The organism is Planococcus circulans (assembly GCF_020023385.1).
Classification (GTDB): domain Bacteria; phylum Bacillota; class Bacilli; order Bacillales_A; family Planococcaceae; genus Planococcus.
This window is the reverse complement of sequence record NZ_JAIQCL010000002.1, coordinates 57,672-115,342: the sequence shown is the minus strand read 5'-3', so window position 1 is coordinate 115,342 and position 57,671 is coordinate 57,672. Positions and strand designations below refer to the sequence as shown.

The window sequence follows — 57,671 nt, the reverse complement described above, 5'->3', positions numbered from 1 at the left end:
TCGCTGATGTCGTACCCATTGTCGTCATTCGGCGATTTGTACATCGGACATACCCAAATGACATCGATGCCCAATTCTTTCAAGTAATCCAATTTGCTTGTGATGCCGTTGATGTCGCCCAGGCCATTGCCGTCAGAATCCATGAAGCTGCGCGGATAAACCTGATAGACGACTGCTTCTTTCCACCATTTTTTATTCATATCCGATCCCTCTCAAAGACGGCGGCAAGATCCTCTTTCAATCAGCCGGGATGAAACCACGACTTGCTTTGGAGGCACCGATTCGTCCGTTATTTTCTCTAATACCAATTCCGCTGCATGCAGCCCGAGTTCATAAATGGAAATGTCTACGGTGCTGAGCGGCGGCTTTAAATGTTTTGAAATGGCGTGGTTGTTGAAACCGATGATGGAAATGTCTTCGGGTACTCTGATTTGCAGATCCTCAAGGTAGCCGATCACTTCGTATGCGACCATGTCGTCATGTGTGACGATGGCTGTCGGCGGCACGTCGAGCGCCATCAACTGGCGGATTGCTTCGCGTTCCTTGCCTTGCATGAGTTCCTGGTTCACTGCGTAGGCTTCAACAAAGGGGATGCCGTGTTGGTCCAGTGCCTGCCGGTAACCTTCCAGCCGATCCAGCGAAACGACGAAATCCGTAGCCCCTCCAACAAAAGCGATATGCTGATGTCCGAGGCTAATCAAATATTCCACCGTTTCTTTGGCGTTGTTGATGTTATCGTTGTCGACATACGAGATGGTTTCCGGATCTTTATACGGACGTCCAACTACAGAGTACGGCAACCCGCATTGTCCCAAGTATTCCATAACCGGATCGCCGATTTTCGAATACAACAGGATGATGCCGTCGACTCGTTTTCCTTGTGCCATTTCCACGACTTCCCTGTGGATTTCTTCCTGTGTAGCGCCTGTCGACAAATACAAGCCATACTGGCTGCCGTGCGCACGTGTTGAAATGCCACGCAGCACTTCCGGAAAGAAAGGATTTTGAAATGCCAGTGTCGCCGAATTTTCCATAACGATGCCAAGAGTCTGGCTCTTTTTCGCTACCAGATTACGGGCCTGGAAATTCGGGAAGTAGCCCAGTTCTTCCATGACTTCCCGTACTTTTTGTTTGGTCTTGCTGCTGATTCGTGGATTATCGGCGATGACACGGGACACAGTGGCCGGCGACACGCCAGCTTGTTTCGCAACGTCTTTAATCGTGACTGCCATGATGCTGCCCCCTTATTTTACTGCTCCATCCGATACGCCTTTTATGATTTCACGTTGTGCAATAAAGTAGAAAATGATAACTGGAATGATGGCAAGCGTCAAGCCGGCAAGCGCCAGATGCCATTGTTTCGTATATTCCCCAAAGAAGAAGAACATCTTCAATGGGATTGTCTCGCTTCCCGGGGTGTTGATGACCAATGACGGCAATAAGTAATCATTCCAAATCCAGATAATGTTCAGGATCGCCACAGTCACCGTAATCGGCTTCAGAATCGGGAAGATAATGTACCAGAATACCTGCCAGCGGTTGGCTCCGTCGATTGTTGCTGCTTCATCCAGCGAGCGCGAAACATTGTTCAAGGCGCCGTGGTAAAGGAAAATCGATAGGCTTGCACCGAATCCGAGATACATGAAAATCAAGCCGCCGCGGTTCAGCATTTCAAATTGGCCAAATACCGTCACGAGCGGAATCATGACCGACTGGAATGGAATCAACATCGCTGCAACGAATACAAAAAACAGCACCGTGCTGAGTTTGCTTTTCGCACGGGACAGCGCATACGCAGCCATCGCAGAGAAGACGATGATCAAAACCACGCTGACGATAGTGATCAGCAGTGAATTGAAAAGCGTACGCATAAAATCAAGCTCTTCGAAAGCGGTGATGTAATTATCGAAGTTCCATTCTGCCGGCAGGCTGATGGTATCCATGAATATTTCTTTTTTTGATTTGAACGAGTTGACGAACATGAGATAAAAAGGGGCCAGCCATAAAAGTGCTAATAATCCCCCGAGGACTTCCAGTTTGATGTCCCACTTTTTCCGCATTACATTTCAACCTCCTTGCGTTTGTTCAGATAAACTTGAACAAGAGCGATGATGGCAACGATGACAAAGAATATAACCGCTTTGGCCTGCGCATAGGCGAAGGCATTTTGTGTGAACGCAGTCTTGAAGATTTCCATTGCCACCATTTCAGTTGAGTTGTAAGGTCCGCCGCCTGTCAGCGACAAGTTCTGGTCATACAATTTAAACGAGTTGGACAGCGTCAGGAACATACTGACCGTGAACGCCGGCGCTACCAGCGGGAAGACAATGTAACGGAAACGCTGGAATGTGGAAGCTCCGTCAATTTCAGAAGCCTCCAGCAATTCTTTCGGCATCCCTTCCAAATAAGCGATGTAGATGACCATGATGTACCCCGCCATCTGCCAGCTCATCAAAATAACCAAGCCCCAGAATCCCGTGTCTGTTGTAGACAGCCACCCTTGCAGGCTTTCCATGCCGATAATTTCACCGACACTGGCGAACACTTTGATGAAAATGAACTGCCAAATGAATCCTAAGATCAATCCGCCGATTAAGTTCGGCATAAAGAATGTTGTACGCAATAATTTGCTTGAACGGACGCGTCCCGTCACTAGCAATGCCAGCGACAGTCCGATGATGTTGATCAGGATAACTGAAACAATCGAGAATTTTGTTGTGAACCACAGAGAATCCAAGAACCGCTCATCTTTGAACAAATCAATGTAATTTTGTAAACCGACGAATTCACCAGTTACAATACCGTTCCAGGAAGTGAATGAATAATAAACTCCAAGCAGCATCGGAACGATGACAACCAGCGTTAGCGCAAGTAAAACGGGGGCGAGGAACAACCAATAGGATAAATCTTTTGTACGCATGTAGGCACCTTTCCTTCCTTAACTCATTCCATGAAAGCTCCGGTAACAAAACAAAGTAGCACAGAGGCTACTTTGTTTATCACGCTCATGATGAAAACCGGATTGTTATGTTATTATTCAGCTCTGCTTGTTTTCCAAGCTTCTTTAGCTGATTCGATGACTTCGTCCCAGCTTGCTTCGTCGCTCAAGTATTTTTGGATACTTGCGCCAAGTTCATCTTCACCCCATCCAGTCGGATAGCCCATGAACACCCAACCGATTGTGTTGCCTGACTCGGATGCATCATAAATCGCTTTCGACATTGGATCGGAGATTTTTGAAGTATCGTACCCTTCATAGGCAGGAATGAATTTAAAGTCTTCCACTACCGCTGTTTTTCCAGCGTCTGAAGTATAAAGCCAATCCAAGAATTCTTTTGATTCTCTGATGACATCTTCGTCCGCTTGTTTGTTTACGCCCCAGTACATCGGTACGCCAACCGGTAAGCCTGCGTTATCCAGACCTTCTACAGGAATCGGCATCAGGCCGACACCGCTGTCTGCAAGTTCAGGGTCAATTCCAGCGATTGAGCCGTAAGCCCAGTTTCCTTGTTGGATGATCGCTACACGCTCAAGAGAGAACAATTCTTCGACTTGCTGAGAATAATCAAGGCTCACAGTCGGTTGTTTCGAATATTCGTTTTGCAGATCGACGATTTTCTTGTACCCGTCTGCGTATTTAAAGTCGACAGTTTTTGCGTCAAATGCCGCCAATACATTGTTGTCGAATTCAGGTGCCAAGAATGTATTCGATAAGTGAAGTCCTGTTACCCAGGCTTCTTTTCCTGGGAAAGCAAAAACCGATTCAAGTCCCAATTCGTCTTTTTTCGAATCCAATGTTTTCACAGCTTCTTCAAGTGATGCGAAATCTGTGATCGACGCTGGATCAATTCCAGCTTCTTCAAACAGGCGTGTGTTGTAGATAAAGCCGTATCCTTCTTGGTTATAAGGAAGTCCAAGCACTTCAGATTCAACCGTTACGCCGTCAAGCGTGCCTTCAAGTGCGGCTCCCGCTGCTTTTGTTTCAGCCAAGTCAGACAAATTGTCTTTCCAGTCCGCAACGTCCTGAGGTCCACCGATGTTGAAGATTGCCGGTTCGTTTCCGGATGCAAAGCGTGAACGAAGTGCCGCGCCATAATCTTCTCCGCCTCCGACGGTAGTGATTTCAATATTGACGTCCGGGTTCTCTTTTTCGTAAAGCGCCACTACGTCTTCAAACTGGTCTTTAAATTCCACTTTGAACTGGAAAATATCAACCGTTACCTGATCTTCGCTTCCTGAACCTGAAGCTTCTTCCCCGTCGCTGCTGCACCCCGCCAATACTGCTGCCGACAACATCAATGATGCCACTAACCCCTTGCTGAACTTAAAATCCTTCATCCCAAACTCCCCCTTTTGGTTTTTATGCAATCGTTTGCACAAAGTCGTAAATAAAAAATGGAAACTCTCTGAAGCGTGTTTCCAATAATTAATTATTTGTATCATACCACCATGAAAACGTTTGCACAATATGTAATTTAAAATTATTTCATTTTTTTTTTGCTTAATTTGCGTTTTAGCACGAGCAGAAAAAAGCAGCAACAGCTCTTAGGCCGTCACTGCTTTTCTGCGGATCATTCATTTTCCAACACCAGCAATGCAGCACCTAAAATGCCTGCATCGTTTTCAAAACGCGCCACTTCCACTTGCAACGGATTCAATAACATCGGTTTGAGCTGCCGTTGGAAAGGCTCCATCCATAAGTCCGCTGCTTCGGAAACACCGCCGCCGATAATGACCATTTCCATATCAAATGCTGCCTGCAGGCTGCTGATGACAAGGGCCAAGTCGCCTGTAAACTCTTCCACTACTTTTTTTGCTGCCGGATCTTTCTCCGCATTCTCAAACAGTTCAGGCGGCGTGATGTCCAGCCCCGCTTCGCGGATCCGGCGGCGCAATGCCGTGCCGGAAACGTACATTTCGCTGCAGCCCAGTCTTCCGCATGCACATTTCACGCCATTTGGATAAAGGATCATATGGCCAAGTTCAGCTGCTCCTCCATGAGGGCCGCCGCTCAAAAGCTTTCCGTCCCATAACACGCCACCGCCAAGGCCTGTGCCGAGCGTTAAGACGACCACGCGGTCCAGTCCTTGCGCCGCACCAAACTTCGCTTCCGCAAGTGCGACAACATTTGCATCGTTTTCCACTTCGACGCGCTTTCCTGTTGCCTTCTCCAGCCATTCCTTAACTGGTGTGCCGGTCCAGCCCAGTAATGTTTCCGCAGCATAGATGACTTTGCCTTGCTTCGGATCGACAAAGCCATGTGTGCCGATGCCGATTGCATCGATTTCTGGCCTCGCCTCCAGCATGCGCAGGATATTCGCTTCCAGATACGGGTACAACGGAATCTCGGTTGGAATCTGTTCGTCGTATAAAATCTGTCCCTTGTCATCAATGACACCCATGCGGACTTTTGTTCCACCAATGTCGACGCCTAATACGTTTGCCATAGCTTTTCCTCCATTTACGCTTTTATTTGTAATAAACAACCGCTTCGTACGGTCTCAACAAAATATCCCCTTCACCGGCATCAGCTGAGTAATTGCCGATCAGCACATGGCCTTCAGGGCGAGCTGCCGCTTTTGGCTGGTCCGAAAAATTGCAGTAAACCGTCAGCAATTCATCATTCCATGAACGCGTGTAGGCAAACAGTTCATCGTCTTCGCGGTACTGCAGTTCAAAATTGCCGTGCGTGATGATGTCCATGTCTTTGCGGAAACCGATCAGTTTTTTGTAATACTGATAAATCGACTCTGGATCTTTATGCTGCAGAGCATTGATTTCCGTGTAATTCGGGTTCACTTTCAGCCAAGGCGTCTCGGTTGTAAATCCGCCGTTCGGCTCAGCCGACCATTGCATCGGCGTCCGGGCGTTGTCGCGGCTTTTAACATGAATTTTCTCCATAATGACAGCGTGCGGAATACCGGCTTCGCTTTTTTCCGCGTACATATTCACTGTTTCGATGTCTTTGTAATCGGCAATCGAATCAAAGCGCACATTGGTCATCCCAAGTTCTTCGCCTTGGTAAATATAAGGCGTTCCTTGCATAAAATGAAGGCATGTAGCGAGCATCTTCGCCGATTCCACACGGTAGTCCGTGTCGTTGCCGAAACGGGAAACGATGCGTGGCTGGTCGTGGTTGTTCCAGTATAAACTGTTCCAGCCTTCATCATGGAGGCCATGCTGCCATTTTTCCAAATTCTCTTTCAAGTCCGTCAATTTCAGCGGCTTCAAATCCCATTTCTCGCCAGATGCCTGATCGAGCCCCATATGTTCAAATGTAAAAATCATATTGAGTTCGCGGTTTTCTGCAGCCGTGTACTCGCGCGCTTCTTTCGGCGTTGTGCCCGGCATTTCACCGACCGTAACAATATCGTATTGCGACAGCACCTGCTGGTTCATTTCTCTCAAGTAGGTGTGGACATTCGGACCATTCATGAATTGATGGCTGCCGTCGCCGCCCGGTGCATCATGCATGACCGGCACTTTTGAAATCATGTTGATGACGTCCATGCGGAAGCCATCTACCCCTTTATCGAGCCACCAACGCATCATTTCGTAGACCGCTTCACGCAATTCCGGATTGTCCCAATTTAAATCCGGCTGCTTTTTGGAAAACAAATGCAGGTAATACTGGCCGCGTTCTTTCTCGAATTCCCATGTCGAGCCACTGAAGAATGAACGCCAATTCGTCGGCTCGTCGCGCCATATGTAAAAGTCGGGATGGTTTTTGAACCATTCGTGTTCATCGGATGTGTGATTGACGACAAGGTCCATAACGAGTTTCATGCCGCGAGCATGAACCCCTTCCAGCAATTCATCAAAATCCGCCATGGTGCCGAATTCTTTCATGATTTGATAATAATCACGGATGTCATAGCCATTGTCATCGTTCGGCGAATCATAGACCGGCGACAACCAAAGAATGTCCACCCCAAGCTCATGCAAGTAATCAAGTTTTTGAATAATGCCTCTAATGTCGCCGATGCCGTCTCCATCCGAATCCATGAAACTCCTCGGATAAATTTGATACACCGTCGACTTTTTCCACCATTCTGCCATCAAAATCCCCTCTTCCCCTTAAAGTGAATATTATTCTAACATCATACATGAATTTGCAGAATTGCCAACTAAATGTTGGCGATGTCTCCATTTTCGCATGAACTTCGATTTAAAATAGCTCAAAGTTTATAGCATGTTTTGGTGGGATGCTTTTATGGAGTTTCTTTTCCTGTAGAAACGCGGATTGTTCATGTAGAAACCTTACTTATTCATGTAGCGACGCGTTTTGTGCTTGTAGAAACTCGATAACTTCCGGTAGAGAGTGACGATTTCAGTAGAAACGTTGATTGTTCATGTAGAACAGTCGACTCTTCATGTAGCAGCGCGTTTTGTGCTTGTAGAAAGCCGGCGAATTCCGGTAGAGTGTGGCAATTCCGGTAGAAACGCTGACTCTTCATGTAGAAACCTTACTTATTCATGTAGCGAGGCAAATTGCGCTTGTAGAAACCCAGCAACCTCCTGTAAAGAGTGGTGATCCCGGTAGAAACGCGGATTGTTCATGTAGAACGCTCAATTCATCATGTAGCGAAGCGACTTGTGCTGGTAGAAGCCCGGTAACATCATGTAGAGAGTGATGATTACGGTAGAAACGCCGATTCGTCATGTAAAAGCCTCGCCTCGTCATGTAGCGAGGCGACTTGTGCTGGTAGAAGCCCATCAAAAAAACCGACCGCAATTACACGGACGGTTTCCCATTAAAAGTTCTTGATCCCAGCGATGATCTGCTTTAAGGCATCAATGGATTTGAGTGGATCGTTTTCACAATCCAATCGGTGGTTGATGTCGGGCAATAAGGTCGATTCCAGGTTCGGATTGGTTTTCAGCAATTCGAATGCACCTGGCGAGTAGTAGCGATCTTTGTCGCCGATGTAGCATTGCGCCGGATTTTTGCTGTTGACCATTGTATTGAGGACTTCTTGCTGATTCAATAACGGCGTCACCCAAATGGCTTTGGCTTCGCTGAATTCAGAACGCCTCATTTCGGCGCTCATCGCAATGGTGCCAAGCGATTTTCCAATCAAGTAAAATTCCTGATAGTTTCTGCCTTTCAGCACTTCACTGATCACCAAGCGCACATCATGGACAATCGCTTCGGACAATTCCTTCATGGTGAATTCGTTGTACGCTTTGTCCGTGTACTGGTAATTGACCCGCAGGACATCGTAGTTTTTATTTAAAAAAATCTCTTCTGCAAAATGGAACAGTGGACTCTTTGCGGTATATCCGGCACCCGGCAAAAAGATGGCTAATTTTTTTGTGTAATCTTCCGTCAACACGACCGTATAAGGAACCTCGATTCCTTTGTAGCCTGTGACTTTGTTGTCAATCGCTTTCATAATTCCCACTCCTGTCTCTCTATTATAAAGAATATTCCATAAGTTTACTAAATATTTTACGAATTAGCTATGATACAATCGATTTACCATTATTTTTGCAGGAGGTTGACGAATGAAAACGGAAAAAGAAAAGATGCAGGCGGGTGAAATGTACGACCCGCAGGATTCCGAATTGCGCCAAAACCGCATGAACGCCCGGCGGCTCAGTCGGTTGTTCAACGAAACCACTGAAATGGATGGCCAGGACCGAACCACCCTGCTGAAAAAACTATTCGGCTCGACCGGCGAACTCCTCCATGCTGAACCGACCATCCGCTGCGATTACGGGTTCAACATCCATGTCGGTGAAAATTTCTATGCCAATTTCGATTGTGTATTTCTGGATGTCTGCGAAATTCGGATCGGCGACAACTGTATGATTGCACCGGGTGTCCACATCTACACGGCGACCCACCCGCTCCATCCAGCGGTCCGCAATTCCGGCAGAGAATTCGGCAAGCCGGTCACCATCGGCCACAATGTCTGGATCGGCGGCCGCGCTGTCATCAATCCCGGTATCACCATCGGCGACAATGCGGTCATCGCTTCGGGTGCTGTCGTCACTAAAGATGTGCCTGCCAATTCCATCGTCGGCGGCAATCCTGCAAAAGCCATCGGCCATATCGAGGAATAAAAGCAATGCGCTTCGGCGTATTGCTTTTATCTTTGTTTTTAATCTCCGCGAGGATTCTGTTCAGTCTGTTGATGGAATAGAACTCTTTTTTGTCTACCCGTGATCCAGCCCCGGGTACAATTTCGTTGCCAGTTTGGTACGGCTGCTAAAGCTGCATCTTATCGCTTACTATTGAAATTTCGCAGCTGCTTTCCATCATTATACAAAAACACCATGAAGAGAGTAACTTTTTCATGTAAATTCTTTATATTTATTTGTAAACCTTGTTTTATTATAAATGCGCTTTAATGTTGTGGATTTGCATTAAATTGCAGTGTGACGAAATTTGTTTTTGTCCCTAAGAAGCAGGCACCTTTTTCTTCTAATGAACAAACTCTAACCAGACAGCGATACAACTTAGTGAAACGCAGTTTGCGCAAGCGAACTGCTTCTTTTGATGGGCTTGAACTTGGATGGTGGGAACTACTAGTAGCGGACATCCCCATAGAGACGGAAAAAATTCATGTAGAAGTTGCTGAATCTCATGTAGAAAGCCATATTTTTCATGTAGCCGCATCAAGTTCATGTAGGAGCTTGAAAACTTCATGTAGAAACTCGTAAACTTCACATTGGAGACTCAAACTCTTATGTAGAACCCCGGATTCGTCATGTAGCCACACGATATTCATGTAAGCATTCGAGAACTTCATGTAGAAACTCATAAACTTCACATAGAAGCTTCGAATCCTCTTGTAAAAACCTGGATTCGTCATGTAGCCACGCAACATTCGTATAAGAGCTCGAAATCTTCATGTAGAAACTCGTAAACTTCACATAGAAGCTTCGAATCCTCTTGTAGAAACCTGTATTCGTCATGTAGCCACGCGATATTCATGTAAGGATTCGAGAACTTCAGGTAGAAACTCGTAAACTTCACATTGGAGACTCAAACTCTCTTGTAGAAACCTGTATTCGTCATGTAGCCACACGATATTCATGTAAGCATTCGAAAACTTCATGTAGAAACTCGTAAACTTCACATAGAAGCTTCAAACTCTCTTGTAGAAACCTATATTCGTCATGTAGCCACGCGATATTCATGTAAGCATTCGAAAACTTCAGGTAGAAACTCATAAACTTCACATAGAAGCTTCGAATCCTCTTGTAGAAACCTGTATTCGTCATGTAGCCACACGATATTCATGTAAGCATTCGAAAACTTCATGTAGAAACTCGTACACTTCACATAGAAGCTTCAAACTCTCTTGTAGAAACCTATATTCGTCATGTAGCCACGCGATATTCATGTAAGCATTCGAAAACTTCAGGTAGAAACTCATAAACTTCACATAGAAGCTTCGAATCCTCTTGTAAAAACCTGGATTCGTCATGTAGCCACGCAACATTCGTATAAGAGCTCGAAATCTTCATGTAGAAACTCGTAAACTTCACATAGAAGCTTCAAACTCTCTTGTAGAACCCTATATTCGTCATGTAGCCACGCGATATTCATGTAAGCATTCGAAAACTTCAGGTAGAAACTCATAAACTTCACATAGAAGCTTCGAATCCTCTTGTAAAAACCTGGATTCGTCATGTAGCCACGCAACATTCGTATAAGAGCTCGAAATCTTCATGTAGAAACTCGTAAACTTCACATAGAAGCTTCGAATCCTCTTGTAGAAACCTGTATTCGTCATGTAGCCACGCGATATTCATGTAGAAGCTCGAAATCTTCAGGTAAAAACCAAAAATCTTCTCCTAAACACCTAAAACCTTCACTTTAAAAATCCCGCAAGCGCAAATTGCCGCTTACGGGATGCTCCTGAAACTCAATTTTACAACTCGACTTCTGTTCCCGCTCCGCTCGCTTGAACTTTACTGTAGACGCCTTTGGCGACGGCCAAATCAAAATAGGCGGCGCCGACGCATTTGAAGAAAGTGATTTCGGATTCGGCTTCGCGTCCGGCAACGTCCCCGACAACCAACTGGCCAAGTTCGGCATGCAGCTGATCGAATGACCAGGCACCGCTGTTAACACTGTGGATCAGCTCGCCTGCTTCGTCTTTGACGCCAGCGATGTCATCTGCAACGATTTTATTCGCCCGCAGGATGGTCGTTTCGTCCATTTCGCGCATGCTCGGCAAATAGGAACCGACGCCGTTGATGTGTGTGCCCGGCTTCAAGTCTTCTCCATTAAAGACCGGCTCGTTCGACCGCGTTGCGCAGCAGATGATGTCTGCTTGCTGAACCGCTGACGAAACGATGGTTTCGACCGTATACGGAATTTCGACACCGAATGCCACGAGGCGCTCACCGAAGCGTTCCGCTTTTTCCGGTGTCCGGTTGACCAGGATGATTTTTTCGATCGGCCGTACAGCGAGTACACCCAGCACTTGCTCGAATGCCATCGCGCCTGTACCAATAACCGTCAGCACACGGCTTTCCTTGCGTGCCAACAGATCGGTCGCGATGCCACTGAGCGCTCCTGTGCGCAAACGGGTTAAATACGAAGCCGTCATCATTGCGACATGCTCTCCGTTATCGCCGTCCGATAGCAGGATGACGCCCTGGGTAGTCGGCTTGCCTTGCGCCGGATTTTCCGGGAAGATGGTGACGATTTTGACGCCTGAGATTTTATTCGCCATATCCGCACTTGGCATGTACAGCGCTGATGCCTGCCGTTCCGGAAAATCAAGGACGGTGCGATGTGGGCTGTTGATCCCCCCCTGCTGCTTGGCGCGCAGCATTTCCGTCACGTCACGGATGGCATCCGCCATATGGTATTGCTGCTGAATCTGCTGTTCGTTGATGATAAGCATGTAAAGCCTCCTAAAAAATAAGCCGCTTACACGCGGCTTTCTTTTGTTACTAGTGTTGGTTGTGGCTGAGCTTGTTTGCCGCTCAAATCCTTTACTGTCCAGATAGACAATAACGAAATGACGGCTGTCAAGATGATGTAAAGCGCTACCGGTACGTAAGAATTATCGAATGTCGCCAGCAGGAATGTGGCGACTAAAGGCGCCGTTCCTCCTGCCAAAGCTGCACCAATCTGGTAGCCTAATGTCACTCCCGTGTATCGTACTTTGGCGTCAAAAATTTCTGAGAACATGGTGCCAAGAACTGCGGTGATCGGCGCCCAGATAATACCAAGTCCGATAATCGTTGCAACGATCAGTAAGGTTACAGATCCTTGTTGCAACATCCAAAAGTAAGGGAATGCGAAGAGAGCCATCGCCACTGATCCCGTGACGTACATCTTTTTGCGGCCGACACGATCGGACAATGAACCCATGATTGGAATCAAAATCGTCGTGATGACCGTCGCGATCATAACGGCCGCCAAAGTAGCTGTTCTCGAGAATTCGAGGTTTGTGGTCGCATACGATACCACGAAAGTTCCGAAAATATAGAACGGCGCTGTTTCGACAACTTTTGCACCAATGGCAATCAACACTTCACGCCAATGGTATTTCAAAGTATCCACGATCGGCAACTTCGGAATTTCCCCCGATGCCTGAACCGCCTTGAACTCAGGTGTCTCATCGATGCCTTTGCGAATCCACAGACCAAAGACTACAAGGAACGCACTCAAGATGAATGGAACACGCCAGCCCCAGCTCATAAACGCCGCTTCCGGCAATAAGGTCATGATGTATAACGCTAAAGTTCCCATGACCATTCCGATGGTGACGCCCATCTGCGGGATACTGCCAAAAAAACCGCGTCTTTCAGGAGGTGCATATTCAGTCGCAAGCAACAATGCGCCTCCCCACTCGCCACCGATGCCAAGACCCTGAATCAGGCGAAGCGTAATCAGCAGGATCGGTGCCGCGACGCCGATTGCCTGATAGGTCGGCAGGAGCCCCATGGCAAATGTGGCAAAGCCCATTAAACTTAAAGTGATGACCAAGGTCTTTTTGCGGCCGATGCGGTCGCCGATATGGCTGAAGATGATGCCGCCGAATGGACGGATAAAGAATGATAGCGCGAAAGAAGCGTAAGCGAGCATCAGCCCGACCGTTGGATCTTCATTGACGAAAAACAATTGATTGAACACCAATGCCGCCATTGTTCCATATAAGAAATAATCAAACCACTCAATTGAACTCCCCACGAGACTTGCCGTTAAAACTTTGCGTGTTTGCTTTTTATCCATCTTATTTCCCCCTTACGAATAATTGAAGTGACACTTTAATTCTCCCTTTCAACAGTTTAGTCAGTTAGCAATATTCTGTCAATATCCTGCCACAATTTTATTTCTCCCCTATCTACGGTATGATGAAGGCAGAACATTTAGCAAAGAGGGGTTTCTCCATGTCTGACGGAACGATTGGGATTACATTAAAAAGCCTTCGCAAGGAGCGGAAGATGACCTTGAAGGAGCTGGCGGAGAAGACCAATGTCTCCATCAGCTTCCTGTCGCAGGTCGAGCGTGGCAAGTCGAGCGTGACGTTGGAGTCGCTGCGTAAAATAGCAGATGCCTTAAACGTAGATCCCAGTTTGTTTTTTACGAATGAAACCGACGAAATCGATTGGGCCACACGCCTCGAACGGTTTTATTACAAAGATTTGTCGCAAGGCATTAACGAAGCAAACTTCGTGCCGATGCTGGTGACCTTGAAACCGGGCGATTCAGAAGGCAACCCCTTCGCTCACAGCGGTTATGAATTTCTATTCGTTGTGGATGGGGTGTTGACTGTCGAAGTCGAAGGCGAACGCACCGAGCTCGCCCCGCAGCAGTCAACCCTGTTCGATGCACGCAAAAAGCATTATTGGTTCAACTTAACAGAACAAGATGTACGGTTTTTACTGGTATCATCCAAAACGAATTAAGGGGAGTCCGTCTATGCATCCAATCAAAGATCCGCAAGTAGATGAATTTATCGAAGGCCTGGAAAGTCCGACACAGGAAATCGTAGCGCAGCTGCGCACATTGGTATTTGAGGCTTATCCGGAGATGGACGAAGGCTTCAAATGGTCCAAGCCGAGCTATGCTAAAGAAGGGCTTGTGTGCTATATGCAAACCGCCAAAAGCCACGTCAACTTCGGCTTTTACCGCGGCGCGGAACTTCGCGATGAATCCAAACTCCTGGAAGGCGACGGCAAAAAGATGCGCCATGTCCGGCTGAACCGAACCGACGAAATCCGGACCGACGAGCTGAAGCTGCTGATCTGGGATGCAGTGGAATTGAATAGGAAATAGAGAAAAGCGGAGGCGCCTGTTCAGCTCTGACAGGCATAAGGCAGACCAGCAGAGTGGCGTTCTTTGCCGCACAGCTGGGTTGGCTTATGACCCGAAGAGCTAGGCGCCGGAGTCTGGACAATCCGAAAAGCGGAGGCGCCTGTTCAGCTCTGACAGGCATAAGGCAGACCAGCAGAGAGGCGTTCTTTGCCGCACAGCTGGGTTGGCTTATGACCCGAAGAGCTAGGCGCCGGAGTCTGGACAATACGAAAAGCGGACGCAGCCGCTTAGCTCCGACAAGCGCTGGAAGCCTTGCCGGTAATGGCGTTCTTCTGCCATTGCCGGAAAGGCTGAAGCGACTCGAGGGGCTGGCTGCCGGAGTCTGGACAATACGAAAAGCGGAGGCGCCTGTTCAGCTCTGACAGGGGTAAGGCAGACCAGCAGAGTGGCGTTCTTTGCCGCACAGCTGGGTTGGCTTATGACCCGAAGAGCTAGGCGCCGGAGTCTGGACAATCCGAAAAGCGGAAGCAGCCGCTTAGCTCCGACAAGCGCTGGAAGCCTTGCCGGTAATGGCGTTCTTCTGCCTTTGCCGGAACGGCTGAAGCGACTCGAGGGGCTGGCTGCCGGAGTCTGGACAATACGAAAAGCGGAGGCGCCTGTTCAGCTCTGACAGGGGTAAGGCAGACCAGCAGAGTGGCGTTCTTTGCCGCACAGCTGGGTTGGCTTATGACCCGAAGAGCTAGGCGCCGGAGTCTGGACAATACGAAAAGCGGAGGCAGCCGTGTAGCTCCGACAAGCGCTGGAAGCCTTCCCGGTAATGGCGTTCTTCAGTCATTGCTGGAAAGGCTGAAGCGACTCGAGAGGTTGCTCCCGGAGTCTGGACAATAGAGAAAAGCGAAGGCAGCCGTTAAGGCTTGCTAGACAAAGAGATGAAAACTACATATTTAACCAATAGAAAAAACGAGGCGAATTCCGCCTCGTTTTTCTATTTTACCGCTTCAAAAGTAATAATGGAGTCTGCATTTTTTGGGTACTCACCAAATTGGTAGCCTGTTGAAACGCTGATTTCGTTGAAACCGATTCCTTCAAGTATGGTTTTGAATTCCTCGACGCCATACCAGCGCATCGGATAACGCTCGAGTTCCGTCTCGATCAACCGGCCATCGCGCCAACGTTCATAACGTCCTTGCGAAACGAAATACTGCTGGATCCAGTCAACTTCGATTTTCTTGCTTTCCACAGTCAGCGTGTCGCCGTTAGCAGCCTGCCACGTTCGAGTCGAAGTTTTCTCGATCTCGATGTTTGAAGGCACATGCAAATCGACGATCAAACGGCCGCCTGTCTCCAAATGGCTGTAGAAATTCTGCAACGCCTGCAGCGATTTTTCGCGTTCGTGGAGCAACAGAAATGTCCCTGTTGGAATGACGATGGCCGCGTACTTTGCATCAATCGAGAACGACTCCATTTTTGCGTTGAACAATTTTGGTGCCAGTCCCCGCTCTTTGCAGTTTCTGCGGCATACTTCAATCATTTCCTCCGATAAATCAAAGCCGTCGACTTGATATCCTTTTTCCAGTAACGGAACAAGCAAGCGCCCAGTTCCTGAGGCCGGCTCCAGGATTCGCCCTTTGCACGAAGCCAGCCGCTCCATATAATATTCGATGTCCCCAAATGAACTGCCGATCGGCTTATCGAGGTCATAGACTTCAGATGATAACCTGCTGTAATACCCTAACAACTCCTCACCCCATCCGCTTTATGAAATCATAGCTAAGTTCACGATAACGGCGATGATATTCGGTACAGCTAACAATACCCAATTTTTCATCTTCGTCACACGTTGTTGCTTTTCCCGGCGCTTTTCTGAACTTGTTGTTCTTGACGACTTGTTCTTGCCAGTTCCCAATGCCAACACGCCCCAAATCAATGCGACGCCGGCAACGATGCCGCTAATGATATAAACCAACGACCAGTCGTTCATCAAATACGCAATCAATACGCCAATTAAAGCGATGACTGTTCCAATTAGAAAATGTTTCATGCTATTTTCTCTCCTTTAGATACTGTGAATTATTTAAATTTCTCCAACACATCAATTTTATCAAATGTAGCCTGCCAGAGGTAGCTGTTGGCGCTTATTTTTGAATTCCATATGATGGTTTTGGATGGCTAGATGATGGCTTGGAGTTTCAAAGTGAGATTTTCTCCTTGCTACACGAAAATTAAGCGTTCTTACACAAATTTGGTCTGGGTATATGAACTTTTGTTGTGGCTACATGAGAGTTTGAAGCTTCTACATGAACTTTTTGAATCCTTACATGAATTCTATCTCTCTACATGATGAGTTCGAATCGCTAAATGACAGTTTGCCGTTTCAAAGTGAAATTTTCTAGCTTCTACATGAAAATTGAGAGTTCTTACATGGCTTTGTTATGGCTACCTGAAAAATACGGGTTTCTACATGAACATCTGAGGCTCTTACATGAATCTTTTGGATTCTTACATGAACTCTATCTTTCTACATGATGGTTTTGGATGGCTACATGATGAATTATGGTTTCAAAGTGAAGTTTTCCACCTTCTACATGAACTTTTCGAACTCTTACATGAATATTGGATGGCTACATGAAAGTTTTCATTCTATACATGAACTTCCTACTCCTCTACAGCAACTTTCCATCTCTCTATCTTACACTTTTCCTCCCCCACACATATTCATGCGGCCGGACTCTATCCTCCCCTCATACCACCAGTTCAAGAGCGCGAACTGCTCTCCCCTAATCGAAATAGCTGATTTTCTTTAGCCGCCTCTTTTCGCTTAAAAAATCATCAAAAGCTAAATTTCATTATATAAAAAGCTGTCCGCGGCAGCGAACAGCCCTGTTTTATTTCATAGCTTGCGGTAACGCTTCAAAGCGATGATGTTCAGGAAGATGAAAACCGCTGCAAACGTGGCGAGCGCCAGCAGATTGCCGGTTACGTCCGTCAACCCTTCCCCTCTGTACATGATGGCTTTCAGGGCATCAGCCGCGTAGTACAGCGGCATGATGCGGCTGATGTTCTGCAGCCAATCGGCCATTCCTTCGAGTGGAATGATGCCAGCGAAGAAGATTTGCGGGACCACGACAACTGGGATGAACTGGACCATCTGGAATTCTGAAGATGCGAAAGTCGACAGCAGTATCCCGAGGGACAATGCCACTAAAGCCAGCATCAAGTTGACGATGATGACATGCCAAACCTGTCCGACCATGACCATATCCAATACCTGAATCGAGTAGAACACGACGATGACGGTTTGGATGATGGCGAAAATGCCAAAGCCGATCAGATAAGCCAAAACGATTTCCCAGCGCCGGATCGGTGTTGCCAGCAACCGCTCCAAGGTTCCGGAGACCCGCTCTTTCAGCAAACCGATTCCAGAAATCAAAAATACGAAAAAGAAGACGAAAAAGCCGACCAGTATCGGACCAAGAACATCAAAGAACTCGGTTTCTGCATCTCCATAGATGTATTCCGCATCGATGCTGGCAGGCGCCGCAGTTCCGCTTTGCATGGCTGCTGCCTGCGTGATCTGCATCAATAAAGCCCTCGATGTGCTTGGGTCATTATTTTCCAGCGTGATTTGGAATCCCCCTTCATCCACTTCCAGTAAACCGTCGAGTTCATCTGTGATGACGGTTTGCTGGTCAGCCTCGTTGTAGGAAATGACATCGATCGACGCATTTTTCAAAGCGGCCACAAGTTGACTATTACCTCCGACAACGCCGAGCTGCGGGTTTTCATTGTCACCGTTGAAAAAGAAGTACATTAAGGTCAAAACGATGAGCGGCGCGAAAAACAGCAGCGCCATTGTCCGTTTGTCACGCAGCAGTTGCAGCATGATCCGTTTGATTAAAACTGGAATTCTCATGGCGCACCTCTCCCCGCCTGCAAAAAGACACCTTCCAAATCAGCTGCACCGTATACCTTCTTCAATTCAGCCGGTGTACCGGAAGCCAGAATTCCGCCTTCACGCACAAGGGCGATGCGATCGCATTTTTCCGCTTCGTCCATGACATGGGTCGTTACGATGATGGTCTTGCCCTGCTCTCTTTTTAAGAGCATCAACTCACTCCAGATCGACAGCCGGAGTTCCGGATCGATGCCGACGGTCGGCTCATCGAGAATCAGGATTTTCGGATCATGGACCAACGCAATTGCCAGCGATAATCGCCGCTTCATACCGCCTGAGTAGGCAGAGACCTTCTTGCCCAGTTCATCGGTCAACTGGACCAAATCCGCCGCATAGGCGATTCGCTCTTTCAAACGGGGCTTTTTCATTTTATAGAGTGAAGCGAAAAAACTTAAATTCTCTTTGCCGGTCAGTTCCGGATACAGCGCGTCCGATTGCGCCATATAGCCGAGGTCCTGCAGCAACGAAAGATTGGGCACCCGCTTGCCGAGAACCTCAACCGTCCCGCTGCTCGGTGAATCGATGCCGACAATCATCTTCACCAGCGTGGTTTTCCCCGATCCCGACGGCCCGATCAACCCAAAAATCTCACCGCCCGCAATTTGCAGATCCACCTGATTGAGGATCTCCGTTTTGCCATAAGCTTTGCTGAGCTTGTTGATGGAGATGCTGCTGTTCATGTGCATTCCCTCCAGTCGAAATAAAAGCTTGCTATTACTTCGTATTCTACGCTCATTTCAAAAAAAGCAAAGCAGCGAGTGTACTGCTTTGCTTTTTTTTATTGGGAGTGCCGGGGCTTAATGGGCGCCTCCGCTTTTCTTGGTGTCCAGCTCCGGCAGCCTAGCTCTTCGGGTCATAAGTCGCCCCAGCTGTGCGGCAAAGAGCGCCACTCTAATGGTCGGGGCTTAGCGGCTGCCTATGCTTTTCTTATCCCCATTCAGATGCCAGCATGCCATAGACGACATGGTCGACGTAACGGTCGTATAGCCATTCGGCCTGGCGGATGGTGCCTTCTTCTGTGTAGCCGAGACGTTCGGGGATGCTGCGGCTTTTGTGGTTGCCGACCGCTGCACGGATTTCGACTTTATTGAGTTTAAGGTCAGTTAACGCATAATCGGTCAGCGCTTTGGCGACACGGGTCATGATGCCTTTTCCCTGGTATTCATGGCCAAGCCAATAGCCGATATAAGCGGTTTTGTTGGCTTGGTTGATACTGTTGAATCCAGCGATTCCAACGATTTCACCTTTATAGAGGATGACGGCACCCAGGCTCTTGCCTTCAACAAAATTGCTGCTGCCGGATTTGATGAATTCTTGGGTGTCTTTCAATTCAGTAGTGAAATCCAGCCACGGCAGCCATTCTTTCAGATAGTCACGTGATGCATCAGTCAGCTCAAAAATCCGTTCGGCATCACGCATTTCCTGTACCTTAAGCGACAGTTCTTCGTCAATTTTATGTACGAACATAGGAATTCCTCCTTTTATAGGTAAATATATCGTAGCATAACTATCAGAATTTTCCATTCGTATTTTTTCCTTTATCAATTCTTTATTTGTTCTCATATTCACTGGGGTAAACGTGTAAAATGAACTTATAACAAAGCGTGACTTTATTTCAAAGAGGAGCGTGATAACGTGGAATCTATCGATGTGAATTCTCTGGATTCGGGAATTCCATTATACTTGTGGATGCTGCTGTTCCTGATTTTTCTGGTGATAGCGTTTATTGGATTGGTGGTCTACACCAGCCGTAAAGGCATGCCCCGTGATATTTTGCCTCCTCAGAACAAACAATCAAAGCTGCTGAAAGAGCAGTATGACAGAGGCGAAATTAGTGAAGAAGAGTTTCAGAAGCGCATGAAAAATTTGGAGACACCGTCGAAAAAAAGATAACATTCATTAAAGAAAGGAAGTTGAAGGCAATGGGAGAATTTTTCACCCCTGGAAACCAGGCACTTGGCGTGACCATCGCTGTTACATTTATCGTGCTGTTGGTTGCGATTGGGACTGCTCTTTGGTTCACATTGATCAAAGCACGCAATAAATCAGCACAAACCGAACCAAGCGAAACGAATAAAGCGGCTGAAGCGCTGCGTCAAAGCTATGTCAATGGCGAAATCAGTAAAGAGGAATATGAAGAACAGCTGCGTAATTTAAAAGGGCCACCGGAAAACTGATTGTGCAGATTTTATGGACTTTCTAAATTTTCGTTTAATTGACAATTTAAAGGGAAACCAGAAAGGGACACAACAAAATCTGAAACTGGAGGTTTTACTGATGGCACATGAACAACATGCAGAACTGATTAAAACCTTGCACGATTGCGCAGCAGCGTGCAACCACTGTTTTGATGCGTGCTTACAGGAAGATGACGTGAAGATGATGGCACAATGTATTCGTCTGGACCGGGAATGCGCAGATATTTGTGCGTATCTGGAACATGCGATTACCCGCAACTCCCCATTTGTAGCTGAATTGGCGCAGGCATGCGCGGCCATTTGCGATGCATGCGGCGAAGAATGTGCAAAACACGACCATGATCACTGCCAGAAATGTGCAGAAGCTTGTAAGAAATGCGCAGAAGCTTGCCGCAACGTGGCATAATTTTCATACCGAAAGCCCGGCTGCTGGGAATTCCCCGGCAGCCGGGCTTTTGTATTGGCAGGGTTAGCGGATTTTCGCCATAATGGTAGAAAAGCGGAGGCAGCCATCTAGCCGTGACAAGCGCTGGAAGCATTTCCGGTAATGGCGTTCTTCAGCCATTGCGGGGAAGGCTGAAGCGACTCGAGCGGCTGGCTGCCGGAGTCTGGACATAGAAAAGCGGAAACGGCTGTTTAGCTCCGAAAGGCATAAGACGCTCTGGCGAAGCGGCGTTCTTTGCCGCATAGCCAGAGTGGCTTATGACCCGAGGAACTGGCCGTTGAAGCTGGACACCCAGAAAAGCGGAACCGCCCATGTAGCTCTGCCGGGCATAAGACAGACCGGCGAAGTGGCGTGTTTTCAGTCGCACAGCCGGGTTGGCTTATGACCCAAGAGCTGGGCGCCGGAGCTGGACACCCAGAAAAGCGGAACCGCCCATTAAGCCCTTCTACAAAACTAAAAAGTTAAGACTTAGATTTTCTTCAGCAACCAAAGGAGTGGATTCGGATGACACGAACAGTATTGGTGATAGGCGCCGGCATCGGTGGATTGACCGCGGGTTCATTGCTCGCAAAAGCAGGATGGCCGGTGACGCTGCTTGAAGCTTCTTCGGAACTCGGCGGCTGCGCCGGTAAATTCAAACGCAACAAGTATTTATTTCCCGCTGGCGCCACGCTCGGGATGGGCCTTGAACCGGGCGGCATCCACGACCGCGTCTTCCATTACCTCGGCAAACCGATGGCCATCGAACCACTCGAGCCTGTCATGGAAATGGTTCATCCGGAAGCGACCTTCGTGTTCCATAAAGACCGTGCCCGCCATGTCGATGGCATCGCAGCGCATTTCCCCCAGCACGGCGATGCCATCCGTGCGTTCTACAAGGAAATTCACCACACCGCCGCCATTGTCCGGACCTTGATGGATCCGCTCCCTTCCCTGCCTCCTGCAACGGCACATGAATGGACATTCCTCGCAAAATCCATGCGTCCCAAGCACATTAAGCTCCTGCCTTTCTTCAATCAAACCCTCGGACAGCGGCTGAAAAAACATGGACTTGGTGACTTGCAGGAATTCCGCCACATGCTTGATGGTCTTTTGATCGACAGCATGCAGACCGGCAGTGAAGATGTGGCGTATTTATTGGCGGCGGTGGCGCTTGATATTTATCACGAAGGCGCATATTACGTGCCTGGCGGCTTGTACCGCTTTTCCGAATTGATGGGCGACAGCCTGAAAGAAAATGGCGGCGTGCTGAAAAAACGGCGCACGCTTGAAAAGCTGGAACGGCGGGGCGATCTTTGGATGGCGACCGATCATCGCGGCAATGTCTACGAAGCGACGGATGTCATTCTAAATATTCCGATCCAGCAGCTTCCGAAGATTATGGCCACGGAACTGGTGTCCAAGCTGAAGGTTTCTTTGCGTGACGGCATTGCCGGAGAAACCTGGACGACGCTCACCCTGTATCTCGCAATCGAATCAAGAAAGCTAAAAGAACCGTTGCCTCCTTTCCGACAGATTTCAACAGGGGACGGGCTTGCTGAAGGCGGCCATTTCTTCATGTCTTCGTCTGTTCCGGGTGATGAGCTGCGCGCTCCTGAAGGCTTCCAGACCGTGACGATTTCCACGCATTCCCGTGTTGAAGAGTGGGACACTCAGGAAAAATACGAAGAAACGCGGGCGGTTTTAACGGAGCGAATGCTCCAGGCCATTCAGGGGCTTATCCCAGAATTCGGCGATGCGGTTGTCCATATGGAAAGCGGTGCACCGAAAGCGTGGGAACGTTTCGCCGGCCGGCCGAACGGTTTTGTTGGCGGCTTTCCTCAAACTTTGGATGCAGCTCTGTTCAATTCCATTTCGCACCATTCCGGTTTGCCGAATCTCTATGTCTGCGGCGACCACATTTTCCCGGGCGGTGGAACGATTGGGGCGGCGGCCAGCGGAATCCATGCCGCCCGGTCGGTGTCGGGCGAGCGATTGGTGTAGGTTTTTGGTTTTTGAGAGAAGATCAGCCAGATTTTGGCGAAAAAGCCTTATGCCGGGCATTTATATGCGCTCGGCTCGGCTCAGAATTCCTATTCCGGGTGGTCCGGCGAATTTGAAGTCGTTCAGGGAGATTTGCAACCGTTCAGAATGATTTCCAATCGTTCAAATGAATTTACGTGCGCTCATCCGAATTTGCAGTCGTTCAACAAGATTTGCGAACTCTTAGGACCACAACCACCCTTAACTGAATACCCAAAAAAAGCATGGCAGAAAGAACTTGCCATGCGAAAAAAAAGCTGCAGAAATTTTCTGCAGCGTTTTTTCTAATTGACCCATTTATAACCGATACCCCACACCGTCAGGAAATGTTCGTCGACCGGAAAGCCGGCTTGCCGGATTTTCTCGCGGATGTTGCGGACATGCGAATCAACCGTGCGCCCTTCCGTCTCCGAGTCGAAGCCCCAGATCAATTCCAGCAGACGGTCGCGCTCGAAGACTTTATTGGGATTTTTCATCAGGAGACCGAGCATCGAAAATTCTTTTGGTGTCAGATGGATGGGCCTCCCACGGTAATTCAATTCGAAACGGTCTTCTTCCCAGACCAAGCCATCCAATTCGATGCGCTTTGCAGGAGTGCTGCGGCGCAGCAAAGCTTCCATCCGCGCAAGCAGCTCCTCTTCGCCAAAAGGTTTGGTCATGTAATCGTCCGCTCCAAGACGCAGGCCTTTGACGATGTCTTCCTGCTGCTCACGGGCCGTCAGCATGATGATCGGTATCTTGGAGGATTTACGGATTTCCCGACACACTTCCCAACCATCCATATCCGGCATCATGATATCCAACAGCACCAGATCGAACACTTCATTATTCAACAAATCCAGTGCCTGTTTGCCGCTATCAGCTTTTGTACAGGCATAATCATGCGGCCGCAAATAAAGCGCCACCAGATCGAGCATCCGTTTTTCATCGTCCACCAGCAGCACTTTATGAATGGTCTTCACCCCTTTTCAATCGGATAGTAACAGCGGTTCCTTTGCCGAACTGGCTGTCGATGCGAATCCGTCCACCATGCGATTCGACGATTTCCTTAGCAATCGCCAGGCCCAGTCCAGAACCGCCCCGTTCGCGCGATCTCGATTTTTCCACACGGTACAACCGGTCAAAGACAAAAGGCAGCTCTTCCTCAGGAATCCCCTGCCCTTCATCGCTGATGCGGATGGCGATGCCGTTCACTTCCTGACAGCATTCCACCGTCACGCGATCGCCTGCTGAAGAATGCTTACGGGCATTGTCCAGAATGTTCAGCAGCACCTGCTGAATACGCTCAGGATCGATAAAAGCCTGCACTTCATCCCCGCAGCTGATGGACAGTTCAATTTTCTCCTCATCAAATGCGGGCTTGACCAATACCGCTACCGACGTCAATAATTCTGCAATGGAAACATCTTTTTGTTCAATCGTAAATTGATTGCGGTCCAGCTTCGCCAAGTCGAATAAATTCCCGACCAGCAGCGTTAAGTGAGCCGCCTCTTCACGGATGATGCCCATATACTCCTCGCGTTCCCGCTCCGTGGTGTCCGGCCGATCCAGAATGTCGGCATAACCTTTGATATAGGTAAGCGGCGTCCGCAATTCATGCGAAATACTGGATAGGAATTCATTGCGGGCATTTTTCAACCGGTCGAGATCCGTCGATAATTTGGTGATGGCATTCGCCAACTCCCCCAGTTCGTCGTTTCGGCCAGTCGTCAGATCCACTTGGTTATTGCCTTGGCTCAATTGCTCGGTCGCTTCCTTCATGCGAATCAACGGCAAGGTGATCAGACGAGACAGCAAAAGAATCGTGATGATGGTCAAAATGACCGTAATGATGCCGACGAGGAGAAATTGGTTTTTCAGATGGCCGATGATGCGCTCGATATTGTCGGTCGGCGCAAACATGAAGACATGTCCCGTGTGCACTCCATCAATCGTAATCGGACTGTCTGTCGCGATATAACGCTTGTCCTGCCAATCTTCTTCGATGATCTCTCCGTCAATCGACGTATCTTCAAAATCAGTATGCCCCAGAATTTCCAACATTTCAGGTTCCAAGGCATCCGAATTGACTACGACCTCCCCTGCTTCGTCTGTAATCACCACAATAAAATCAGAAGCCGATTCCATCATGCCGACATGGGCAAGCGTCATATCCTCAAAACTGTCTTCCAGCACATCACTGTGCGTCTCACCCCGTGCCAATAAATTCTCCATCACTTCGTCGACGCGTTCATTGACCAGGGTGAAGTAAAGCGTTGCAAACAAAAACGCTTCAATGATTAAGATAAAGATAAAAAACAATAAGCCAATTTTCAAGGATAATTTATTGAACATACGAACCTCCGCCGTTACAAAACATTTTTCACCATTATTCTACTTGTCCGGCATTCAGGATTTGGTTCCAACTGCCTCCCCCGTCTTCGGAAATGAAAGCATGGCCAGCCGCTGTATAAATGGCGATTTCATCCGTGTTGGATGGATTTTGTGCAATATACAGGATGCCATCTTCCGGCAGATCGGGCAGTTCGAGTGCCTGTTGTTCGCCGTTTTCCCAAGTATACGTGATAAGCTCAGCTTGTGTACCGTATGTTGCATAATACAATGCGCTCTCCCCGAAGAACACAGCGGTTCCGTAAATTCCCTCTTCCGTCACTGGCGTGAAACTGTCACCGCCGTCTTCAGACAGAAAAATCCCTTCTGTCGTAGCCGCAGCAATCAATTGTGAATCATCCGGATGCATCGCGAAAGAAGAAACTTCGCCATCGAGTCCTGCTCCTTCCACCTCTTGCCACTCTTTCCCTTCATCTTCACTGCGGAAATAGCCCGGCCCCATCTGTGAATTTTCCTGCGGATTCATGACAAAGAGGTGATGGCTGCGATAGCCGACCGCCATGCCATGGAAATCGGTTTCCCCTTCAAAACCCATGTGGTCGAGTGAGCGGCCGCCGTCTTTGCTTCGCTGTATGCCGATCGGATTCTGCATCATCGATCCAGGACCTGGGTGGCCGGATGTGAAAAAGCCGTCATCGACTGCGTTGAAGCCCATGTAATCATGAAAATGTTCACTGGTTTCCAGCCATTCCCCGTCGCGGTAAATCTTCAAGCCGTGATGCGATGCAAAATACAGCCCTTCCTCATTTTCGATAAAGCCCATACCGTGGACATGGTCCATGCGGCCATCGAACGCGACTTCAAAATCCTCTGAAGTCTCGGCAGTTCCATCTGTTTCATTCGTTTCAGCGGCTTCATTATCCACAGCGGTTTCTGCTTCTGGCGGCTCCGGCCCATCTTTCTCTGTGCATCCTGCAAGCAGCACACCCATCATAAGAGGCGCCAATATCCATTTTCTGTTCATTAAAATCGCCCTCCTGTCATTCAATTTTAATTTATTGTACTAGAAAAGTTTTGATTTATTGTGCAGATTCTGCACAGTATTTGCACACTATGTGGGTACAGTGTACAGACTATAGTGAAGAAAGAGGGATTTCAATGACAAAGAATAAATTTTTGTTGATGACGATGTCAACTTTAACCGCGATTACGTTAGCGGCATGTGGAGATACGGAAGAAGACGCGGTAAACCCAGCCGATCCGGACAATCAGGTCGAGATGACTGAAGAAATGGATGAAAATATGGATGAGGAAGATATGGGGCATGGAGGCATGGAACATTCCAGCGATGGAGAAGTGCCGGAAGGGCTGGCCGAAGCTGAAAATCCAACATTTGAAGTTGGCAGCCAGGCAATCATGAGTGCAAATCATATGCCCGGCATGGATGGGGCTGAAGCGACTATCACCGGTGCCTACGACACGACCGTTTACGCCTTGAGCTTTACACCGACTACCGGCGGCGAGCCGGTCGAAAACCATAAATGGGTCATCCACGAAGAGTTGGAGGATGCTGGCGATACGCCCCTTTCAGCCGGTGATGAGGCCGTCATTGCCACAGACCATATGGAAGGCATGGAGGGCGCCACTGCCATCATCGATTCTGCCGAAGAAACCACTGTCTACATGGTCGACTTTACAACGACCGATACTGATGAAGCCGTCACCAACCACAAATGGGTGACCGAAAGTGAATTATCTGCACAATAAATGAGACATCTCCTGCGTTTTTGCGCGGGGGATGTTTTTTTTGTCTTTGGATGAACAGATTTCCTAAGCATAGCTGTGTTTTTCGTGTCTTCATCCGGTTTGTGGGCGTTCCGATGGATTTATGGGCGGTCAGCGAAATTTATGGGCGTTCAGGAGATTTTATGGGCGCTCGGCCGAATTTGCAGTCGTAAGAGACGATTCCACTCCCATCAGCCGATGCTGAACAAGCTTAGTCCTTTAAAAGAGCGATATCTCCGCAGGAAGCCTCAATCCCCGTTCTCTCACCTATGGTATTATTACAAAAAAGCACATACGCTTGAAGGAGCTCTGCACCATGATCCAATTTCACAAAGCCGATATCCAGAAGCGGCCCTTTCAGCCAACTAAAGCAGTGAACCTGAAGATGAAGATGATCGGTTTGATCGGCTTTCTGATTTTGGCGATTGTCCTGGTCATCGGTATTTTCCTCGATTATTTCATCACCGATGCCTTGGAAACGCAGCTTGGTGAGCAGGCGTTGAGTGTGGCAGAGAGTGTGGCCCTCAATCCCGATATTGCACTCGCCTTTGAAACAGCAGATCCGGCGGCAATTATCCAGCCGCTTGTTTCCCCGATCCAGCAGTCCACCAATGCCGAGTTTATCGTCATCGGCAATACGGATGAAATCCGCTATTCCCACCCCAATCCCGAGCAGATCGGCAAGAGAATGGTCGGTGAAGACAATGAACGCGCATTGCTCTACGGCGATTCCTACGTTTCCAAGGCTACCGGTTCTCTCGGCAATTCGCTGCGCGCCAAGGTACCGGTTTACTCAGGAAATGACATTATCGGTGTGGTCTCGGTCGGCTTTCTTGCAAATGATATCCAAACGCTGATCGGCGGTTATAACCATGAATTATGGTTGATGCTGGTGATCATCGGCGCTGCCGCAATTGTCATGGCTATCGCAATTGCCACCTATATCAAGCGGAAGTTGCATGGACTCGAGCCTGAGGAAATTTCCCGCCTGCTGTTTCAGAAAGAGACCATCCTGCAGTCGACCCATGAAGGCATTATCGCAGTCGACGATACTGGGAGAATCACCCTGCTCAATCAGATGGCACAGCAATTGCTCTTCGGCAACGGCCAGGATGTAGACAAACTCATTGGCCGACCGATCCGGGAAGTCCTCCCCACTTCTGATTTGCCGGATATTCTGAAAATCCGTACGAGTCACTTTGATCAGGAAGAGGTCTATGGCAGCTATGCGGTCTATGTAAATTCAGGTCCGATTTATTATGAGGATACGCTGGTTGGCGCCGTTTCCACTTTCCGCAATAAAACCGAAATCGACAGGCTGACGAAGGAGCTGTCGCATGTAAAGCAGTATGCCAATGCATTGCGTGCCCAGACGCATGAGTTTTCCAATAAACTTTATACCATTTCAGGGCTGGTCCATTTGAATAAAAAACAGGAAGTGCTTGATTTTATTCGACTGGAGCATGATATTCAGCAGGAATGGATTCAGCAGGTTATCGACAAAGTGGCCGATCCGCTGATCAGCGGCATTTTGATCGGCAAGCTCAATCAAGCAAGCGAGCAACAGGTCCAACTGGTGATTGATCCCGATAGCCGGCTGAAGACCACTTTATCGGAGCCGCAAAGCCGCGCTTTACTGACGGCGATTGGCAACTTGATCGACAATGCGCTGGACGCTGTGAAAGACTGTGCGCCTGACAAAAAGCAGATTGCGTTGTACTTCACGGATGTCGGAGATGATATTTTGCTTGAAATCGACGATTCAGGCCCGGGAATTCCAAACGGACAAGCGCCGATTTTATTTGATAAAGGTTTTTCATCGAAACCGGGCAGGGACCGCGGCTATGGCTTGAGTACCACCAGACACCTGATCGCCCTTGCCGGCGGCGAACTGCATACAGAAGAAAGTGAACTCGGCGGAGCCTGCTTTGTCGTTTCATTACCGAAAAAGGAGAATAACTTATGAAACAGGAGCTCCATGTTTTGATAATTGAAGATGATTTTCGGGTAGCCGAGATCAACCGGCAACTGGTGGAACAGGTCACGGGCTACCAAGTGGCCGGCGTCGCGAAGACAGGCGATGAAGCGATGGACTTCCTCACCAACAGCCAGGAATTGCCGGATCTGATTTTGCTGGATGTTTTTATTCCTGACCGTAGGGGTCTTGAAATGCTTCGGGAAATCCGCAGCAACTTCCACCCGATCGACGTGATCATGCTGTCGGCTGCGAAGGAAGCGGGAACAATTGAAGAGGCATTGCGCTGCGGCATCTTTGATTACCTCATCAAACCGGTGGATTTTTCCCGCCTCGAACAATCCCTTCTGCGGTACAGCGAACAAAAAGCATTTCTCGCTTCCCGCCAGGAGCTGGAACAAACGGACATCGACAGGCTGATCGGCATCGAGCCCATTGCCATTCTTTCGGAAACAGTTGATGGCGAACTGCCTAAAGGCATCGATCAGCTGACTTTGGTCGGTGTTATGGAAATTTTGCAATCTTCAACTCCAGCAGGCATCAACGCCATGGAAACAGGAAAAGCGGTCGGCGTCAGCCGCTCCACTGCCCGGCGCTATCTGGAACATCTCGTATCCATCGGCGAAGCCAAAGCACAATTGAATTACGGAGAGATCGGCCGTCCCGAACGGCGCTACATTCCGTGGACAAAATGATCAAAACCATCAAAAAGCTCATTAGTTCCCTTAATTGAATAATCTTATTTTTCAAATCCTTCTGTGCTAAGTTTAGACCCATAACTTAGAAGCAGAAGGATTTTGTATTGAATACATATTTTGTATGCGGTTACAATTCTTCCTTCATTTTAAACTTTTAGCCCCGAGGAGGAATTTTCATGTTAAGTATTATTGGATTATTGACTATTGTGGTCATTGTCGCATTGCTCATCAGCAATAAAATCACACCCATCGTTGCGCTCGTCCTAGTACCGATTGTCGCTGCCTTTGTTGCGGGATTCAGCTTTGCAGAAATCGGTGATTTTTTCAATAGCGGCATCGAGTCCGTGATGAGCGTCGTCATCATGTTCATCTTCGCTATCCTATTTTTCGGCATCATGCAGGATGTCGGCTTGTTTGACCCATTGATCAATAAGATGATTGCCGTATCACGAGGCAATGTTATTGCAGTGGCAATCGGAACCGTGTTGATTGCAGCCGTGGCACAGCTTGACGGATCAGGCGCTTCCACTTTCCTGATCAGTATCCCGGCTTTATTGCCATTATACAAACGCTTGAAAATGAACCCTTACTTACTGCTGTTGCTGGTCGGGATGTCCGCCAGCATCATGAACATGCTGCCATGGGGCGGTCCCCTTGGCCGCACCGCCGCTGTTCTGGGCGTCGATGTCACAGAACTTTGGCGGCCATTGATCAAAGTCCAGGTGATCGGCTTAGTGCTGCTGATCGGACTTGCGGTTTTATTGGCCATCCGTGAAAAACGCCTGATCGCCAAACGCGGAGATTTCAATCAAGAAATTTACGAAGAAGCGCAGCCGCTTGTCGAAGGGGCACAAGATGAAGCGTCTTTGAAAGCCGCTTCCTTGCGCCGTCCCAAACTTTTGTGGGCCAATACCATCCTTGCAGTAGCCGTCATCGGTGTTCTCGTGTGGGGTATCATTCCTGCGGGATTTGCCTTCATGATCGGCGTCAGTTTGGCATTGCCGCTCAACTATCCGAACATGAAAGATCAGATGGAGCGCATCAAAGATCATGCACCGAACGCATTGTTGATGGCAGCCATCATTTTGGCGGCCGGTTCGTTCCTCGGCATTCTGAACGGCACCTTGATGCTCGATTCGATCGCCAATGACTTGGTGAAAGTTTTGCCTGCTTTCGTCATTCCGTATCTCCACATCATCATCGGATTTTTCGGCGTTCCATTCGATTTATTGCTCAGTACCGACGCTTATTACTTTGCATTGTTCCCGATTGTAGAACAGGTGGTTACGGCGTTTGGCGTGTCGTCGCTATCCGCTGCCTACGCTATGATCATCGGCAACATCATCGGCACGTTCGTCAGCCCGTTCTCGCCGGCGCTTTGGCTGGCACTCGGATTGGCCGGGCTCGAAATGGGCCGCCATATCCGCTACTCCCTCCCAATCATGTGGGGATTCAGCATTGTATTGCTTGGAATTTCGATTTTGATCGGTGTTGTGTAAGAAAATAGTATAGAAGCCAGACACAGTTGACCTGTGGCTGGCTTTTTTTGTGGAGATTTGTTGAATTTTCAAACGTCCTGAGGAAGTATTTTATACAATATGCACGCTTTTCCTAATTTATGCACGCTTATTGAAAAATATGCACGTTCAAAAAAGTTTATGCACGCTTACCAAAAAATACGCACGCACAAACTAACTTATGCACGCTCAGCCCTGAATGCACAAAAAAGCACGGCAGAAAAATCGCTGCCGTGCGCTAAAGAATTCAAGACAGCAGCGGAATCCGCTCACTGTATTGGTTGATCAGCTGCGTGTTGTGTGCATCTGCCCCGTCGATATTGCCGCTGAGGAAAATGGGTGGTGGAAAGCCGGCATCTGCCATTTTCTTGATGGCTTCCGCAAAAACGGCATTCAGGATTGTTGCGCCAACGACGGTCGATGTCGGGCCAAACGGAACGTCGACACCTTCGTACGACAGGATTGCGTCTCCTGCCACTGAATGGTTGTCGATGACCAGGTCCACCGAGTCGAACAAGTACTTGCCGCTTTTGTGGCGCGAAGGCTGACTGCCCGAATACGCAAGCGACGTGATGCCGATGACGAATGCCCCATTTTCACGTGCGGATGCTGCGACGTCCACCGGCACCGGATTGCGGCCGGAAGTGGAGATCACAAAGACCACATCATCCGGACCGAAATCCTGTTCCTTCAGGAAACCTGCCGCATACTCATTCTGTCGCTCCAGCTGGGATGATTGGACCGCTCCTTCATGGAGCATCAGCGGCTCCACGAAAACCGGCTTGATCGGCACCAATCCGCCGGCGCGGTAAAACACTTCTTCCGTCAAAATATGCGAATGCCCGCAGCCGAATAATTGGATGATGCCGCCCGCCTGAATCGCGGCCGCCACTTTTCCTGCCGCTTCCAGCATCGCCTGTTTTTCATTTTTCTCGACAAGCTCCAGCCGTTCCTGTGCCTGCTTGAAGTAATTGCTTAGCATTGTATCAGCTCCATACGGTTGTAAGTTTCTATTTCCCTAAAGATCGTTTTGCTTCTTCAATCAGTTTCACCATGTTGGCCAAAGCGACTTCAATAATAGCTTTTCCTTTTTCCTTAGTCGCCAATGTCGCATCTCCCAAAACTGCAGTAGCCGTAAACTCTTCCCAAGGAGTCGGTGTCACGTCTGCACTCATTGGGATGTCCGGTATGTCGGAGACGGCTTTGGTCATGTCCACATACTGCTCTGCCAAATATAACATATAGGAAGTTTCAATTTCACAGGCATGGAAGTAGCTCGCATGGGCCGATGGGGTTTCCCTCAGCTCATCTGTGATTTTTTTGACGCCCGGATAGAATAGGTACAGCACTCTCAGATTTGGCACCGTCTCGTATAGTTGGCGAGCTGCTTCCTTGATTGCCACAGCATTTCCGAGATGGCCATTGAGCATGACGAAGACTTGGAAACCTTGATGATGAAGGCTCACACCGATGTCACAGAGCAAACTGATCAGGGATTGATTGCTGACAGTGATGCTGCCAGGAAAGTTTTTCAAGCTCCATACTTGGCCATACGGCAAGGTCGGCAATACCAAAGCACCCGTTTTCCCGGCCACTCTTTCCGCCAGCTGTTCCGCTAAATAATTGTCCGTCCCGAGCGGCAAATGCGGACCATGCGCTTCAACCGCTCCAAGCGGCAGGATCGCCACTTGGCTTTGTTCGATTTTTTCTTTTATTTCATAAGAATTCTCATTTTGAAAAATCAAAGCTGTTCGCCTCCTACTTATTGAACGTGAAACACCGCTTTGGGTTTTCGACGAAGAATTTATGGATCAGTGCTTCTCCCTCAAAACCCTGGCGGCTGGCGTCGTCAATAAACCGCGGCACCCATTTCGCTATGATGTATTCAAGCCCAAGCCCGTAATCGTAATGCTTGTAATAAGACTTCCTGGCCGTGTCTCCGCTGACCAGGATTTGGTTTTCATAACCTTTTTTCACCAGTTCCAGTATGCACTGGATGCGTGTGCTTTCAGGTGCGTATTTGATTTTTGCGATTCCGTCAAAGCTCAGGTATGCACCGGTTTTCGCAATCTGTTCGTGGTAATAGGGATCCGGGTTGCGGTCCATATGTCCGAAGCTCATATAGGACAGGTCAACGCCTTCCGACTGAAGCAGTTCGATCTGCTCAAGTCCCATCGTTCCGGCTTCTGTATGCGAGTGAAGCGGAGCTTTCGTTTCCAGGTGAGCCTGCGCCACAGCCCGCAACGTCTTTTCTTCGAGGGGCGAAATCCGGTTGTAGCCTGTGCCGAACTTCACTTGTCCTGCCTTGTAGGACGTGCCTTCAAGCCCCTCTTCCACTTCCCGTATGACAAAATCAGTCAGTCTGTTGACGCTTGCTGCGTCGATCCATTCACTGTAGGTCCGGTAATCGCCGAGGACCGGTTTTAACCGCTCACTGATTCCGGCATCCCATAAAAAGCTTTTATTGAAACCCGCTGTCCCAACAATATGGATGTCTAATTCCTCTGAAATCTCTTTGACCGCCTGGACATCCCGGCCATAGTCGACCGCTGTTGCATCGACGATCGACTTGCCGCCATAGCGTTTAAAGTCTGCGACATCCAGTTTGGATTTTTCCTTGTCATCGAGCAACAGGTCATCCGCTTGTTTTTCAATCCAATAGGCCGGACGGCAGACAATGTGCTCGTGGGAATAAGTAAACCCAAGGTCTTCCGGCCGAATGTCCCCGCGTAATGTCCGAACAAAAGCCATTTTTCTCCCTCCTTCATTAAAGACTACAGCAGCAATTGAGCCAGCAAACGAACAATCGGTCCCAAAATGAACATATCCGAATCCGCTGCCCACATTGCGGTGTCCGGAACTGTATCAGACAGCAGAAAGCGGACCGTGATGAATTGGCCCCATGCGACAATCGTCGCCGTGACAAATCCACCCATCACCGCTCCCCGCACACCGCCTGTTAAGTTGCCGAAGACACCGGCCGAAGCAGAGTGGAAGAACAAGACGATCATCGTCGGTACAAAGATATAGCCTACCGCATTGCCCAGAACCACCAGCCACAACAAGGCCCCAACAAATGAACCGAGAAATCCGAGAATGACGGCATTCGGTGCATATGGAAAGAGAATCGGATTATCAAGTGCCGGCCTAGCGCCAGGAACTATTTTTGTCGCGATTCCTTTAAAAGCTGGAACTATTTCACCGATAAACATCCGAACACCTGTCAGCACCACTGCAATCCCTGCCGTAAACGTAAATGACTGGATGATGGCGTAGACGATGAAGCTCTGGTTGCCCGAACTTGCTACCAATTCTGCCGCGCCCGGAGTATCTTTGAAAGATACGATGATGGCTCCGGTCAGGAACAACAAACCCATCGTCAATGCCGTGATAACATTGGAATCTCTCAAGAATTCCAGGCCTTTCGGCAAATTGATCTTCTCTGAATCATTTTCTTTATTGCCCCAAAGCATTCCGCCAAACGCCGCCAGCAATGCGACGGAGGCTGATGTATGTCCTAGGGCAATATTGTCATTCCCCACGATTCTCCGCATGAATGGTTGTGTCAATGCCGGCTGTACGGTCCAATAAATCCCCATAATGATTGACAGGAAAATCACTAGTCTCCAAAACGATACATCAGGAGAGGTATGAACTGCGATCCCTGCAAAAATCGTTGTTGTCCAAAACATCATATGTCCGGTCAGATAGATGTATTTCAGCTTGGTAAAACGGGCAAGCAAAACGTTCAATAGGAACCCTAAAGTCATCGCCAATGTGACTGCGCTGCCGTAATCGTTATTGAACATTTCCTGGCCCATGTATTCACCCAATGTTTCCCCTGACAGATTGAACACTTCTTTCCAAAGTGGTTCAAAGACCGTCAACGCACCAACGATGATGCCGGCACCGGCACTGATGATCAGGAAGCCGATAACCGCTTTAAAGGTTCCACTTACTCTTTGGCTGGCCGTCTTTTTTTGAAGCAATAAACCGATTAGGACAATGATCCCCAATAAGATGGCCGGAGTTCCGAACACGTTATTCGCTAACCAGAAAATAATATCCATAGCCGTTCTCCCCCGCTTAGTAATTTATTTGCTGTTTGTTTGCCTATCTTCATTGCGCAATATTGGCGTCTATCGCCGATTTGATTTCTTCTACATCGAAATAGTTGTTTACCACAATTACTTTTGCCGGCTGATCCTGGAGGCTTTCAGCCAACTCATTGCTGGTGATGATATAATCAGCTGACATGCTCGTCGCTGAGGACAAATCGATATGTTCGACATCCGCCATGATATTCTTTTCATTCAATGCTTCTTCCACATTCATTTTTAAAATTAAGCTTGTTCCTTGTCCCAGACCGCATACACATAAAATCTTCATTGTTAATTCCTCCCTATAATTTGTTGTAGTTCTTCATAGCTGGACAGCTCTTTCAACTTCTCTACATTTTCAGGTTTGCTTAAAAGAGCTACAATTTTCTTCATGACCAGCAGATGCTCTTCGCTTGAAGATGCTCCTAAAGCAAAAATGAAACGGACCGGATCATTGGTTTCACTTCCAAATTCAATTGAGTCCTTTAACCGGACAAATGAGACGGATGCTTCTTTAACACCATCTTCTGGCCGGGCATGCGGCATTGCTATTTGAGGTGCCAATACAAAATATGGGCCGTTTTTCTGATAGGACTCCACCATGGCATCGACATATCTCGGTTCAATTAAATTTTCATCCACCAGCAAAGCTCCTGCCGCACGGATTCCTTCTTCCGGAGTGGCTGCCGGCAGGTCAAGTGCCACCAAATTCTGTTCCAAAAATTTCATAGCAAAATTCCTTTCTCTATTGGGGATCGCCAAAACCAGTTATTCCGAATGGGAGGCAACCACGCTGTAAATCTCTTCAGGAGATTCCGCATCCATCAGTTGATTTTTTGTTTTGTTATTGTTCAGAAGTTTGGTCAGCTGGCGCAATGCCTTCAAGTGGCTGTCTCCATCGATTGCCGCCAACACAATGACCAGTGCCACCGGATGGGTGCCGTTCTGTGAAAATGGTACATGTTCCTTCAACTGCAACAAACTCATCGCCAGTTTTCCCACTCCTTCGTGGGGACGGGCGTGTGGAATGGCTACATAAGGCGAAATTACTACGTAAGGCCCCATTTCAAGTAAGGGATCTATCATCGCCTGGATGTAGTCTTTAGTTATCGACTTTTCCTGTAGTAACGGCTGAGCAGCTTTTCGGATGGCCTCCTGCCAATCTCTCACTGTGGGAAGGCATTGAATGTGGGCGATCGGCAGGAGATCTTTCAAGTCAGGTTTATTCACTTCTTTCATCTTCAGCGGCTGCTGTTGAAGGTAATACTGCAATTCATTCTTTAAGGCCGCTTCATCTTTTACATCGGCATGCTGCCGGATGATGTCCATCACCACCGTTAACGAATTGGGCTGCGGAGCCTTTACACCGAGATGGACATTTACCTTTTTCAGCAGCCGTTCTTTTTCTGCTTCAGTCAATATGGGACTGACAACAAACACCGGTTTTTCTTTTTCAGCAAGTGGTATGGTTGAAATGATAAAGTCTGCTTGATGCTCCATTTCTTCATAATCCCTCAACGACACACAACCAATGATGTCGACCGTCGAAAATAGCCCTTCTAATTGATGTTGCAGCAGACGTGAAGTTCCAACTCCCGTATTGCAGACGACTAGCGCATTTTTTCGAGTGGCCGGTTTTATGCCCATCTTTTCCATCCAGCCTCCAAAATGGACTGCAATCAAGGTAAGTTCTCCATCATTGATCGATTTTCCAGTGGCTTTCTCTAAATGCTTGGATACTTTTTTCGTAAGCAGGAATACATCCGGATACTTTTCCTTAATCGAGGCTTCTAGGCTGATATCAGCCTCTAACCCATATAACACCCGATAATATGCTGTTTTGACATGCAACAATAAATTTCGTTCGACCTCTATCCGATCTTCGAAAAGGAGGCAGGCATACTTTTGAAAATCGGTAACCATTTTGGTCACTACATCCAATAGAACTTTGTCGCTTTGATTAATATCGTTTTCGAAAATCATTGGCGAAAATTGGACTCTTGAACTCAGGAGATGTTTGGTAATATAGAAAACCTCTTCTTCGGGAAATGCAATTTGAAACAAAGCAGTCAATTTTTCAGCTATTTTTTGAGCAGCTTCGTATTCCTTTGACTCTGACAATACTTGACGTTCGATGGGGTCAACTTCAATTTTTTTGCCTTGCTCAAGTCTGCGGACAAATAGGAGGAACATGAAAGACAAACTATGAAGAAAATCATCTGTATATCGGATGCCTAATTCTTTTTCACTGTCAGCAATGATTTTCTTAACCTCTTCTGCTGTTTCAACTGCCAAAGAATCAGTTTTTCCGTTCTGTCCATTGAAAATGATCGGCAATCGCCTAAGCAGCCCCTGCCAAGTTTGCTTGAATATAAACTGCTGCAAATAAAAGACGGCTGCCCTGCGTTTGTTTTCTTCCATCCCACTGATGACATATCCGGATTTCCTGTCGAACTCCAGTTGCAGTCCATAGTTTCCTAATTCACTCTTTAACCCTTTCACGTCTTCAATTGTGGTATTTCGGCTGACCCTTACCTTCTCCGTTAAATGCTCCAGATACAAAGGCTTATTTCTAGCTAATAAATAAAGAACCAGGCAAGCTCTCCGTTCTTTTACCGAGTATTCATACTGCCAGTTCTCCATCGCACCTAATTTCTCTGGAATTTCAATTGCTATTTTTTGATCCAATTGAAATCCGGCTGAACGTACATGTTGCACGGCCGGAAGTTCCTGTGCTTCCAGCCAATCATTGATTTTCCCGATGTCGTAATAGATGGTGCGTCTGGAAATCTTGAAAGTTTCCATGATTTCGTTAACGGTCACATAACTTTGGGCCCGGGATAAATGCGATAGTATAGCTTGGCTGCGTTGATCCAGAACCATCTTTCACCCCTTCTTTCTTTTAAAGTGTTAAACAGAATTAATTAATCTGAATATTTAGTTAACTAAACTATATACCCAATTCAAGAAAAAGTGGAGACCAAATGCTTCCTCTTGTTTTGTGCAAAACTGGACTGTGCAAAAAAAAAAAAGCAGTCAAAATCCTAGGATTTTGACTGCTTTATCAGGTTACTTCATCGTGTCCACAACAGCTGCTTACGCTTTTCCAAGCCCTTCAGCCACAATCAATTCGTCGACTTTGGCCATCAGGGATTCTTCGTCGCTGCCCTCAGCTGTGATGGTGATGCTGTTGCCTTTTGAAACGCCGAGTGACATGACGCCCATGATGGATTTCAAGTTGACCTCTTTTTCTTTATAAAGCATTTTCACATCTGCAGAAAACGGCGATACCGCTCCCACTAATTTTGATGCCGGACGTGCGTGAAGACCTTCGTCGCTTGTGATGGTATAGCTTTTTTCAATCATACTTTTCTCTCCTCTGGTGTCGGTTTCTTTTCTTCAAAACTTCATTCGTTTCGAAAACCTGTGTGTCTAACGCTTGATGTCAGTCGTAAATTTGTAGCGGTCGGCGCGGTACGTGCTGCGGACCACTTCGAATGGCTGCTCACCGGCCAAATAACTGATGCGTTCAATCATCAGAATGGCTGCGGGTGCTTTGATCTGCAGCAGCTCCGCGTCTTCTTTTTTCACAAGCCCCGCTTCCATGCGCTGGATGGCACGGCTGATTGTCAACTGGTGATCTTTTTCGATCATCGCATACAATGAGCCCTGGAAGGAATCCTGGTCCAGCTCAGGAAAGCGTTCGACCGGCAGATAGGTGCGTTCGATGGCCATCGGCTTGTCGTCCGCAAAACGGATGCGTTCCACAAAATAGACTTTGTCTCCTTGCTCCAGCTGCAAGTCAGCCGCAATGTCCGATTCCGGCTCCAGGATTTCAAAGCCGATCAGCTTGCTGCTCGGCACCATCCCACGCGCCACCATATCCTCCGTAAAGCTCGTCAACCCATTTAATGGCTGTTCCACTTTCGGGGAAGCCACAAATGTGCCGCGCCCCTTTTCCCGGTACAGCAGACCATCATTAACCAGATTAGTGATCGATTGGCGCACAGTCATCCGGCTGACGCCAAAGCGCTCGGTCAGTTCGCGTTCAGAGGGAATCGCTGTGCCGATCGGAAAGTCGCCTTGTTCGATCTGCTGTTTCAGCTGCTCTTCTATTTGGATATAAATCGGAATGGGCGATTGTTTGTCCAGCACAGCGTTCACTCCTCTTCTGCCTCTGCCAGCGCGTAGGCATCCCGGTCTACAATCAGTGTAACATTATTGTGTTTCCATAAAAATGAAGCGGGAAAATCTTTGCTGACGCGGCCGTCCAAAAAGCGCTTCACCGCTTGCGCTTTCTTTTTGCCGGAAGCCAGCAGGAGAATCCTTTCACTTTTCAGGATAGACTGGATTCCCATCGTGATGGCGTGGGTCGGCACTTCGTCGCGGTCGCTGAAAAACCGTGCATTGTTGTTTCGTGTAGATGCTTCAAGCTGCACGCAATGGGTCAGGCTTGTCTCCGGTGTGCCCGGCTCGTTAAAGCCGATATGGCCGTTTGTTCCCATGCCGAGAATCTGCAGATGAGGCGGTCCGACTTCATCGATCAACGCTTCGTAACGCCTGCATTCCGCTTCCACCGGCAATGATTTGCCATTTGGAATATGGGTGTTTTCCAGCGCAATATCGATGTGCCGGAATAGTTTTTCATTCATGAAATGGCGATAGCTGTTCGGATGGTCACCAGACAGCCCACGGTATTCGTCCAAATTGATGGTTTGGACATGCCGGTAGGAAATTCCTCGCTCCCGAACGCCTTCAATCAGTTTTTCGTAGAGGCCGAGCGGTGTCGATCCGGTGGCGAGCCCCAACACCGAATGATTATTGTCCAGGATTTGCTGTTCCACCAATTCTGCCGCCCTGCTGCTCATCTCTTCGTAGTTTTCGACTCGTATCAGTTTCATCACAGTCACTCCTTCGTATAAGCGATCGTCCCTCTGCATATGGTCATTTGCACATTGAAATTGTCATCAAGAATCGCCACATCGGCATCCGCACCAGCCTGCAATCTGCCTTTATTCGCAAAGCCCAGTTCCTTCGCCGCATTGGCGGAAGTCATAGCGACCAGCTCATTCAGGCTGCAGCCGGTAATCGACTGGATATTTTTGACCGCTGTTTCCATCGTCAGGATACTGCCGGCCAACGTGCCATCGGCGAGCCGCGCATCTTTTTTGGTGACCTGCACATCCTGCCCGCCTAAATCGTATACCCCAGGCGCCAGGCCTTTTGCACGCATGGCATCGGTGATGAGGATCAACCGTTCTGCACCTTTTTGGCGGAAAACCAATTCAACAGAAGTCGGATGGCTGTGGATGAAGTCGGCAATCACTTCCACCGATAAGCCGTTCTCTGTCAAAGCAGCACCCACCACTCCCGGATTGCGATGATGGAATGGGCTCATCTGATTATACAGATGAGTGACATGGCTTGCGCCCGAACGGACTGCAGCCTGCACTTCCTCAAGCGTACCGTCTGAATGGCCGATCGATGCGATCACGCCGTCTTCTGCCAGACTTTTAATGAACGACAATCCGTTTGCCGTTTCCGGAGCCAGCGTCACCAGCCGAATTTGGTCACCGCTGAGCTTTTGCCATTTCTGGAATAATGGATAAGACGGTTCCGCGATGTGCTCAATCGGCTGTGCGCCTGCACGCTTATCGGAAATGAACGGCCCTTCCAGATGGACGCCCAGTATTTCAGCCTGCCCTTCCTGAGGCTGGAATGCACGGATGTTTTCCAATGCCGCCGAAATGGCTGTATCCGTTTGGGTCATCGTCGTCGCCAAAAAACTCGTTGTGCCTTCTTTAGGCAACGCACCAGCCAGGCCACTCAATGCTTCCGGTGTTGCATCCATAGCATCATGCCCTGCAGCACCGTGGATATGGACGTCAATAAATCCAGGAAATGCTGTCCAATTTTTGCCGGCTGCATCCACATGGATATCGGCTTTCGCCTCGATTTTTTCTGCGGCACGGCTAATTTTTCCGTCTTCCACGAGGATATCCCCTGTAAAACTCTCTTCAACAGCATCCGCAATCGTGATGCCGGAAATCAATATGCTTTTCTTCATCTGGACCACTCCTTGCGAAAAACCAGGAAAATCGCTGTGGATGTCCCTGGTTTTTCGTCTCTTATTAGTCGACTCTCAGGATGGAATCAGTTCCCTGTTCCTGGAAGCCCTCTTTCATGACAGTAACTTTTTGTTCGGTTAGGTTAGTGAAAATAACCGGTGTTGCAACAGAAGGCGCGTTGGCGTTCAGGAATTCCAAATCAAGCTTCAGCAACGCGTCTCCGCGCTGTACCAGCTGCCCCTGCTCCACTAATGTCTCGAAGCCTTCACCTTTCAGTTTGACGGTATCGAGTCCAACATGAATCAGGATTTCAATTCCAGTATCCGTTTCAATGCCGATTGCGTGTTTGGTCGGGAAAACGCTGACCACACGGCCGTCTACAGGTGAATGAAGGACGTTGCCGGTTGGGAGGATGGCAAAACCAGGTCCCATCATGCCTTTTGCGAATACTTCATCCGGCACTTCCGATAACGGAATTATTTTGCCTTGGATCGGCATTTCAAAATCAGCGGCAATGATTTCTTTCATAGCCGGTTCATCACTGACGGTTTCTTCAATGGCTGCGGCTTCCGAAACATCCTCTGGAGCCGGATTGCCGTTTTCCAAACGCGGCTTCATGGCATCTGCCAAAAACTCGACAGCTGTTCCGATAACCACCTGGACATTGGTTTTATTGATTTTCATGACACCCATAGCTCCGTGGCGTTTGAGGTCTTTTTCGTTCACTAAATCTGAATCTTTGACCGACATGCGCAGGCGGGTCGTGCAGTAATCCACAGCGGTAATATTGGCTGCACCGCCCAATGCTTCAATCGTATTGTATGCTCTGACATCCACAGCTTTATTGCCGGAACCTGCATTTTCTGCACCTTCCTCGTCCTCATCTTCACGGCCAGGTGTTTTCAGGTCCAGCTTAATGATCAGGAAGTAGAAGATGACAAAGTAAACCGCTCCGACGACGAGCCCCATAACGAGCAAGATCAATGGATTGGTGGCTAGCCCATAATTCAGCACATAGTCAATCGCTCCGGCAGAAAAGCCGAAACCGTGATGGACATCCAAGGCATAGGCGACCATCATCGAGACGCCCGTCAATAAGGCATGGACAACATAGAGGATAGGCGACAAGAACATGAATGAGAACTCAATCGGTTCTGTGATCCCCGTCAAAAATGATGTAAAGGCGATACTGAAAAGCATACCGCCGACAAGGGCTTTACGCTCTTTCTTAGCTGCCATATACATGGCAAGACAGGCTGCAGGAAGACCGAACATCATGATCGGGAAGAAGCCGGACAGGAATGGACCAGCCGTCGGATCCCCTTTCAGGAAGCGGTTGATTTCTCCGCGCACGACTTCTCCTGTAGCATCTGTGAATGTTCCGAAATCAAACCAGACCACAGTGTTGATGACATGGTGCAAACCAGTCGGCAGCAACAGGCGGTTCAGGAAACCGTAAGCGCCGACCCCGAACATGCCGGCATTTAAAATCCAGTCACCCGCATTATCGATGCCTGCCTGAACCGGCGGCCATGCATAGCCCAGCACACCGGCCAGGACGGTCATGGTCGCCGCAGTGATGATCGGCACAAACCGCCTGCCGCCGAAGAAGGCGAGCCATTGCGGGAATTTCACATTATAGAATTTATTGTATAAAAGACCTCCGACGATACCGGATAAAATACCGGCGAAAACACCCATATTGATCGACTCGTTGATTGTGACGATTGCCGAAGTCAATACGAGATAAGCGATGGCACCGGCCAAAGCCGCTCCCCCGTTGCCGTCATGGGCAAGTCCCATCGCGATTCCGATGGCGAAGATGATTGCCAGGTTGTCGATAATCCCTGCACCAGCAGCCGATAAGAACGGAATGCCGAGCAAATCATCCTGACCAAAGCGCAGCAGCAAAGCCGCAGCCGGCAAGGTAGCGATCGGGAACATCAAGGATTTTCCTATTTTCTGCAGAAAACTGAACATAAAATTTCCACCCCTTTATGTATTCTTAATTTTCACTATATCCATTATCGGTATAGTTGTCTATACCAATTTTAACTTTAGCGGAAATAAAGTAAGCGGTTACTTTAAAGGAACTACAAATTTTTATATTATTTTTTTATAAGGGAAGCTTGGTCCTCACTTCTTCCATCAACCGGTTTTAAACGGAAATTTTAAAACTCCATAGTAAAAAGCAGAAAGAAGATGATTCCCTCCTCTCTGCTTCTCTATCCCATTATGGGGACACTTCTTCATTTCTTAGTACAGTAGGTATTCTCTTCTGACTTCCTTGAACTCTTTCAGTTCACCTTGCCAGCGTTCTTTCATTTCTTCTACTGTCATGCCTTCCTTTATGCCTTGGCTGATCCAGTCATTGCCGATCAGATTATTGAAGAAAGCAGTCAGTTGCACCTGTTCGGGATACAGGTCGTAAATGGTTTTGACGATATGCAATCCGGTTTCTATCGGCAAGTAAGATTCGCGGTCCGTCACATGGACCTGGATGCCATGCGATAGCTGGCTGGCATGTTTGGAAAATGCCGGGGTGAACGATGCTGCGCGGAAACTGACGCCTGGCAACGCCAGCGCATTCAACGCTTCAGCAAGTTCCGTGCTGTTGATGAAAGGAGCTCCGATAAATTCGAAAGGCTTCGTCGTGCCCCGCCCTTCTGATACATTTGTTCCTTCTATCAAAGCCGTGCCCGGATACACTAGCGCAGTATCAAGTGTCGGCATATTCGGTGAAGGCGGTACAAACTGCAGACCGGTTTCATCATAGAAGGAATTACGTTTCCATCCCATCATTTCCACCACTGTCAGATCTGCGCCGATTCCGATTTCGGCATTAAAGAATTCGGCAAGTTCGCCGACGGTCATGCCGTGGCGAAGTGGAATGGCGTATTGTCCGACAAATGAAGCGAATGCGGGATCAAGCACAGGTCCTTCCACTTTTGTGCCGCCAAGCGGATTGGGCCGATCCAATACGATAAATGGAATGCCTTGCTCCTCTGCAGCTTCCATAGCTAAAGCCATGGTATAGATGTAGGTATAGAAACGTGCACCCACGTCCTGAATATCGAAAATCAGTACGTCAATACCTTCCAGCATTTCAGGTGTCGGCTTGCGCGTTTTGCCATACAGGCTATAGACCGGCACACCTGTCACTTCATCGATATAATAATCGACGTATTGCCCTGCCTGCGCGTCTCCCCGAACACCATGTTCCGGTCCATAAAGTGCGGTCAGGTTGACTTCCGGATCCTTGTCCAGAAGATCGACAATGCTGTTCAATTCCTGATCGACACCTGTCGGATTGGTGATCAATCCGACGTTCTTTCCACTTATCAATTCTTTTTGCTCTTCCATCAGCACTTCAATTCCAAGTTCAAATTCCTTATGGTCTTTCCGCTTATCCTTGGATTTTCCATTGCCCCGATCATGGTCGGCAAATGCGATGGACAATGAAGTCAATACCAGCAAAATAGTCGTCAGTAAGGCAATCCACTTTTTCAAAGTTATTCCCCCTTTTAGTGTCAGTAGCTTAAGCCGTGGCCATATTCATAAAACGTTTCACCCGCAAGGTTCGGAATGGTCACCGGCAATTTACCGGTCGGAGCCAATTCGCCCATGATTGCTGAAGCCATCGCCTCGTAACTTGCTGTCCGGAAGCTGTATTGCGTCAAATAGGCATCAATTTCAGGATACGCCATAATGTCATAAGGATTGCGGACTGCGACGCCGATCACTGGCGCTTCCACTTCTGCAACCAACTGATTGACCAGTTTCATTTGGGCGCTCTCTGGTGATCGCTGTGACAGTGATGATGTGGCAGTACCGACGATAACCGCCTTTGCCGATTTGGCTGTCTCCAGCTGCTGCGCGGTTAACGGTGCACCTGTTTCAATCCACATCGTATTGTCATGGCGTGCTTTTAATCCAGCGTACAATTCATCTGAATAGATGTTGCCGACAACCACCAGCATATCTTCAGCCGCTGGGGCCAACGGCAGCACGCCTTCATTTTTCACAAGAGTGATGGATTTTTCAGCCGCTTCTCTTTCTACTTGCTTGTGAGCTTCAGAGCCGACAACCTGCAAGGCATTTGCCGTTTTTTCCTCCAATGAAACCGGCGATTCCTCTTTCAGGATACCGCGCTTCATTTTTAGGCTGAGAATGCGCGTTGCCGATGCGTTGATGCGCTCTTCCGCTATTTCACCGGAACGAACCGCTTCGTAAAGGCCATTTGCCACACTTTCAAGTCCGACCGGCATAAGTACGATATCGGTCCCTGCGTTGACTGCACGAATGACAGCATCCACCGGCCCAAAATGGTCAGCGATGGCCTGCATGTTCAGCGCATCCGTGAAAATAACCCCTTTATATCCCATTTCCTCCCGCATCAATTCTGTCAGTACTTTGTAGGAAAGTGTCGCTGGCAGGTTGATTTCAGTGCCATCTTTCTGTGAAATGACTTTTGTACCGTCAATTTTCGGGAAGGTGACATGTGCTGTCATAATGGCATCAATATCCGCCTCCATCGCTTTTTGGAACGGATACAATTCAACAGCTTTCAAGCGTTCTAAATCATAAGGAACTTCCGGTAGGCCGAGATGCGAATCAACCGCTGTATCCCCGTGTCCCGGGAAATGTTTTGCAGTCGCAGCGGTTCCTGTTTCCTGAAGTCCTTTTGTATAAGCGACTCCCAATTCAGCGACAAGTTCCGGCTTCTCACCGAACGACCGTACACCAATCACCGGGTTATCCGGATTGTTGTTGATGTCAAACGATGGTGCAAAGTTCATATTGATGCCCAGTGCCGACAATTCTTCACCAATGGCTTTTCCAACGTTCTGGGTAAGTTCAGCTGAACGTGTTGCCCCAAGCGCCATATTTCCCGGCATATCGGTTCCTGACTGCAGACGCGTGACGATGCCACCTTCCTGATCGATGGTCATCAGCAAGCTATGCTTTTGGGCTGCCGCCTGATAATCTGTAACCAGTTTGGTTGTCTGTTCAGTCGTCACCACATTCTCACGAAACAGGATCACTCCGCCAAGATGATATTCTTTGACCAATTGCTCGATTTCAGGCAGCATTTCCGTTACATTCTGCCCCTTCCAGTTGCGGAAATCCGGCATCAGCATCTGCCCGACTTTTTCTTCCATGGTCATCTGTCCTACCGCCCTATTGACCAAATCATAGCGATCGCCGCTTTCCTTGATCACCGAAGTGCTAAGCGGCGGCTTGCCTTTTAAGCCTTTTACTTTGGCATCCGGTTTTACTTGGATCGAAATTCTATCTGTAAATGATCCATCTGAAACGGTGATGAACGTTTTGCCTGGTTTCCCTGACACTTCAACGTTTCCCTGTGAATCTACAGATGCCACCGTCTTATTGACAGACTCCCATGTCAGGTTTTCCGAAACCAGCATGTACTGCCCGTCCTCATAGAGATGCACTGCTTGGAGTTGGAGGCCTTTCCCCACTCCACCTACTGCGACTTCAGGTACATTCTGCAGAATCACCAAATCTGTAACCGGACTAGCTGCGGCGGCCTGTCCGCTTCCTGTAAATAATGATGAAATGACTAGTGCCGCGAGTAACGCCGGCACCAAAAGAATTTTCTTCAGCTTGTGCATTTCCCATCCCCCTTTGATCAATAATTGCGTAATGTCCAGTCGTTCTGTTCATCTAACGGTTCTATTTCCTTGCCATCTGCTTTAAGGTTTCTGATATACAAGCCGCGGCCGTTGACTGAACCGTCCGTGACATAGCGGAAACGGAGAAATTGCGTTTCTTTCGGCAGCCTAATTTCATGCTTCTTCCACCCTTCACTGTCTCCTGTCAATTGAAGCACAGCCTCGCTCCAGCTTGTGCCATCCATGGATGTTTCCACATAGCCATAATCGGAATCCTGTTCAATGCGGTTCCATCCATCGAAGGTCAGGCTCGAAGCTCCGTTTGTCGCGACAGTCATCTGATGATTAAGGTGATCCCCATATCCCGTAAACCATGCTGCATCTTTTTTGTTCAGTGGAGCTGAAATTGAATCGGCTACTGCCCGAGCGAAATCACGTCTGATAAAATTAGTTGATACTGTCGTCCGCGATGGATGCACACGGTTAGTCAGCAGAATGGCCGTAGTGTGATTGTCGCGGTTGATGACGATGCTCGTCCCTGTGTAGCCGGTGTGCCCGAAAGTCGAGGAATCCGATAAAGCATCCATATACCAACCTTGGTTCAACTCCCAACCAAGGCCGTGATCATTTCCGGGAAATTCAGGAATCTGATTGGTTTCCAGCAAACGAACCGTTTCTTTTTCCAAAATCCGCTGACCGCCGTATTTCCCATCATTCAGGAACATATGGGCAAGCTTCCCTAAATCCAAAGCAGTTGAAAATACACCGGCGTGCCCAGCTACTCCATCGAGTGACCATGCATTCTCATCATGTACTTCCCCCCATACCATCCCCCTGCCGATTGCCGGCTGAAATTCCGTTGCCGCAATTCGTTGCTTCAGCGATGCTGGCGGATTATACATGGTGTCTTCCATCCCAAGCGGACCAGTAAGCTCCTTATCGATAAATTCATCGAGGCCCATGCCTGAGAACTTTTCAATCAATGCACCCAAAGTGATTAAATTGAGGTCGCTGTATGTATAATTCTCTCCTGGGTGATTGGCTAACGGATATTGTAGGGCGTATTCAATCCGTTCTTCACGCCCGCCTTCCTGCTGATAAAGCGGCACCCACGAGGTGAATCCCGATGTATGCGTCATCAGCTGCCGTATGGTCACCTCTTCTTTCCCGTTAGCTGCAAACTCCGGCAAATGGAGTGCAACCGGATCATCCAGATTGAAAAGGCCCTCTTCAAACAGAATCATTGCTGCTGTAGTCGTAAAGATTTTACTGATCGATGCGACGTCAAAAATTGTATCCGCTTTCATCTCCACCGGATTGGCCATCTTCGTCTGTTGGTCATCTGTGTAGAGGGCTGAATAGCCATAAGCTTCGTGTTTCACGATATGCCCGCTCTTTGCGGCAAATGCGACAACTCCAGGTGCTGTACCGTTTTTCACTGCTGTTTCCATCATTGCGTCAATCTGTTCCAGTGGCTCTTCCATCAATCCCGCACTTTTTGCTGAGCCTTTATGCAGCACGGAAGACAGCGGAGCCGGTGAATCCCATTGCCTGGCCGATGAAGCTGAAGCTGGATTGGCCGATGGCAAGACCAATGAAACTGCCATGACTGCTGTTAAAGCTGTAAAACATAACCCTTTCTTCATGTTATCCCTCCAGATCAAATCAATTTATAATTCGAAACCCGTTATTCTTTAAGCCTACAGAAAGCTCCATTGGCTGCCTATCCACCAATGGAGCTGTATTTACAATATATTCCGAATATTTTATTTTTAACTCTATTTCCAATTACTTACTTCGATGAAGTTTAGCTAATCATAAAGTATCATATAACATGAAATTAAGTTTCAAAAAAAGAAAGAAAGATCAGCTCGTTAAAAGCTGCTCTTTCTTTGTTCAAATCCACTTTATCCGAAATTTCGTGCCGCCCTTGATATACTGCAACAACGAAAGATCTTCATTGATGACTTTTCCAATGACGTTAACCTTGTCATCGGCGGGTAAATCTCTTTTGGTAATTTGCAATTCGCCCTGGTAGCGGCTATAACGCTCATTATCCACCGTAATACTGCCTTTATTCCGTGCAATGACATTGTTCGGTTTCAATAGGTGGGTGCCGATTAAGCCGTATTGGCGCGATTCCATGGAACGGATGCAGTCCCGCGCTGCATCCCAGCGATTGGTTTGGACATCCATCTCTTCCATCTCCACCAAAGCTTTTGCCCTCAATAGAATTTCGCCTTCATGGAACGCGCCAAATTGTTCCAGGGTGTCATCACTGAGTGTAATGTCGCCGACCAGCACCCTATCCACCGCGCCCTGATCCTTCAGATGCAGGTAGGCTTCAAAAGGATCCGCGTCCCGGTGTTCCTCTAAAGTGGGTAATCCCTTATGCACTGGTCCCCGCAAAATCCCATCTCCGGGAATGAAGGCCATCACGGTCAGTCCTTCACTTTTCAGCCATAGATTGGTTTTCACAAACTCTACGGAATCCAAACCGGTCTCCGGACGCGGATAAAAATTATGCCACATCTCAACAGCATCCCGCTTCAAACCAGCGGAATTCAATGCAGCCAATCCACTTCTCGTCAACGTACTGGCATTCAACGCAATTTTCATCCGGTGGGACAACTCCGCAATTACGTTGTCGTCCATCCCATAGTCAATCCGCAGCCCGGTCAGTCCCCACTCCAACAGACCTTCCGCACTCTCCCAACTAAAACCGAGATGAGCCAATGACTGCGGCGCGATGTCCGCCATCAGTTCCATATCAAACTTTAGAGCCCATTGCCCCAATTGCTGTAGCCGTTCCTTATAGAGCAATGGATCGTCCTCTGGAATATGCAGTGAAGTAAAAATTGATGTGAATCCGAGCTTGCTGAGCTTTTCAATATAAGGTTCTAATTCCTGAAACGAATCGTCCCCCAAATAAACCGAAATTCCACGCATTGTGCCAACTCCTTTTCAATAGCTCACATACTTTTAAACTAATAGAAAAAAAGGGAGATTTCTCTCCCTTTCCTTAAATCCCTTCTGCCATCTCTTCTTTGAATCCAAATAGATAGGTGAAGATAAATCCAAAAATATACGAAACGACCAAACCGACGAAGTACCAGACATACTTGCTTTCAGCAATAAGCGGAATCAATGATATGCCTGACACCCCTATTCCGAGTGCTGCCGTATGCATCACTGCCTGGAAAGCACCGCCAAATGCAGCACCCATACAAGCCGTTATGAACGGACGGCCAAGTGGCAAAGTTACACCGTAAAGAAGCGGTTCCCCGATGCCGAGGAATCCAACAGGCAGAGCCCCTTTAATGATGTTCTTAAGACGCTGATTTCTAGTTTTTATATATACTGCAATGGTGGCACCAACCTGCCCAGCTCCAGCCATTGCCAGAATCGGCAGTAAAGCTGTCGCGCCAACAGTGTTCATCAACTCGAGGTGAATCGGAGTCAAACCATGGTGCAGGCCGAGCATAACAAGTGGAAGGAAGAAACCGGCTAGAACGCCTCCTGCTAATACCCCACCGACATCAAGAACCGAAGTTAACACAGTCATAATTCCATCTGATAAAAGCCCAGCGACTGGGACAACTGCATAAAGTGAGAAGAAACCAACAACCAATAATGTAATCAGAGGTGTAAATAAAATATCGACAGAGCTGTGCATCACTTTACGTACATTCTTCTCAACAAATGTCATCAGCCAAGCTGCAAATATTACGCCGAATAATCCACCTCTTCCGACGACCAGCGGTTCTCCATAAATAACGATATCCGCCAGCATCGGGTTGAACAAGATTCCTCCTGCAATAGCGCCCAGTACCGGTGTTCCACCAAACTCTTTGGCTGTATTCCAGCCGACCAAAATAGCCAAGTAAGCGAATACAGTACTTCCGAGCAGCAATAAAATCTGCATCCAGGTTTCAGTAGCATCCACACCAGCGTTTTTAGCGAAGTTGGCTGCACCGTTGATGATTCCTGAAGCGACCAGACCTGGAATCAGCGGAATGAAGATATTACCGACCCGGCGAAGAAAGAGCTTGAAAGGCGTCTTGTTCTTTTCTTTCAGTTTAGCTTTATTCAAAGCAGCTTTTTCCGTGAAATCCATATCATTTTCGTCAACATCCGCCATTTCACCGATGGCCAATCCCGTTTCACTGCTCATTTCAGCAGCAACCTTATTGACGGTCCCAGGACCTACGACGATCTGAAGTGTATCATCTTCGATGACACCCATTACACCATCCACACGCTTCAATTCGTTCAATTCTACTTTACTGTCATCTTTAATCGACAAACGCAACCGCGTCATACAATGTGCTACTTGATTGATATTCTCTTTTCCCCCGATTTTCGCGAGAATGTCATGCGCCATTTGCTGTTCTTTTTTCATACTTCCCCTCCGCTCCCCTAAATGTTATATAGCTTTTCGAACAAAACCGCCAGCTGCCTCCAGTTTTTCGATAGCTTGTTCTTTCGTGCAATCCAGCAGACTCATGACAATCGCTGTTTTTACATGGCCGTCCGCTTTTTCGTAATAACGCTGTGCTGTGGCATAATCGACTTGGGCGGCATCCATAATAATCCGTTTGGAGCGCTCAATCAACTTTTCATTGGTGGCTTGTACATCCACCATCAGGTTGCCGTAAACCTTGCCTATCCCGATCATTGCAGCTGTCGAAATCATATTCAAAACCAGCTTCTGTGCAGTTCCAGCCTTTAGACGGGTTGAACCGGTCAATACTTCAGCTCCTGTTTCGATTTCAATCGCCGTATCGGCATAGCCGCTGATTTCCGCTCCTTTATTGCATGACATTGCAACCGTTTCTGCCCCAATCTGTTTGGCATATTGAAGTGCACCAATCACGTAAGGTGTGCGGCCGCTAGCCGCGATTCCGACAACCGTATCATCAGCTGTTAAAGAAACCGCTTTCAAATCGTCCATTCCCAGCTCAGGATTGTCTTCTACGCCTTCTATCGCTATTTTGATCGCTTCTGTTCCTCCAGCTATGATTCCGACAACCTGTTCAGGTGAAACACCGAATGTCGGAACGCATTCGACTGCATCCAAAATTCCCAAACGACCACTGGTTCCGGCACCGATATAAATCAATCTGCCTCCTGCTTTAAAAGAACGTATGGCTTTTTGTACCGACTCTTCAATGTTGGCGAATTCCATTTCAATGGCCTTTGGAACAAGACGATCTTCCTGGTTCATGGTCTGCAATATTTCCAGCACTGACATTTCATCCATCTTCATGGTGTTGTTATTGCGTTTTTCTGTGGATAGATTTTCCAGCATCAGATCACCCTTTTACTTTTATTTCTTGTTTTCATTTTATCTCCAAGAAATTTAATGTCAATATAAATTATCTAAATAGTGAATTTAAATTTCATAACAGCAAAAAAAAGAGAACCGGGTCTACGGCTCTTCATCTTCTTAAATTTTCCATTTCACTTCGGGCATCATAGTATTGCTGCAAAACCTTCTCGCCGACATGATGGAAAATGCTCATATACAAGGTATCGATGACCGTCAATTGCGTCATCCGCGAGGGAATGCTGCCAATACGGAAGTCCTGTTCAACATTTGGTGTGCATAGCCGGATGTCAGCCTCTTTGTACAATGGTGATTTACTGAGTGTCGTGATGGCGATGGCGGTCGCCCCTTTTCTTTGTGCAAAACGGGTGAGCTCTAAAACATCCTTGGTTTTTCCGGAAGTGCTGATCGCCACGAAAACATCGTTTTCCGTCAAATGAGGAATAATCGACAGCATATAATGAAAATCAAGGGAAGTGATCGAGTGATAGCCCAGTTTGGTGAATTTATACTGAGCATCAACTGCGGCCGTAGATGAGCCCCCAACACCGAAAAAGACAATTTTGTTAGCATACTGAATCGCTTCCACTGCTTTGGCCAGTTCTTTCCGGTCCATGGAATCCGCGCACGATTCAATCGCTGATTTATTGACATGGATGACTTTATGAAAAAGATCATATGGCGAATCCTTTTTGTTCAGCACCGAAAAATCGGTGAGGCTGGTATCTGTTAAAGTCAAATCTTTCATGAGTGCCAGTTTGAAGGATTTAAAGCTGCCGATGCCGATCGATTTGCAGAAACGGATGATGGTCGCTTCGCTAACACCTGATTTTTGCGCCAGTTCTTTCGTCGTCATATGGGGGACAGCTTCCGGATTTTCAAGAACATAGTCGCCGATCCGCCCTTCTGCCTCTGATAGTTGCGGCAGTACGTCTTTTATTTTTTGCATCAAAGAAGTCATCTTTGAACCCCCTGTACTTCTGTTTCTGTCATCTATCAATTACACAGCCCCATTTTAAAGGCGGTGCGTAAAACATCTTAGTTCACTCGACTTATCAAGCATACATGAAAGTCGGATAGATGTTGAGTCCATTATCTCAATGAAGGGGGAGGCAGCGTGATAACTTTTGTGTTTGCCGGAAAGCTTCCGTCTTCAGCGATTTTTCCTCTGCGGCCCCTTATCCCCCACTCAACCGCTCAATCACATTCGCCAGCAGCAAGGTCCGTTCAGTCAGTGAGGACACTACCAAATATTCGGTTTCCTGATGGGCATTGCCTCCGACTGGACCCAAACCATCAATTGATGGAATGCCGATATGAGCCGTCAGGTTGGCGTCTGATCCGCCGCCGCTCTTCTCATGCTTCAGTGACATACCCAGTTTAGCTCCTTCTTCGGCAATGATGTCGATTAAGCGGCGCGATTCCTCCGTCATCACCCAGGCTGGCCGTGTGATGTGGCCGGTCAATTCCACTGTCGTTCCCGGTGTTTCAGTGTAGCTGCAGATTTCTTTGATGGCTCTGTCCAGCCGTTCACCGTCTTCGGGTGTTTGGATCCGCAAATCGATTCCCGCTTCGGCAAAAGGTGCGATGGTATTGACTGATGCTCCACCCTTGATCAGACCGACATTGATTGTGATGCCTTTTTCCGGTTCGCTCAACGCATGCAGTTTGAGAATTTTCCGCGCCAGTTCTTCAATGGCACTTGCCCCGTTTTCCGGTTCGATGCCTGCATGTGCCGACTTGCCGAATACGTTCAGGAAGTATTTCCCGCCTCCTTTGCGTTCACTGACGAGCTGGCCGTTTTGTGCCGGTTCCAATATCAATGCGTACTTCTTATCTGCGGCAATTCTTTCAATTAAGTTGCGGGATGCAACAGAACCGATTTCCTCATCCGTATTCAGCACCAACACCACATTTTTATAAGCTTCACTGCCGCTGTTCATCAAAGCTTTGATGGCGAATAAAGCAGTGGCGTGGCTTGCTTTCATATCGATGACACCCGGTCCGTGCGCCAAATCGTCTGCCACATGGAACGGCCGTTTTTCTGCGGTTCCTTCTGGAAATACGGTATCCAGATGAGCGATCATGACAATTTTAGGTGTTTTTGCTTCTGGATGACGAATGACCAGATTATTGCCAAAACGCTCCTGCTCATGTACTTCTGTATAAAACCCGATCATCTTGTATTCCTCTGCAAGAACCTCACCCACACGGTCGATTCCGCTTTTCAGGTAGGAGCCACTGTCGATGTTGACCAGGCTTTCTATCAATTCCAGCATCGGCTGGTGGTTTGCCTCAATGAATTCTTTCATGTTCGCCGATCCTCCCATTTTCCCTTTATTCTATCAAAAAAAGCCGGACGGCAGAAAATCTGCGGTCCGGCCGATATACCTATTGTTTACGAAGCAGCAGCTGCCGTATTTTCTTTTTTGCTCTTCAGGAAATTGATGACGAAAATTCCCAATACAATCGTCAGGCCGATGAAATCCGTCAAGGTTTCCGGAACGATCAGCATCAGTGCTCCTGCTCCGAGAACGACGCGGAACAGGACATTGAGCTTTGTCTGGAAATACCCTTCCGCTGCTGCACTCAACCCGATAATGCCAATGATGGCGGTGATGGTGATCAGCAGGATTTCCCATATCGGCGGCAAGGCAAATTCGGTGGCATTGACCGCGATATCTGTCGTGTCGATCATCAGCATCGCTGGATTATAGACAAACAGATACGGGATGATGAAACCGGCGATCGACAGGCGCAATGCGTTCAAGCCGGTCCTCATCGGATCGCCTCCGGATATCCCCGCACCGGCAAATGCGGCAAGGGCGACCGGTGGTGTGATATTGGCGAAAATACCAAAATAGAAGACAAACAAATGTGCCACCAGAACCGGAATGCCGAATTCAGCAAGTGCCGGCGCTGTCATGGTCGCTGTGATGATATAAGCCGGAATGGACGGCAAGCCCATCCCCAGAACAATCGAAGCAAGCATCGTCAGGAACAGCGTCCAGAAAAGCGATCCTGCACCAAAGCTTGTAATTGCTGAAGTCATGACGGTACCGAAGCTCGTCAGGCTGACCACACCGATGATGATGCCGACGACCGCACAGGCAATCATGACGGACAGCGATTGGCGTGCCCCGTTTTCCATCGCTTCGAGAATATCCTTGAAACCCATGCGCGTCGATTTTCTGAGCCCCGCAATGATGACTGTCAGGACGATGGTATAGAATGCTGCGTAAGCGATTGGCATGCCTGTATAAAGCATGAAAATCAAACCGACAATCGGCAGCAGCAAATGCCCTTTTTCCTTCAGCACTTCTTTGGTTCTCGGCAGATCCGCTTTCGGAATGCCTTTCAGGTTTTCTTTGCCGGCACGGAAATGGACCTGCATGATGACCCCGAGGAAATACAACACTGCCGGCAGTAAAGCCGCAAGGGCAATTGTACCGTAGGCTATCCCTGTCGTTTCCGCCATGATGAAGGCACTCGCCCCCATGATCGGCGGCAAAATCTGCCCACCCACGGAGGCACTCGCTTCTACGGCGCCGGAAAAGTTTTTATTGTAGCCGATTTTTTTCATCAATGGAATGGTGAAAGCACCGGTACCGACCACATTGGCTATCGCCGAACCGTTGATGCTGCCCATGAATCCACTGGAAATGACCGCTACTTTGGCTGGTCCCCCTTGCTTGCTGCCCGCTAAGGCCATGGCAAGGTCATTGAACAATTGGCCCATTCCCGATTTGGCGAGGAATGCACCGAATAGGATGAACAGGAAAATGAATTGCAAGGAAGCGGAGATGGCCGTCGAATAGAGACCTTCCGTCTTCAAGTACAGCTGGCCGAAAATATCGCCAAGGTCGAACGGCCGCGTCATCAGCATATTCGGCATCCAGACAAAATGGCTGATGAACGGATAAGCCAAAAACACCAATGCGAGAATCGGCAGGATGATGCCGGTTACGCGCCGTGCTGCCTCAAGAACCAGCACAACGGTCAGGATGGCAAAAACGATATCCAATGTATTCGGAATCCCGCCGCGCGTCGTCATGATGTCGTTGTATTCATACATCAAATAGCCGGCAGTGCCCAGACTGAAGATAAACAAAATCCAATCATAGAATGGAATCTTCGTGCGATCCTGCTTTTTGAATGTCGGATAGACCAGGAAAATCAGCCCCATACCGACGGCGACGTGGATGGAACGCGCTTGGAGGGCAGGAAGCGGATTGAAGGTCACGTATAGATGGTAAAGGGTATAGGCGATGGCAATCGCCGCAATCAACAAGACCAGTTTGCGGTTTTTCAGTTTGCGGACTTTGGCATCCGTATCGTATTTCTCCAGCACTTCCTGGCTGATGTTTTTGTCTTCTTCATGGGCTGAAACGCTTTCGACGTCCAAATCCCGGTTGTCTTTTGTCATAGCTTGTTCCCCCTTGCATAATTCCAAAGATGAATAAATTCAATCGTGATTGCAACAAGCTCATAGTCTTCCGTATAGTCATACAACGGAATTTCCTGATCGGCTGTGATGATCGTCGTTTGTGCATTTCGGGAAACCGTCAAATTCATTTCATTGAAAAGGCGGCCGATCTTCATATGGACATATCCATCTTCTGAAGATATGATTTCGCCATCAGAAGGAACACCCGCGCCGTAAGTTTTGAACTTCGTTTCCGCCAGCAGCAGACTATCTCCGTCCCGTTCATAAAATTCCAGCCATTCTTCCTTTTCGACTGAATGGATCCACTGCAGCGTAAAGTCCGTTTCCTTTAAATAATAACGTTCTTCTCCAAAGTCGAACTGTACGACAGGAATCCGCCAAAACAGGAAAAAAAGGAGCACAATCAAACATGCTCCTCCCGCCAAAACTTTATTGCTCATCGTAGTAACGCTGTGCCCCTGGATGCAGCGGCGCTACCAAGCCTTCCTGTGCAGCTTCTAAAGTGATGTCGGCAGCTGCCTGGTGGGAATTCTCCAGCGTATCCAGATTTTCAAAGAAGGTTTTAGTCAATTCGTAGACGTCGTCTTCACTCATATCCGAGTGGACCACTAAAGCGTTCATGATTGCTGCAGTTGGAATGGCTTCTTCATTGCCATAAGTTCCTGCTGGAATTTCAAGCGCGATAAAGTAGGACTGATCCTCCGCCACACGCTCAACGTCTTCCGGCGCAATGGAAACCATGCGGATGTCCAGTGTTTCAGACAGCTCCAGCAAGGATGCGTTCGGCAGGCCGCTTGTCAGGAAAGCCGCGTCGATTTGTCCTGCACGCAGGCCGTCAGCCGCTTCTGCGTAGCCCAGGTAATCCACATCGATGTCATCGTATGTGATGCCGTAGCCTTCCAACAGCGTACGCGCATTCACTTCCACTCCGG

The 57,671-nt window shown here is 48.2% G+C and carries 52 protein-coding genes (2 of these 52 cut by a window edge); 11 read left to right on the top strand and 41 right to left on the bottom strand.

Annotated features, from left to right (window positions below; translation table 11 throughout):
• The 8 genes from K8U60_RS04775 to K8U60_RS04740 form a co-directional block, all read right to left on the bottom strand.
• On the bottom strand, nucleotides 1–200 hold the beginning of the coding sequence (locus K8U60_RS04775; protein ID WP_223635161.1) for a glycoside hydrolase family 13 protein. 1,441 nt of this gene lie to the left of the window's left edge; the window shows 200 of its 1,641 coding nt (coding positions 1–200); its start codon is at nucleotides 198–200; its stop codon lies beyond the left edge, outside the window.
• A 12-nt stretch (nucleotides 201–212) separates the two neighbouring features.
• A complete protein-coding gene (locus K8U60_RS04770) occupies nucleotides 213–1,232 on the bottom strand; it encodes a LacI family DNA-binding transcriptional regulator (RefSeq protein WP_223635159.1) in 1,020 nt (339 codons plus the stop codon).
• A gap of 12 nt (nucleotides 1,233–1,244) precedes the next feature.
• Entirely contained in the window at nucleotides 1,245–2,060 is an 816-nt protein-coding gene (locus K8U60_RS04765) for a carbohydrate ABC transporter permease (protein WP_191716359.1), read from the bottom strand.
• A complete protein-coding gene (locus tag K8U60_RS04760; RefSeq protein WP_223635158.1) occupies nucleotides 2,060–2,920 on the bottom strand; it encodes a carbohydrate ABC transporter permease in 861 nt (286 codons plus the stop codon). Before K8U60_RS04760 ends, K8U60_RS04765 begins: the two co-directional genes overlap by 1 nt.
• Nucleotides 2,921–3,033: 113 nt before the next feature.
• The gene (locus K8U60_RS04755) at nucleotides 3,034–4,338 is read right to left on the bottom strand and encodes an ABC transporter substrate-binding protein (protein ID WP_223635156.1); all 1,305 of its coding nucleotides are present in this window, start codon (nucleotides 4,336–4,338) and stop codon (nucleotides 3,034–3,036) included.
• Nucleotides 4,339–4,571: 233 nt separating this feature from the next.
• Nucleotides 4,572–5,447, bottom strand: coding sequence for an ROK family protein (locus tag K8U60_RS04750; RefSeq protein ID WP_223635153.1), 876 nt, complete (start codon nucleotides 5,445–5,447; stop codon nucleotides 4,572–4,574).
• A gap of 22 nt (nucleotides 5,448–5,469) precedes the next feature.
• Nucleotides 5,470–7,059, bottom strand: a complete 1,590-nt coding sequence (locus tag K8U60_RS04745) for a glycoside hydrolase family 13 protein (protein WP_317851905.1) — start codon at nucleotides 7,057–7,059, stop codon at nucleotides 5,470–5,472.
• A 695-nt stretch (nucleotides 7,060–7,754) separates the two neighbouring features.
• On the bottom strand, nucleotides 7,755–8,396 hold the full coding sequence (locus tag K8U60_RS04740; RefSeq protein ID WP_223635149.1) for an alpha/beta family hydrolase: 642 nt from the start codon (nucleotides 8,394–8,396) through the stop codon (nucleotides 7,755–7,757).
• 112 nt (nucleotides 8,397–8,508) lie between these two features.
• Here K8U60_RS04740 and K8U60_RS04735 point away from each other — a divergent pair, with 112 nt between their 5' ends.
• The gene (locus K8U60_RS04735; protein WP_223635147.1) at nucleotides 8,509–9,069 is read left to right on the top strand and encodes a maltose acetyltransferase domain-containing protein; all 561 of its coding nucleotides are present in this window, start codon (nucleotides 8,509–8,511) and stop codon (nucleotides 9,067–9,069) included.
• Between the two features lie 1,817 nt (nucleotides 9,070–10,886).
• On the opposite strand, the gene K8U60_RS04730 is transcribed toward K8U60_RS04735, so the two are convergent.
• Nucleotides 10,887–11,870, bottom strand: coding sequence for an ornithine cyclodeaminase family protein (locus K8U60_RS04730; protein WP_223635145.1), 984 nt, complete (start codon nucleotides 11,868–11,870; stop codon nucleotides 10,887–10,889).
• A gap of 26 nt (nucleotides 11,871–11,896) precedes the next feature.
• A complete protein-coding gene (locus K8U60_RS04725) occupies nucleotides 11,897–13,207 on the bottom strand; it encodes an MFS transporter (RefSeq protein WP_223635142.1) in 1,311 nt (436 codons plus the stop codon).
• A 158-nt stretch (nucleotides 13,208–13,365) separates the two neighbouring features.
• Between K8U60_RS04725 and K8U60_RS04720 the strand changes: the two genes are divergently transcribed.
• Together K8U60_RS04720 and K8U60_RS04715 are read left to right on the top strand one after the other, a co-directional pair.
• Entirely contained in the window at nucleotides 13,366–13,884 is a 519-nt protein-coding gene (locus tag K8U60_RS04720) for a helix-turn-helix domain-containing protein (RefSeq protein ID WP_223635139.1), read from the top strand.
• A gap of 13 nt (nucleotides 13,885–13,897) precedes the next feature.
• Nucleotides 13,898–14,254, top strand: coding sequence for a DUF1801 domain-containing protein (locus K8U60_RS04715; protein WP_223635136.1), 357 nt, complete (start codon nucleotides 13,898–13,900; stop codon nucleotides 14,252–14,254).
• A 964-nt stretch (nucleotides 14,255–15,218) separates the two neighbouring features.
• Here the strand turns inward: K8U60_RS04715 and K8U60_RS04710 are convergent.
• From K8U60_RS04710 to K8U60_RS04690, 5 genes are all read right to left on the bottom strand, one after another.
• Nucleotides 15,219–15,971: a class I SAM-dependent methyltransferase gene (locus K8U60_RS04710; RefSeq protein WP_223635133.1), complete on the bottom strand. Its 753-nt coding sequence runs from the start codon at nucleotides 15,969–15,971 to the stop codon at nucleotides 15,219–15,221.
• 18 nt (nucleotides 15,972–15,989) lie between these two features.
• Nucleotides 15,990–16,274 carry a DUF5316 domain-containing protein gene (locus K8U60_RS04705; RefSeq protein WP_223635130.1) on the bottom strand — a complete coding sequence of 95 codons (285 nt, stop codon included), beginning with the start codon at nucleotides 16,272–16,274 and terminating at the stop codon, nucleotides 15,990–15,992.
• An 849-nt stretch (nucleotides 16,275–17,123) separates the two neighbouring features.
• Nucleotides 17,124–18,146, bottom strand: a complete 1,023-nt coding sequence (locus K8U60_RS04700; protein WP_223635127.1) for an ABC transporter permease — start codon at nucleotides 18,144–18,146, stop codon at nucleotides 17,124–17,126.
• Nucleotides 18,143–18,868 carry an ABC transporter ATP-binding protein gene (locus tag K8U60_RS04695; protein WP_223635124.1) on the bottom strand — a complete coding sequence of 242 codons (726 nt, stop codon included), beginning with the start codon at nucleotides 18,866–18,868 and terminating at the stop codon, nucleotides 18,143–18,145. The genes K8U60_RS04700 and K8U60_RS04695 overlap by 4 nt, the downstream gene beginning before the upstream one ends.
• Before the next feature lie 247 nt (nucleotides 18,869–19,115).
• Nucleotides 19,116–19,655 carry a GNAT family N-acetyltransferase gene (locus tag K8U60_RS04690; RefSeq protein ID WP_223635121.1) on the bottom strand — a complete coding sequence of 180 codons (540 nt, stop codon included), beginning with the start codon at nucleotides 19,653–19,655 and terminating at the stop codon, nucleotides 19,116–19,118.
• A 168-nt stretch (nucleotides 19,656–19,823) separates the two neighbouring features.
• On the opposite strand from K8U60_RS04690, the gene K8U60_RS04685 reads away from it, so the two are divergent.
• The 4 genes from K8U60_RS04685 to K8U60_RS04670 all read left to right on the top strand — a co-directional run bounded on the left by K8U60_RS04685 (nucleotide 19,824) and on the right by K8U60_RS04670 (nucleotide 22,814).
• On the top strand, nucleotides 19,824–20,081 hold the full coding sequence (locus K8U60_RS04685; protein ID WP_223635118.1) for an SHOCT domain-containing protein: 258 nt from the start codon (nucleotides 19,824–19,826) through the stop codon (nucleotides 20,079–20,081).
• Nucleotides 20,082–20,110: 29 nt separating this feature from the next.
• Nucleotides 20,111–20,365 (top strand): SHOCT domain-containing protein, encoded by a 255-nt coding sequence (locus K8U60_RS04680; protein ID WP_223635116.1) that lies wholly within the window; start codon nucleotides 20,111–20,113, stop codon nucleotides 20,363–20,365.
• 100 nt (nucleotides 20,366–20,465) lie between these two features.
• Entirely contained in the window at nucleotides 20,466–20,792 is a 327-nt protein-coding gene (locus K8U60_RS04675; RefSeq protein WP_223635113.1) for a four-helix bundle copper-binding protein, read from the top strand.
• 543 nt (nucleotides 20,793–21,335) lie between these two features.
• On the top strand, nucleotides 21,336–22,814 hold the full coding sequence (locus K8U60_RS04670; RefSeq protein WP_223635110.1) for a phytoene desaturase family protein: 1,479 nt from the start codon (nucleotides 21,336–21,338) through the stop codon (nucleotides 22,812–22,814).
• A gap of 323 nt (nucleotides 22,815–23,137) precedes the next feature.
• Here the strand turns inward: K8U60_RS04670 and K8U60_RS04665 are convergent, their stop codons facing one another.
• From K8U60_RS04665 to K8U60_RS04655, 3 genes are read right to left on the bottom strand one after another with little or no spacing between them, the layout of a single operon-like run.
• Nucleotides 23,138–23,806 carry a response regulator transcription factor gene (locus K8U60_RS04665; protein ID WP_223636007.1) on the bottom strand — a complete coding sequence of 223 codons (669 nt, stop codon included), beginning with the start codon at nucleotides 23,804–23,806 and terminating at the stop codon, nucleotides 23,138–23,140.
• On the bottom strand, nucleotides 23,799–25,187 hold the full coding sequence (locus tag K8U60_RS04660) for a sensor histidine kinase (RefSeq protein WP_223635108.1): 1,389 nt from the start codon (nucleotides 25,185–25,187) through the stop codon (nucleotides 23,799–23,801). The genes K8U60_RS04665 and K8U60_RS04660 overlap by 8 nt, the downstream gene beginning before the upstream one ends.
• 34 nt (nucleotides 25,188–25,221) lie before the next feature.
• Nucleotides 25,222–26,208 (bottom strand): F510_1955 family glycosylhydrolase, encoded by a 987-nt coding sequence (locus K8U60_RS04655; protein WP_223635106.1) that lies wholly within the window; start codon nucleotides 26,206–26,208, stop codon nucleotides 25,222–25,224.
• A gap of 134 nt (nucleotides 26,209–26,342) precedes the next feature.
• Between K8U60_RS04655 and K8U60_RS04650 the strand changes: the two genes are divergently transcribed.
• The 4 genes from K8U60_RS04650 to K8U60_RS04635 all read left to right on the top strand — a co-directional run bounded on the left by K8U60_RS04650 (nucleotide 26,343) and on the right by K8U60_RS04635 (nucleotide 31,141).
• The gene (locus K8U60_RS04650) at nucleotides 26,343–26,951 is read left to right on the top strand and encodes a YdhK family protein (protein WP_223635104.1); all 609 of its coding nucleotides are present in this window, start codon (nucleotides 26,343–26,345) and stop codon (nucleotides 26,949–26,951) included.
• Nucleotides 26,952–27,285: 334 nt separating this feature from the next.
• Nucleotides 27,286–28,935: an ATP-binding protein gene (locus K8U60_RS04645; RefSeq protein ID WP_223635102.1), complete on the top strand. Its 1,650-nt coding sequence runs from the start codon at nucleotides 27,286–27,288 to the stop codon at nucleotides 28,933–28,935.
• Nucleotides 28,932–29,639: a response regulator gene (locus tag K8U60_RS04640; protein ID WP_223635100.1), complete on the top strand. Its 708-nt coding sequence runs from the start codon at nucleotides 28,932–28,934 to the stop codon at nucleotides 29,637–29,639. Before K8U60_RS04645 ends, K8U60_RS04640 begins: the two co-directional genes overlap by 4 nt.
• Before the next feature lie 179 nt (nucleotides 29,640–29,818).
• Nucleotides 29,819–31,141 carry a CitMHS family transporter gene (locus tag K8U60_RS04635; protein ID WP_223635098.1) on the top strand — a complete coding sequence of 441 codons (1,323 nt, stop codon included), beginning with the start codon at nucleotides 29,819–29,821 and terminating at the stop codon, nucleotides 31,139–31,141.
• 265 nt (nucleotides 31,142–31,406) lie between these two features.
• Here K8U60_RS04635 and K8U60_RS04630 read toward each other — a convergent pair whose 3' ends face one another.
• The 23 genes from K8U60_RS04630 to K8U60_RS04520 all read right to left on the bottom strand — a co-directional run.
• Nucleotides 31,407–32,141: an SIS domain-containing protein gene (locus K8U60_RS04630; RefSeq protein ID WP_223635096.1), complete on the bottom strand. Its 735-nt coding sequence runs from the start codon at nucleotides 32,139–32,141 to the stop codon at nucleotides 31,407–31,409.
• 28 nt (nucleotides 32,142–32,169) lie between these two features.
• Entirely contained in the window at nucleotides 32,170–32,904 is a 735-nt protein-coding gene (locus K8U60_RS04625; protein WP_223635093.1) for a creatininase family protein, read from the bottom strand.
• Nucleotides 32,905–32,917: 13 nt separating this feature from the next.
• Nucleotides 32,918–33,910: a phosphotriesterase family protein gene (locus K8U60_RS04620; RefSeq protein WP_223635090.1), complete on the bottom strand. Its 993-nt coding sequence runs from the start codon at nucleotides 33,908–33,910 to the stop codon at nucleotides 32,918–32,920.
• A gap of 23 nt (nucleotides 33,911–33,933) precedes the next feature.
• On the bottom strand, nucleotides 33,934–35,229 hold the full coding sequence (locus K8U60_RS04615; RefSeq protein WP_223635087.1) for a PTS ascorbate transporter subunit IIC: 1,296 nt from the start codon (nucleotides 35,227–35,229) through the stop codon (nucleotides 33,934–33,936).
• Between the two features lie 49 nt (nucleotides 35,230–35,278).
• Nucleotides 35,279–35,548, bottom strand: a complete 270-nt coding sequence (locus tag K8U60_RS04610; RefSeq protein ID WP_223635084.1) for a PTS sugar transporter subunit IIB — start codon at nucleotides 35,546–35,548, stop codon at nucleotides 35,279–35,281.
• A gap of 2 nt (nucleotides 35,549–35,550) precedes the next feature.
• Nucleotides 35,551–35,988, bottom strand: a complete 438-nt coding sequence (locus tag K8U60_RS04605; RefSeq protein WP_223635081.1) for a PTS sugar transporter subunit IIA — start codon at nucleotides 35,986–35,988, stop codon at nucleotides 35,551–35,553.
• A gap of 39 nt (nucleotides 35,989–36,027) precedes the next feature.
• A complete protein-coding gene (locus K8U60_RS04600; RefSeq protein WP_223635078.1) occupies nucleotides 36,028–38,142 on the bottom strand; it encodes a BglG family transcription antiterminator in 2,115 nt (704 codons plus the stop codon).
• 213 nt (nucleotides 38,143–38,355) lie between these two features.
• Nucleotides 38,356–38,625: a phosphocarrier protein HPr gene (locus K8U60_RS04595; RefSeq protein ID WP_223635075.1), complete on the bottom strand. Its 270-nt coding sequence runs from the start codon at nucleotides 38,623–38,625 to the stop codon at nucleotides 38,356–38,358.
• A gap of 66 nt (nucleotides 38,626–38,691) precedes the next feature.
• The gene (locus K8U60_RS04590; protein WP_223635072.1) at nucleotides 38,692–39,414 is read right to left on the bottom strand and encodes a GntR family transcriptional regulator; all 723 of its coding nucleotides are present in this window, start codon (nucleotides 39,412–39,414) and stop codon (nucleotides 38,692–38,694) included.
• A 5-nt stretch (nucleotides 39,415–39,419) separates the two neighbouring features.
• Nucleotides 39,420–40,160, bottom strand: coding sequence for a glucosamine-6-phosphate deaminase (gene nagB / locus K8U60_RS04585; protein WP_223635069.1), 741 nt, complete (start codon nucleotides 40,158–40,160; stop codon nucleotides 39,420–39,422).
• A gap of 5 nt (nucleotides 40,161–40,165) precedes the next feature.
• A complete protein-coding gene (gene nagA / locus K8U60_RS04580) occupies nucleotides 40,166–41,326 on the bottom strand; it encodes an N-acetylglucosamine-6-phosphate deacetylase (RefSeq protein WP_223635066.1) in 1,161 nt (386 codons plus the stop codon).
• A 64-nt stretch (nucleotides 41,327–41,390) separates the two neighbouring features.
• A complete protein-coding gene (gene nagE, locus K8U60_RS04575; protein ID WP_223635064.1) occupies nucleotides 41,391–43,307 on the bottom strand; it encodes an N-acetylglucosamine-specific PTS transporter subunit IIBC in 1,917 nt (638 codons plus the stop codon).
• Nucleotides 43,308–43,583: 276 nt separating this feature from the next.
• A complete protein-coding gene (locus K8U60_RS04570; protein ID WP_223635061.1) occupies nucleotides 43,584–44,837 on the bottom strand; it encodes an exo-beta-N-acetylmuramidase NamZ family protein in 1,254 nt (417 codons plus the stop codon).
• Between the two features lie 20 nt (nucleotides 44,838–44,857).
• The gene (locus K8U60_RS04565; protein WP_223635058.1) at nucleotides 44,858–46,963 is read right to left on the bottom strand and encodes a glycoside hydrolase family 3 protein; all 2,106 of its coding nucleotides are present in this window, start codon (nucleotides 46,961–46,963) and stop codon (nucleotides 44,858–44,860) included.
• Between the two features lie 17 nt (nucleotides 46,964–46,980).
• Nucleotides 46,981–48,609: a serine hydrolase gene (locus K8U60_RS04560; RefSeq protein WP_223635054.1), complete on the bottom strand. Its 1,629-nt coding sequence runs from the start codon at nucleotides 48,607–48,609 to the stop codon at nucleotides 46,981–46,983.
• 250 nt (nucleotides 48,610–48,859) lie between these two features.
• A complete protein-coding gene (locus tag K8U60_RS04555) occupies nucleotides 48,860–49,912 on the bottom strand; it encodes a DUF871 domain-containing protein (RefSeq protein WP_223635050.1) in 1,053 nt (350 codons plus the stop codon).
• 73 nt (nucleotides 49,913–49,985) lie between these two features.
• Nucleotides 49,986–51,365, bottom strand: a complete 1,380-nt coding sequence (locus K8U60_RS04550) for a PTS transporter subunit EIIC (RefSeq protein ID WP_223635046.1) — start codon at nucleotides 51,363–51,365, stop codon at nucleotides 49,986–49,988.
• A gap of 24 nt (nucleotides 51,366–51,389) precedes the next feature.
• Nucleotides 51,390–52,274: an N-acetylmuramic acid 6-phosphate etherase gene (murQ, locus tag K8U60_RS04545; protein ID WP_223635043.1), complete on the bottom strand. Its 885-nt coding sequence runs from the start codon at nucleotides 52,272–52,274 to the stop codon at nucleotides 51,390–51,392.
• Nucleotides 52,275–52,404: 130 nt separating this feature from the next.
• Nucleotides 52,405–53,253 (bottom strand): MurR/RpiR family transcriptional regulator, encoded by an 849-nt coding sequence (locus tag K8U60_RS04540; protein ID WP_223635040.1) that lies wholly within the window; start codon nucleotides 53,251–53,253, stop codon nucleotides 52,405–52,407.
• Nucleotides 53,254–53,470: 217 nt separating this feature from the next.
• Nucleotides 53,471–54,604, bottom strand: coding sequence for a M20 family metallopeptidase (locus K8U60_RS04535; protein ID WP_223635036.1), 1,134 nt, complete (start codon nucleotides 54,602–54,604; stop codon nucleotides 53,471–53,473).
• Nucleotides 54,605–54,690: 86 nt separating this feature from the next.
• Complete coding sequence (locus tag K8U60_RS04530) at nucleotides 54,691–56,718, bottom strand: TRAP transporter permease (protein ID WP_223635033.1); 2,028 nt, start codon at nucleotides 56,716–56,718, stop codon at nucleotides 54,691–54,693.
• A complete protein-coding gene (locus K8U60_RS04525) occupies nucleotides 56,715–57,140 on the bottom strand; it encodes a DUF1850 domain-containing protein (protein ID WP_223636004.1) in 426 nt (141 codons plus the stop codon). Before K8U60_RS04525 ends, K8U60_RS04530 begins: the two co-directional genes overlap by 4 nt.
• 28 nt (nucleotides 57,141–57,168) lie before the next feature.
• Nucleotides 57,169–57,671: the 3' portion of a TAXI family TRAP transporter solute-binding subunit gene (locus K8U60_RS04520; RefSeq protein WP_223635031.1), read on the bottom strand. It continues 487 nt past the right edge of the window; the window shows 503 of its 990 coding nt (coding positions 488–990); the start codon falls outside the window, past its right edge; its stop codon occupies nucleotides 57,169–57,171.

Excerpts from the sequence above, each read along its gene's own strand:
- K8U60_RS04655 (WP_223635106.1), bottom strand. The coding sequence starts at position 26,208 with ATGAACAGAAAATGGATATTGGCGCCTCTTATGATGGGTGTGCTGCTT.
- K8U60_RS04755 (WP_223635156.1), bottom strand. The coding sequence starts at position 4,338 with ATGAAGGATTTTAAGTTCAGCAAGGGGTTAGTGGCATCATTGATGTTG.
- K8U60_RS04600 (WP_223635078.1), bottom strand. The coding sequence starts at position 38,142 with ATGGTTCTGGATCAACGCAGCCAAGCTATACTATCGCATTTATCCCGG.
- murQ (WP_223635043.1), bottom strand. The coding sequence starts at position 52,274 with ATGCTGGAAAATCTATCCACAGAAAAACGCAATAACAACACCATGAAG.
- K8U60_RS04770 (WP_223635159.1), bottom strand. The coding sequence starts at position 1,232 with ATGGCAGTCACGATTAAAGACGTTGCGAAACAAGCTGGCGTGTCGCCG.
- K8U60_RS04615 (WP_223635087.1), bottom strand. The coding sequence starts at position 35,229 with ATGGATATTATTTTCTGGTTAGCGAATAACGTGTTCGGAACTCCGGCC.
- K8U60_RS04725 (WP_223635142.1), bottom strand. The coding sequence starts at position 13,207 with ATGGATAAAAAGCAAACACGCAAAGTTTTAACGGCAAGTCTCGTGGGG.
- K8U60_RS04595 (WP_223635075.1), bottom strand. The coding sequence starts at position 38,625 with ATGATTGAAAAAAGCTATACCATCACAAGCGACGAAGGTCTTCACGCA.
- nagA (WP_223635066.1), bottom strand. The coding sequence starts at position 41,326 with ATGAAGAAAAGCATATTGATTTCCGGCATCACGATTGCGGATGCTGTT.
- K8U60_RS04765 (WP_191716359.1), bottom strand. The coding sequence starts at position 2,060 with ATGCGGAAAAAGTGGGACATCAAACTGGAAGTCCTCGGGGGATTATTA.
- K8U60_RS04610 (WP_223635084.1), bottom strand. The coding sequence starts at position 35,548 with ATGAAGATTTTATGTGTATGCGGTCTGGGACAAGGAACAAGCTTAATT.
- K8U60_RS04650 (WP_223635104.1), top strand. The coding sequence starts at position 26,343 with ATGACAAAGAATAAATTTTTGTTGATGACGATGTCAACTTTAACCGCG.
- K8U60_RS04745 (WP_317851905.1), bottom strand. The coding sequence starts at position 7,059 with ATGGCAGAATGGTGGAAAAAGTCGACGGTGTATCAAATTTATCCGAGG.
- K8U60_RS04605 (WP_223635081.1), bottom strand. The coding sequence starts at position 35,988 with ATGAAATTTTTGGAACAGAATTTGGTGGCACTTGACCTGCCGGCAGCC.
- K8U60_RS04640 (WP_223635100.1), top strand. The coding sequence starts at position 28,932 with ATGAAACAGGAGCTCCATGTTTTGATAATTGAAGATGATTTTCGGGTA.
- K8U60_RS04760 (WP_223635158.1), bottom strand. The coding sequence starts at position 2,920 with ATGCGTACAAAAGATTTATCCTATTGGTTGTTCCTCGCCCCCGTTTTA.
- K8U60_RS04565 (WP_223635058.1), bottom strand. The coding sequence starts at position 46,963 with ATGCACAAGCTGAAGAAAATTCTTTTGGTGCCGGCGTTACTCGCGGCA.
- K8U60_RS04620 (WP_223635090.1), bottom strand. The coding sequence starts at position 33,910 with ATGGCTTTTGTTCGGACATTACGCGGGGACATTCGGCCGGAAGACCTT.
- nagB (WP_223635069.1), bottom strand. The coding sequence starts at position 40,160 with ATGAAACTGATACGAGTCGAAAACTACGAAGAGATGAGCAGCAGGGCG.
- K8U60_RS04660 (WP_223635108.1), bottom strand. The coding sequence starts at position 25,187 with ATGTTCAATAAATTATCCTTGAAAATTGGCTTATTGTTTTTTATCTTT.
- K8U60_RS04750 (WP_223635153.1), bottom strand. The coding sequence starts at position 5,447 with ATGGCAAACGTATTAGGCGTCGACATTGGTGGAACAAAAGTCCGCATG.
- K8U60_RS04645 (WP_223635102.1), top strand. The coding sequence starts at position 27,286 with ATGATCCAATTTCACAAAGCCGATATCCAGAAGCGGCCCTTTCAGCCA.
- K8U60_RS04700 (WP_223635127.1), bottom strand. The coding sequence starts at position 18,146 with ATGAGAATTCCAGTTTTAATCAAACGGATCATGCTGCAACTGCTGCGT.
- K8U60_RS04680 (WP_223635116.1), top strand. The coding sequence starts at position 20,111 with ATGGGAGAATTTTTCACCCCTGGAAACCAGGCACTTGGCGTGACCATC.
- K8U60_RS04675 (WP_223635113.1), top strand. The coding sequence starts at position 20,466 with ATGGCACATGAACAACATGCAGAACTGATTAAAACCTTGCACGATTGC.
- K8U60_RS04535 (WP_223635036.1), bottom strand. The coding sequence starts at position 54,604 with ATGAAAGAATTCATTGAGGCAAACCACCAGCCGATGCTGGAATTGATA.
- K8U60_RS04550 (WP_223635046.1), bottom strand. The coding sequence starts at position 51,365 with ATGAAAAAAGAACAGCAAATGGCGCATGACATTCTCGCGAAAATCGGG.
- K8U60_RS04715 (WP_223635136.1), top strand. The coding sequence starts at position 13,898 with ATGCATCCAATCAAAGATCCGCAAGTAGATGAATTTATCGAAGGCCTG.
- K8U60_RS04540 (WP_223635040.1), bottom strand. The coding sequence starts at position 53,253 with ATGACTTCTTTGATGCAAAAAATAAAAGACGTACTGCCGCAACTATCA.
- K8U60_RS04720 (WP_223635139.1), top strand. The coding sequence starts at position 13,366 with ATGTCTGACGGAACGATTGGGATTACATTAAAAAGCCTTCGCAAGGAG.
- K8U60_RS04530 (WP_223635033.1), bottom strand. The coding sequence starts at position 56,718 with ATGACAAAAGACAACCGGGATTTGGACGTCGAAAGCGTTTCAGCCCAT.
- K8U60_RS04555 (WP_223635050.1), bottom strand. The coding sequence starts at position 49,912 with ATGCGTGGAATTTCGGTTTATTTGGGGGACGATTCGTTTCAGGAATTA.
- K8U60_RS04630 (WP_223635096.1), bottom strand. The coding sequence starts at position 32,141 with ATGCTAAGCAATTACTTCAAGCAGGCACAGGAACGGCTGGAGCTTGTC.
- K8U60_RS04730 (WP_223635145.1), bottom strand. The coding sequence starts at position 11,870 with ATGCTTATCATCAACGAACAGCAGATTCAGCAGCAATACCATATGGCG.
- K8U60_RS04670 (WP_223635110.1), top strand. The coding sequence starts at position 21,336 with ATGACACGAACAGTATTGGTGATAGGCGCCGGCATCGGTGGATTGACC.
- K8U60_RS04735 (WP_223635147.1), top strand. The coding sequence starts at position 8,509 with ATGAAAACGGAAAAAGAAAAGATGCAGGCGGGTGAAATGTACGACCCG.
- K8U60_RS04635 (WP_223635098.1), top strand. The coding sequence starts at position 29,819 with ATGTTAAGTATTATTGGATTATTGACTATTGTGGTCATTGTCGCATTG.
- K8U60_RS04740 (WP_223635149.1), bottom strand. The coding sequence starts at position 8,396 with ATGAAAGCGATTGACAACAAAGTCACAGGCTACAAAGGAATCGAGGTT.
- K8U60_RS04705 (WP_223635130.1), bottom strand. The coding sequence starts at position 16,274 with ATGAAACATTTTCTAATTGGAACAGTCATCGCTTTAATTGGCGTATTG.
- nagE (WP_223635064.1), bottom strand. The coding sequence starts at position 43,307 with ATGTTCAGTTTTCTGCAGAAAATAGGAAAATCCTTGATGTTCCCGATC.
- K8U60_RS04690 (WP_223635121.1), bottom strand. The coding sequence starts at position 19,655 with ATGTTCGTACATAAAATTGACGAAGAACTGTCGCTTAAGGTACAGGAA.
- K8U60_RS04695 (WP_223635124.1), bottom strand. The coding sequence starts at position 18,868 with ATGAACAGCAGCATCTCCATCAACAAGCTCAGCAAAGCTTATGGCAAA.
- K8U60_RS04560 (WP_223635054.1), bottom strand. The coding sequence starts at position 48,609 with ATGAAGAAAGGGTTATGTTTTACAGCTTTAACAGCAGTCATGGCAGTT.